Source organism: Streptosporangium sp. NPDC050148 (assembly GCF_055586505.1).
Map to the genome: position 1 here is coordinate 1 of NZ_JBVJIA010000015.1, position 57,671 is coordinate 57,671.

Annotated in this window: 36 protein-coding genes (1 of these 36 running past the window's edge); 11 read left to right on the plus strand and 25 right to left on the minus strand. The window is 72.3% G+C overall.

Annotation, left to right across the window (positions count from 1 at the left end; translation table 11 throughout):
* Positions 1 to 110 precede the first annotated feature (110 nt).
* On the minus strand, positions 111 to 3,479 hold the full coding sequence (locus ACZ6RT_RS18310; RefSeq protein WP_470154841.1) for a non-ribosomal peptide synthetase: 3,369 nt from the start codon (positions 3,477 to 3,479) through the stop codon (positions 111 to 113).
* Positions 3,476 to 6,010 (minus strand): S9 family peptidase, encoded by a 2,535-nt coding sequence (locus ACZ6RT_RS18315; protein WP_470154843.1) that lies wholly within the window; start codon positions 6,008 to 6,010, stop codon positions 3,476 to 3,478. Before ACZ6RT_RS18315 ends, ACZ6RT_RS18310 begins: the two co-directional genes overlap by 4 nt.
* Before the next feature lie 175 nt (positions 6,011 to 6,185).
* Here ACZ6RT_RS18315 and ACZ6RT_RS18320 point away from each other — a divergent pair, with 175 nt between their 5' ends.
* Together ACZ6RT_RS18320 and ACZ6RT_RS18325 are read left to right on the plus strand one after the other, a co-directional pair.
* Positions 6,186 to 7,397, plus strand: a complete 1,212-nt coding sequence (locus ACZ6RT_RS18320) for a cytochrome P450 (protein ID WP_470154845.1) — start codon at positions 6,186 to 6,188, stop codon at positions 7,395 to 7,397.
* 11 nt (positions 7,398 to 7,408) lie between these two features.
* A complete protein-coding gene (locus tag ACZ6RT_RS18325) occupies positions 7,409 to 8,566 on the plus strand; it encodes a winged helix DNA-binding domain-containing protein (protein ID WP_470154847.1) in 1,158 nt (385 codons plus the stop codon).
* A 131-nt stretch (positions 8,567 to 8,697) separates the two neighbouring features.
* On the opposite strand, the gene ACZ6RT_RS18330 is transcribed toward ACZ6RT_RS18325, so the two are convergent.
* From ACZ6RT_RS18330 to ACZ6RT_RS18365, 8 genes are all read right to left on the minus strand, one after another.
* Positions 8,698 to 9,627, minus strand: coding sequence for a thioesterase II family protein (locus ACZ6RT_RS18330; RefSeq protein WP_470154849.1), 930 nt, complete (start codon positions 9,625 to 9,627; stop codon positions 8,698 to 8,700).
* Positions 9,624 to 10,784, minus strand: a complete 1,161-nt coding sequence (locus ACZ6RT_RS18335; RefSeq protein WP_470154850.1) for a hypothetical protein — start codon at positions 10,782 to 10,784, stop codon at positions 9,624 to 9,626. Before ACZ6RT_RS18335 ends, ACZ6RT_RS18330 begins: the two co-directional genes overlap by 4 nt.
* Complete coding sequence (gene pyrF / locus ACZ6RT_RS18340) at positions 10,778 to 11,605, minus strand: orotidine-5'-phosphate decarboxylase (protein WP_399196790.1); 828 nt, start codon at positions 11,603 to 11,605, stop codon at positions 10,778 to 10,780. The genes ACZ6RT_RS18335 and pyrF overlap by 7 nt, the downstream gene beginning before the upstream one ends.
* Positions 11,606 to 11,784: 179 nt before the next feature.
* The gene (locus ACZ6RT_RS18345) at positions 11,785 to 12,366 is read right to left on the minus strand and encodes a hypothetical protein (protein ID WP_399196791.1); all 582 of its coding nucleotides are present in this window, start codon (positions 12,364 to 12,366) and stop codon (positions 11,785 to 11,787) included.
* 329 nt (positions 12,367 to 12,695) lie between these two features.
* Positions 12,696 to 13,595, minus strand: coding sequence for an alpha/beta fold hydrolase (locus tag ACZ6RT_RS18350; RefSeq protein ID WP_470154852.1), 900 nt, complete (start codon positions 13,593 to 13,595; stop codon positions 12,696 to 12,698).
* Positions 13,592 to 14,536, minus strand: coding sequence for a carbohydrate ABC transporter permease (locus ACZ6RT_RS18355; RefSeq protein ID WP_470154854.1), 945 nt, complete (start codon positions 14,534 to 14,536; stop codon positions 13,592 to 13,594). The genes ACZ6RT_RS18350 and ACZ6RT_RS18355 overlap by 4 nt, the downstream gene beginning before the upstream one ends.
* Positions 14,533 to 15,498 carry a carbohydrate ABC transporter permease gene (locus tag ACZ6RT_RS18360; RefSeq protein ID WP_470154856.1) on the minus strand — a complete coding sequence of 322 codons (966 nt, stop codon included), beginning with the start codon at positions 15,496 to 15,498 and terminating at the stop codon, positions 14,533 to 14,535. Before ACZ6RT_RS18360 ends, ACZ6RT_RS18355 begins: the two co-directional genes overlap by 4 nt.
* A gap of 56 nt (positions 15,499 to 15,554) precedes the next feature.
* A complete protein-coding gene (locus tag ACZ6RT_RS18365; RefSeq protein ID WP_470154858.1) occupies positions 15,555 to 16,853 on the minus strand; it encodes an ABC transporter substrate-binding protein in 1,299 nt (432 codons plus the stop codon).
* A 368-nt stretch (positions 16,854 to 17,221) separates the two neighbouring features.
* Between ACZ6RT_RS18365 and ACZ6RT_RS18370 the strand changes: the two genes are divergently transcribed.
* The 4 genes from ACZ6RT_RS18370 (at position 17,222) to ACZ6RT_RS18385 (ending at position 25,109) form a co-directional block, all read left to right on the plus strand.
* Positions 17,222 to 18,259: a LacI family DNA-binding transcriptional regulator gene (locus ACZ6RT_RS18370; protein WP_470154860.1), complete on the plus strand. Its 1,038-nt coding sequence runs from the start codon at positions 17,222 to 17,224 to the stop codon at positions 18,257 to 18,259.
* A 449-nt stretch (positions 18,260 to 18,708) separates the two neighbouring features.
* A complete protein-coding gene (locus tag ACZ6RT_RS18375; protein WP_470154862.1) occupies positions 18,709 to 21,252 on the plus strand; it encodes a glycoside hydrolase family 2 protein in 2,544 nt (847 codons plus the stop codon).
* A gap of 177 nt (positions 21,253 to 21,429) precedes the next feature.
* Positions 21,430 to 22,899 (plus strand): glycosyl hydrolase, encoded by a 1,470-nt coding sequence (locus ACZ6RT_RS18380; protein WP_470154864.1) that lies wholly within the window; start codon positions 21,430 to 21,432, stop codon positions 22,897 to 22,899.
* 239 nt (positions 22,900 to 23,138) lie between these two features.
* A complete protein-coding gene (locus tag ACZ6RT_RS18385; RefSeq protein WP_470154866.1) occupies positions 23,139 to 25,109 on the plus strand; it encodes a beta-galactosidase in 1,971 nt (656 codons plus the stop codon).
* A gap of 80 nt (positions 25,110 to 25,189) precedes the next feature.
* Here the strand turns inward: ACZ6RT_RS18385 and ACZ6RT_RS18390 are convergent, their stop codons facing one another.
* The gene (locus tag ACZ6RT_RS18390; protein ID WP_470154868.1) at positions 25,190 to 26,221 is read right to left on the minus strand and encodes a LacI family DNA-binding transcriptional regulator; all 1,032 of its coding nucleotides are present in this window, start codon (positions 26,219 to 26,221) and stop codon (positions 25,190 to 25,192) included.
* A 335-nt stretch (positions 26,222 to 26,556) separates the two neighbouring features.
* On the opposite strand from ACZ6RT_RS18390, the gene ACZ6RT_RS18395 reads away from it, so the two are divergent.
* From ACZ6RT_RS18395 to ACZ6RT_RS18405, 3 genes are all read left to right on the plus strand, one after another.
* Entirely contained in the window at positions 26,557 to 29,283 is a 2,727-nt protein-coding gene (locus tag ACZ6RT_RS18395) for an exo-rhamnogalacturonan lyase family protein (protein ID WP_470154870.1), read from the plus strand.
* 34 nt (positions 29,284 to 29,317) lie between these two features.
* Positions 29,318 to 31,186 carry a rhamnogalacturonan lyase family protein gene (locus ACZ6RT_RS18400; protein WP_399196798.1) on the plus strand — a complete coding sequence of 623 codons (1,869 nt, stop codon included), beginning with the start codon at positions 29,318 to 29,320 and terminating at the stop codon, positions 31,184 to 31,186.
* A gap of 78 nt (positions 31,187 to 31,264) precedes the next feature.
* Entirely contained in the window at positions 31,265 to 33,139 is a 1,875-nt protein-coding gene (locus tag ACZ6RT_RS18405) for a DUF2264 domain-containing protein (RefSeq protein WP_470154873.1), read from the plus strand.
* A gap of 175 nt (positions 33,140 to 33,314) precedes the next feature.
* On the opposite strand, the gene ACZ6RT_RS18410 is transcribed toward ACZ6RT_RS18405, so the two are convergent.
* The 3 genes from ACZ6RT_RS18410 to ACZ6RT_RS18420 form a co-directional block, all read right to left on the minus strand.
* Positions 33,315 to 34,964: an extracellular solute-binding protein gene (locus ACZ6RT_RS18410; RefSeq protein ID WP_470154875.1), complete on the minus strand. Its 1,650-nt coding sequence runs from the start codon at positions 34,962 to 34,964 to the stop codon at positions 33,315 to 33,317.
* Between the two features lie 114 nt (positions 34,965 to 35,078).
* Positions 35,079 to 35,969 (minus strand): carbohydrate ABC transporter permease, encoded by an 891-nt coding sequence (locus tag ACZ6RT_RS18415; protein WP_470154877.1) that lies wholly within the window; start codon positions 35,967 to 35,969, stop codon positions 35,079 to 35,081.
* Positions 35,966 to 37,006: an ABC transporter permease gene (locus ACZ6RT_RS18420; protein ID WP_470154878.1), complete on the minus strand. Its 1,041-nt coding sequence runs from the start codon at positions 37,004 to 37,006 to the stop codon at positions 35,966 to 35,968. Before ACZ6RT_RS18420 ends, ACZ6RT_RS18415 begins: the two co-directional genes overlap by 4 nt.
* A 192-nt stretch (positions 37,007 to 37,198) precedes the next feature.
* Here ACZ6RT_RS18420 and ACZ6RT_RS18425 point away from each other — a divergent pair, with 192 nt between their 5' ends.
* A complete protein-coding gene (locus tag ACZ6RT_RS18425) occupies positions 37,199 to 38,212 on the plus strand; it encodes a hydroxyacid dehydrogenase (RefSeq protein ID WP_399196803.1) in 1,014 nt (337 codons plus the stop codon).
* Positions 38,213 to 38,263: 51 nt separating this feature from the next.
* Here ACZ6RT_RS18425 and ligA read toward each other — a convergent pair whose 3' ends face one another.
* From ligA to ACZ6RT_RS18470, 9 genes are all read right to left on the minus strand, one after another.
* Complete coding sequence (gene ligA, locus ACZ6RT_RS18430) at positions 38,264 to 40,378, minus strand: NAD-dependent DNA ligase LigA (RefSeq protein ID WP_470154880.1); 2,115 nt, start codon at positions 40,376 to 40,378, stop codon at positions 38,264 to 38,266.
* A 413-nt stretch (positions 40,379 to 40,791) separates the two neighbouring features.
* The gene (locus ACZ6RT_RS18435) at positions 40,792 to 43,524 is read right to left on the minus strand and encodes a beta-L-arabinofuranosidase domain-containing protein (RefSeq protein WP_470154882.1); all 2,733 of its coding nucleotides are present in this window, start codon (positions 43,522 to 43,524) and stop codon (positions 40,792 to 40,794) included.
* A 232-nt stretch (positions 43,525 to 43,756) separates the two neighbouring features.
* Complete coding sequence (locus tag ACZ6RT_RS18440; RefSeq protein WP_470154883.1) at positions 43,757 to 45,409, minus strand: glycoside hydrolase family 27 protein; 1,653 nt, start codon at positions 45,407 to 45,409, stop codon at positions 43,757 to 43,759.
* A 707-nt stretch (positions 45,410 to 46,116) separates the two neighbouring features.
* Positions 46,117 to 48,972: a glycosyl hydrolase family 95 catalytic domain-containing protein gene (locus ACZ6RT_RS18445; RefSeq protein ID WP_470154884.1), complete on the minus strand. Its 2,856-nt coding sequence runs from the start codon at positions 48,970 to 48,972 to the stop codon at positions 46,117 to 46,119.
* 75 nt (positions 48,973 to 49,047) lie between these two features.
* A complete protein-coding gene (locus ACZ6RT_RS18450; RefSeq protein WP_470154886.1) occupies positions 49,048 to 50,070 on the minus strand; it encodes an ABC transporter permease in 1,023 nt (340 codons plus the stop codon).
* Positions 50,063 to 51,670, minus strand: coding sequence for a sugar ABC transporter ATP-binding protein (locus tag ACZ6RT_RS18455; protein ID WP_470154887.1), 1,608 nt, complete (start codon positions 51,668 to 51,670; stop codon positions 50,063 to 50,065). The genes ACZ6RT_RS18450 and ACZ6RT_RS18455 overlap by 8 nt, the downstream gene beginning before the upstream one ends.
* Positions 51,660 to 52,739, minus strand: a complete 1,080-nt coding sequence (locus ACZ6RT_RS18460; RefSeq protein WP_470154889.1) for a sugar ABC transporter substrate-binding protein — start codon at positions 52,737 to 52,739, stop codon at positions 51,660 to 51,662. Before ACZ6RT_RS18460 ends, ACZ6RT_RS18455 begins: the two co-directional genes overlap by 11 nt.
* Entirely contained in the window at positions 52,736 to 53,539 is an 804-nt protein-coding gene (locus ACZ6RT_RS18465) for an SDR family NAD(P)-dependent oxidoreductase (protein WP_470154890.1), read from the minus strand. Before ACZ6RT_RS18465 ends, ACZ6RT_RS18460 begins: the two co-directional genes overlap by 4 nt.
* Positions 53,539 to 54,912, minus strand: a complete 1,374-nt coding sequence (locus tag ACZ6RT_RS18470; protein WP_470154892.1) for an enolase C-terminal domain-like protein — start codon at positions 54,910 to 54,912, stop codon at positions 53,539 to 53,541. The genes ACZ6RT_RS18465 and ACZ6RT_RS18470 overlap by 1 nt, the downstream gene beginning before the upstream one ends.
* Positions 54,913 to 55,220: 308 nt before the next feature.
* Here ACZ6RT_RS18470 and ACZ6RT_RS18475 point away from each other — a divergent pair, with 308 nt between their 5' ends.
* A complete protein-coding gene (locus ACZ6RT_RS18475; protein ID WP_470154894.1) occupies positions 55,221 to 55,994 on the plus strand; it encodes a FadR/GntR family transcriptional regulator in 774 nt (257 codons plus the stop codon).
* 56 nt (positions 55,995 to 56,050) lie between these two features.
* On the opposite strand, the gene ACZ6RT_RS18480 is transcribed toward ACZ6RT_RS18475, so the two are convergent.
* Both ACZ6RT_RS18480 and ACZ6RT_RS18485 read right to left on the minus strand, forming a co-directional pair.
* Entirely contained in the window at positions 56,051 to 57,259 is a 1,209-nt protein-coding gene (locus ACZ6RT_RS18480) for a mandelate racemase/muconate lactonizing enzyme family protein (RefSeq protein ID WP_470154896.1), read from the minus strand.
* 25 nt (positions 57,260 to 57,284) lie between these two features.
* Positions 57,285 to 57,671 carry the final stretch of a carbohydrate ABC transporter permease gene (locus tag ACZ6RT_RS18485; RefSeq protein WP_470154898.1) on the minus strand. 441 nt of this gene lie beyond the right edge of the window, so only the last 387 of its 828 coding nucleotides appear in the window; the start codon falls outside the window, past its right edge; its stop codon occupies positions 57,285 to 57,287.

Sequence of the window (57,671 nt, forward strand, 5' to 3'; positions counted from 1 at the left end):
CCCCCCCCCCCCCCCCCCCCCCCCCCCCCCCCCCCCCCCCCCCCCCCCCCCCCCCCCCCCCCCCCCCCCCCCCCCCCCCCCCCCCCCCCCCGCCGGCTTGTTCTCTTCGGCTACCGCTCCCGCAGGGCCGAGGCCAGCCCGGCCGCCGTGGGGTGCTCCCAGAGCAGATGGGCCGCGACCGGCCGGCGCAGACCGCCGCGCAGGCGGCCGAGCAGCGTCACCGCGAGCCGGGAGTCGCCGCCCGACGCGAAGAAGACGTCGTGCGGGCCGATCCCGGGCTCGTCCAGCACCCGCCGGAAGGCCTCCAGCACCTCCAGCTCCAGCCGGTCGCGCGGCCCGTCCGATTGGTTCCCCGCGCGGGCGGCCGAGGAGGCCAGCCGGCGGCGGTCGATCTTGCCCGCGGTGGTCAGCGGCAGCTCGTCCAGCACGTGCACGGTCCCCGGCACCATGTAGCCGGGCAGCCGTCCGGCCGTCCACGCCCTGGCGTCCCTCGCCGTCACCGGCGCGGGAACCGGGGCGCGTCCGGGACCGGGACCGGGGCCGGGGCCAGAGTCAGGACCGGACGCGGGGACGGGATCAGAGGCGGAAGCCGGGACGGCGGCGGCCACGTAGGCGACCAGCTGCTCGTCCTCCAGCGTCACCGCCGCGTCGTCCACCCCGGGACAGGCCCGCAGCGTCTGCTCGATCTCGCCCAGCTCGATCCGGTAGCCGCGGTGCTTGACCTGGTGGTCCACCCGGCCGACGAAGTCGAGGCGCCCGTCGGGGCGCTGCCGTACCAGGTCACCGGTCCGGTAGAGCCGCGCGCCGGACGCCGCCGAGGACGCCGCCGAGGACGGTGAGGACGGCGGCCCGGCCGGTGCCGGGGACGGAGGTCCGTTCTCCGCCCGGGACGGCGGCGCGTCCGGCGCCGAGGGCACGGGACCGGCGAGGGGGACGAACCGCTCTGCGGTCAGCGCGGGCCGCCGGTGGTAGCCGCGGGCCACGCCCGCGCCGCCCACGTACAGCTCGCCGGGCACGCCCTGCGGCGCGGTACGCCCCGCGGCGTCCAGCACCAGCGCGTACGCCCCCGCCATGGGCAGCCCGATCGGCGGCACGCCCTCACCGGGAGCGCAGTCGGCCAGGGTGGCGATGACGGTCGCCTCGGTCGGCCCGTAGGCGTTGACCATGCGCCGGCCGGTACCCCAGCGCTCGACCAGTTCGGGGGTGCACGCCTCGCCGCCGGTCACCAGCACCCGCAGACCGGGCAGCGGGTCGTCGCCGGGCAGCGTCGCGATGACCGAGGGGGGCAGCAGCACGGCGTTCACCTCGCGCTCCGACAGGCACCTGCTCAGCGCCCGGCCGACGAGGATGTTCCCCGCCTCCGGGACGCACAGGGTGCCGCCACAGGTCAGCGTGGTGAACACCTCCCAGACCCAGGCGTCGAAGGTCGGCGGCGCGAACTGCAGCAGCCGCACCCCGGGACCGATGCCCAGCTCAGGGCCGAGGGCCATGACCAGGTTGCACGCGCCCGAATGCTCCAGCAGCACCCCCTTGGGCAGGCCGGTCGAACCCGAGGTGTAGATCATGTACGCGAGGTCGCGCGGCCCGGCCGGCCGCACCGGGGCGGTCACGGCCGGGTCGCGCCGGTCGAGGTCGAGGCGGCGTCCCCCGCCCTCCGGCAGGCCGGAGAGGATCTCCGCCGAGCTCACCAGGACGGCCGCCGCCGCGTCGGACAGCAGGTACTCCAGCCGCGGGGCGGGCTGGGACGGGTCGAGCGCCAGGAACGCCCCGCCCGCGTACAGCACCCCCGCCACGACCGTCACCAGCCGGGCCGAGCGGGGCAGGCAGATCGCGGCCACGGTCCCGGGGCCGACCCCTTCGGCGGCCAGCCATCCGGCCAGCTCCCGGGCACGCTCGTCCAGCTCGCGGTAGGTGAGCCGCCCGTCGTCGCCGTCCACGGCGAGCGCGTCGGGGGTACGTCCCGCCTGAGCGGCGATCAGCGCCGCCAGGGTGGAGCCGGGGGCGTCGAGGTCCACCGCCGCGGGCGGGCCCGGGATCGGGCCCGAACGGTCGTCGAGCGGCAGGTCGAGCACCGGCCGCGCGGGGGAGCTGGCCATCTCGCCGAGCAGCCGGTTCAGGCGGACGGCCATCAGCTCGACCGTGCCGTGGTCGAAGACGTCGGTGGCGTACGTGAGCGTCGCCCGGAACCGGGAGCCGTCGCCCGGTGCGCTGCCGCCGCTGTCCGGTGCGCGGCCGTGCGCGTCCGGTGATCCCGGGTGCAGGCGCAGGTCCAGGTCGCAGGCCGTCCGCGCGGGCAGGCCCTCCGGGTCGCCGAGCGGTTCGAGACGCAGGCCCGCCGCCTCGTGCGCGACCGGACGCGGCACGACGCCGTACGCCACGTCGAACAGCGCGCCCCGGCTGGGGTCGCGGGGCGGGGCGAGGGCGGAGGCGACGTCCTGCAACGGCAGCCGGTGCCGCCAGGCGTCGCGGGCGGCCCGGTCCAGGCGGGCGGAGAACGTGGTGAGGTCCGGGTCCCCGGACAGGTCCACGGGCAGGGGGACGAGGTCGTCCAGCGGTCCCGCGACGGCGGCGAGCGCGTTCGGCTCCCCGCCGAGCAGTCCGGAGAGGCGGCCGTCGGCGCGCACGCCGATCGTGAAGCGCTCCTGCCCCGAGCAGCGTGACAGCACGACGGCGAACGCCGCGAGCACCGCGAGCGCGGGGGAGCCAGGTCCGGCGGGAACGGTCACCTCGAAGCGGTGCGCCGCGCCCGTACCGGAGCGGCGCCCGGGGCGGGGGCGGTCGGTGGCCGGTTCCAGCGGCGGCACGTCCCGCAGCGCCTCGCGCCAGAACTCCCGTTCCCCGGCCTCCGCTGCCTCCGCCTCCGGTGCCTCCGCGCACGGCGCCCTTCCGCCCGGCGTCTCCCCGTCCGGTGCCCTCGCGTCCGGTGTGTTCGTGTTCGTGTTCGCGGTCAAGGCGCCGGGGGACGCGGCCGGGCCGGAGGGGCCGGAGGGACGGGGCACGCCGGGCAGGCGCGGCTCGTCGCCCTCGGCCCGGGACCGGTACAGCTCGGCCAGGTCGGCGGCCAGCACGGGGAGCGAGCCCTCGTCGGCGACGCACGGATGCATGCGCAGCACCAGCACGTGCTCCTCGGGGCCGAGCGCCAGCAGCGACACGCGCGCCAGCGGCCCCGTCACCAGGTCGAACGGCCTGGCCTCCAGCTCGGCCAGCGCCGCGCCGAGCCGCTCCGGCCCGACCGGCACCGGCCGCGGCGCGGGCAGGCCCCCGGCCGACACCACCGGGCGGGGCCCGTCCCCGCGGGTGGGCAGGGACCAGCGCAGCACCTCGTGCCGCGCGGCCAGGTCCCCGAGCGCCGAGCCCAGCGCCTTCTCGTCGAGCGGGCCGGTCAGCCGCAGCCGCAGGGAGATCCCGTCCGGTACGGCGTCGCCGCGGATCCGGTGCTCCAGCCAGGCCCGCTCCTGGGCGGGCGAGAAGAGCCTCACGGGGCGCCTCCCTTGAGGTTCAGGCGGAGCCAGTCCAGTTCCTGCTCGATCATGCTCCGGAAGTTCGCGGGGGAGACGATCGAGTACGGCATGTGCGCCTCGCCCCAGTAGCTGACCAGCCTCACCTTCTTGGCCTGGCGGGCCAGCGCCGTGTACATCTCCTCGGAGCCGGTGTGGGTCAGGTAGTCACGCTCCCCGTGCAGCATCAGCACCGGCGTCTTGATCTTCCCGGCGTGCAGGAGCGGGCTGTTGCGCACGTACCTCTGCGGGTCCTCCCACGGGGGCTTGCCCAGGCCGAACTCGAACGCCGGGTCCTCGATGTAGGCCGGGGCGAACCACTCCTGGGCGCGCTGCGTGTAGCGGAAGCGGGCGTCGAACACCCCGTAGGTGCTGATCACGTCGGAGAAGCCGGAGATGGCGATCGCCGCGTCGAACCGGTCGGTCTGCGTGACCAGGGCGTGCACGTTGTAGGAGCCGAAGGAGTGCCCCATCACCGCCAGCCGCTGGGGGTCGGCCACCCCCTCGTCGATCGCGGCGTCCACCGCGTTCATGATCGGTTTGGTGGGCCACGTCATCGGCTCGGCCGCCGCCTTGCCCGTAGGACGGGGGATCGAGGGGACGAGCACGGCGTAGCCGTTGGCCGTCATGAACTGCAGGGTCAGGTAGCTCGGGTTGTTCACCATGAACTCCGGCACGTCCTTGAGCGTGGAGATCATCCGCGTGCCGTACACGTTGACGACGAGCGGGTGGCGCTGCCCGTCGCGGTGACCCGGCGGCAGCAGCAGCGCGCCGGTCAGCTTCTCCCCACCGGCACCCCTGTAGGTGACGAGCCTGCGCTCGGGGACGGCCACCTGGGCCAGGTGGGCGTTCAGCGACAGGCGCTGGGTGTGGCGCCCGGCGCGGGTGGTCCACAGCGCGGTGCCCTGGTCGCCGCCCGCCCCGAAGACCGCGGTGCGGCTCGCGGGGGCGTACCCGGCGACGCCGGCCTCGGGGTGGGGCGTCGGGAGCGGGGTCAGCACGGGCGAGCCGCCGGGCGCCAGCTCGTACAGGCCGCCCTTGGTGTCGCGCGCCAGCACCACGGGGAAGTCGCGGTCGAGGCGGGGGTTGGCCGGTTCGGCACCGCCCCGGTCGGTGGGACGCACGCCGTTGCGCCTGACCCCGTCGTCCAGCGGCCAGGCCAGTTCCGCCAGCGGGGCGGCACCGGTGGCGTTCAGGTCGCGCGCCTGCCCGGTACGCGGGTCGATCAGCCAGGCGCGCCCGTCGGCCACGCCCAGCACGCCGCCGGCCACCGGCACCAGCTCCAGCGGCGGGACCTTGAACCGCGAGGTCAGGTCGCGCGGCTTGGCGGCCGGGTCCGCCGGGTCGAACGCCCACCAGTCCTGGCGGGCCGCCGGGTCGGCGGCGTCCTTGACCTTCGCGCCGCGCACCAGCGGCGTCCCCGCTCCCCACAGCAGGCCGGTGGCCAGCAGCCGGTCGGCGGCCAGCGGGACGGCCTTGCCCCCGGCGGAGGGCACCAGGTAGGCGGTGAACGGGTCGGGCGTCTCGGGGGTGGCCTTGCCGACGATCAGCAGGTTGCTCCCGTCGGCCGCCCAGCGGGGCTGCACGGTGACCGAGGGGCTCGGCACGTCGATCACCACGCGCGGCTGCCCGCCCGCGGAGGAGGCGATCGCCAGCTGCGTGCGCCGCTCCATGATCCGCTTGAGCCGGCCGGGACGCGCCGGGGTGGGGCCGAGGTCGTCCACCCGGGCGATGTGCCGCCCGGTCGGGTCGGCCACCAGGTTGCCCGCCGTGTACGTGCGGGCCGGTCCCGCCGAGGTGATCGTGCCGGTCACGGCGTCGATGACCGCGACCTGCTCGTCCAGCGCGTCCTGGTCGTCGGTCGCGGAGCTGTCGAACACGAAGGCGGTGTCCTCCTTGCCGCGCTCGACCTTGGCCCACTCCTTCGGGGCGACGCGCTGGGCCTCCAGCCACTGCCCGTACTCCAGGGTCCAGCGGCCGGCGTTCACCATCGGGGCGGCGACCCGCCGCGCGTCCAGCCACTGGATGAGGTAGCCGGAGGCGTTCGTCATCGTCTGCACCCCGCGCGGGGTCAGCTTGCGGATCTCGCCGGTCTCGCGGTTCCACACGTGCAGGAACACGTCGTCGCCACCGCGGGTGGAGGCGAAGGCCAGCATGCGCCCGTCGGGCGACCACACCGGGTTGTAGTGGCCGGTGCCGTCCTTGACGCCGTGCGTCACGTCGCGGGCCGGGCCGTCGCCGTCGGCCACCCAGATGTCGGCGCGCTCGTTTCCGTCGACAAATGATGCGCCATATCTGGTCGACTCGCCGGGGCCGCGTTTCACGACCACCGCGACGGCTTTACCGTCCGGGGAGGGGACGGCCTGGCCGAGTTTCTTCGTGGTCATGAAGTCCTGCATCGTGAACGGTCTCGCGGCCTCTACCGCGACAGGCCGTTCCACCGGCGGAGCAGCGCCTCCCACCAGGGCGGAGGCCGTGAGCAGTGACAGAGTCAGCTTGACACGTAGAACCATGGGAGGACGATAACCATGTCACCGGAAACGCGGAAAAGCACCCGGGCGAAGGGCCGGAGGTCGGCCTATAATCCCGCCCTCGCATTAGTCGGACCCGCCCCGCCGGTCAATCACCGCCATCCCGCCGGCGAGATGACTTCTACCGGAGAATTCTCCGAGGAATGGGAAGTTCCCAATGACTGACGTTGATCTGGCCGATGCCGATCTGCACGTCGGCGACAGGCCCCACGAGGTCTTCCGCCACCTGCGCGACAACGATCCGCTCTACTGGAACCCCGACGGCAGGGAACCCGGCTTCTGGTCGGTCACCCGGTACGAGGACTGCGTGAAGGTCCAGAAGGACCCCCGGACCTTCAGCTCCAACCAGACCAACACCCTGGGCCCGCACCGCAACACCGGTGACCAGGGATCCGGAAAGATGATCAACACGACCGACCCGCCGCGGCACACCGAGCTGCGCAAGCTGGTCAACAAGTGCTTCACGCCGCGGGCCATCGCCGCGCTCGAGCCCTACCTGCGCTCGGTCGTCAAGGACGTGTTCGCCGACGCGCTGGAGCGCCGGGACTGCGACTTCGCCACCGTCGTGGCGGCACTGCCCGTCGCGGGCATCTCCGCGCTGCTCGACGTGCCGCGCGAGGACTGGGACCTGATGCTCAGGCTCACCTCCACGGCCTTCGGCTCGCACGACAGCGAGTACCAGATGACCTCCGACGTGCGCGCCAACGCCGCCCAGGCGCACGGACAGCTCCTGCTGTACTGCCAGGGCCTGGTGGAGAAGCGCCGCAGGTCGCCGGGCGACGACATCGTCAGCCTGCTCGCCCGTTCCCAGGACGCCGGGGTGCTGACCGAGGAGGAGTGCCTGCTCTTCTTCGACGTGCTGATGCTCGGGGGCAACGAGACCACCCGGCACGCGGCCGTCGGGGGGCTGCTGGCCTTCATGGAGCACCCCGACCAGTGGGACCGGCTGCGCAGGGAACGCGAGCTGATGCCGAACGCGGTCGGCGAGCTGCTGCGCTGGACCTCGCCCAGCCGGCACGTGCTGCGCCGCGCCGTCCGCGAGACCGAGCTGCACGGCAAGACCATCCGGCCGGGGCAGGACGTCGTCATCTGGCACACCTCCGCCAACCGTGACGAACGCGTGTTCGACGCGCCGGAGGTGTTCGACGTCGGGCGTCCCCGCAGCTCCCGCAACGGGCACGTCGCGTTCGGCTCGGGACCGCACTTCTGCCTGGGAGCCGCCCTCGCGGAACTGGAGCTCACGGTCTTCCTCGACGAGCTGGTGTCCTCGGTGTCGGGTGCCGAGCTGCTCGGGCCGCCCGACCATCTGCGCTCTCCCGTCATCAACGGCGTCAAGCACGTCCAGGTTCGGCTGCACCCCATGGGGTAGAAGCACAGGCCATGAACTCACTCACCTGGGATCAGGTCCACGCGCGGCGGCTGGCCCGCCACCATCTCGTGAAACCCGTCTCCGGCGACCTGCGCAAACCCGTACGCGACGTGTGCGGGATCCAGTCGCAGGTCGCCGCCGCGGCCGAGCTGGCCATCGGGTCACGGGTGAAGGACGCCACGCAGGAGCAGGTCCGCGCGGAGCTGTACGACAAGAAACGGCTGATCAAGACGTACAGCCTGCGCGGCACCCTGCACGTGCACGCCGCCGACGAGCTGGCGCTGTGGATGGCGGCCATGCGCTGGAAGCCCTACTGGCGGGCCAAGGGCAGCTGGCACGCCCACCACGGGCTCACCGCCAAGCAGGGCGAGGCGTTCGTCGACGCGGTCCGCGAGGCGCTGGACGGGGAGTGCCTGACCCGCGAGGAGCTGGCCAAGGAGGTCTCCGGCCGGGTCGGCGCCTGGGCCAAGGACAAGCTCACCTCCAACTGGGGCGAGCTGCTGCGCCCCGTCGCCTACCTCGGCGTGCTCTGCTTCGGGCCGGTGCGGGGCGCCAAGGTCACCTACGTCAGGCCCGACCGGTGGGCGGGGCTGAAGGTCGAGGCCAAGGACCAGCCCGACCCGGAGGAGTCGGCCATGGAGATCGTACGCCGCTACCTGCGCGCGTACGGGCCCGTCACCCACCAGGACCTGGCCCGCTGGTTCGCGCTCAGGCCGCCCGAGGCGCGCGAGGCGCTGGAGTCGCTCGGCGACGAGGTCGCCCAGGTCGAGGTCGAGGGACGCAAGGCGTACGTCCTGGCCTCCGACGAGGGCCGCTGGCCGTCCGACCGGAGCTGCCTGCGGCTGCTGCCCCAGTACGAGGCCTACGTCCTCGGCAGCGGCCCCAAGGAGGTCGTCGTGCCCAAGGACACGGCCGCGCGCGTCTTCGAGCACGGCCGCGGAAAGTACGAGGGCGCGGTCGCCCACCAGATCATGCTCGTCGACGGCGTCGTGGCCGGGATGTGGGAGCGCAAGGAGAAGGGCGGCAGGCTGGAGGTCAAGGTCGAGTCGTTCGTCGAGCTCGGCTCCGGCCGGACCAAGGAGCTGGAGCGGGAGGTCGAGCGCGTCGGCCGCTTCTACGGCACCGAGGCCGTCCTGACCACGGGCAAACTCACCGCCAAGAAGCGCTGAGGTCCGCGCGAGACCGTCCCGTCCCGCTCACCGTCCGGGAGCGCCGGCCCCGTCCCGTCCGTGACGTCCGTCCCGGTCCTGTCTCGTCCCTCCCGGACGGGGCCCGGGCCGGGCCCCGTCCGGTCCCGCGCTCACCGGCAGGTGCCGAGGTCCGCCCTTATCGCGCGGAGCAGCGTACGGCGCTGGGTGTGGATGAAGAAGTGCCCGCCGGGAAGCAGCCGCAGCCGGAACGCCGAACCGGTCTGCGCGCTCCACGCGCCCAGCCCGCCGGCCGTCGTCGTCGGGTCGCCGTTCCCGCCGAACACCGAGATCGGGCAGGCCAGCGGAGGCTCGTCCTCGTGGACGTAGGACTCCGCGGCGTTCAGGTCGGCCCGCAGCACCGGCATGATGAGGCTCATCAGCTCGGGGTTGCCGATCACCTCCGGCGGGATGCCGTCCAGCCGGTGCAGCACCCGCATCAGCTCCTCGTCGTCCAGCCGGCCGAGCCGCGGCATGCCGTCCCTGCACTGGGGCGCGTTCCAGCCCGACACGAACAACCGCCCCGGGCCCGGCAGGCCGCGCGAGCGCAGGCGCCGCGCCACCGTGAACGACACCAGCGCGCCCATGCTGTGCCCGAACAGCGCGAACGGCAGCGGCTCCAGCCGCGACAGCCCGTCGATCACCGGATCGATGATCATCGACAGCCGGTTCGGGGGCTTCTCCGCGATCCGGGTCTCCCTGCCGGGTGAGCGCATCGCCCACAGCTCCACGTCACCGGGCAGCAGGTCGGCCCAGCCGCGGAACGTCGTGGCGCCGCCCCCGGCGTTGGGCACGCAGACCAGCCGCGCGCGGGGCCGCGCCGGTCTGTGCAGCGGCACCAGCCAGCTCACCGGACGTGACACCGGGCCGTGGGAGGCCGAAGGGCCCGCGGGGGACGACGCGCCGGTCACCGAGGTCACCGAGGTAGCCGTGGTGGCGCCGGTCGTCGTGGACGCCGTGGACGCGGTGGACGCGGTGGACGCGGTGGTCGCGGCGGTCGGCGGGGTGGTCGTGGACGAGGGGGAACCAGTGGAAACAGTCATCGCGGCACCGCCAGGGATCGTGCGGAGTCCCGGGTCCGCTCGCACGCGGAGACCAGGTCCGCCAGGGACTCGGGAGGGAACATGTGGGCCGCGTCGCCCGGCCGGTACATCCTCTCGGGCTTCGGGCACGACTCGATGAGCAGCCCGTCCGCGCCGTACGCCGCGGCCGCCAGCGAGGCCGGCGCCACCAGCGAGGCCGAACCGGTGCTGTGGCTGGGGTCGAAGACCACGGGCAGGCCGGTACGGGCGCGCAGGGCGGCGATCGCCCCGAAGCCCGGCAGCGGCGGCGTCCCCGAGGCTCCCGCGCAGAGCACCACGGCGTTGTTGCCGCGGGCGAGGACGAACTCCGCCGCCCGCAGCCAGTCGTCCAGGCTCGCCTGCGGCCGGCGCATCAGCAGCACGGGGCGGGGCTGGGCTCCCAGCTCGGCCAGGAGCGGGCGGTTGTCCATCTGCCGCCCGTCCACCTGGAGGCAGTCGGCCACCTCGGCGGTCGCCGGCACCTCGCGCGGGTCGCACACCTCGGTGATCACGGGGATGGCCGCCGCCCGCCGGATCTCCGCGAGCGTCTCCAGGCCCCGCCTGCCCTTGCCGGGGAAGTGGTAGGGGCTGCTGCGGGTCTTGTACAGCCCGGCCCGCAGGGCGTGCGCCCCCTGCGCCCTGACCGCCATCGCCGTCTCGAGCGCGTCCCGCGGGGACTCCAGCGCGCACGGCCCCGCCGCCCACCACAGCCGCGGACCCCCGACGACCGCGCCGCGGATCACGTCACCTGCCTCCCCGGTCTCTCCGGTCTCTCCGGGCTCCCCGGGCTCCCCGGGCTCTTCGGGCGCGATACGGGGAGCCGCGGAGCCGGACGCCGTGGACGCCGTGGACGCCGTGGACGCGGTGGGACCGGGTGGCGGGGCGGGGCCGATCGTGACCTCGCGCGGCGCCACCCCGCTCTCCCGCCGTACCAGCCAGTGGCCGTCGGGGGTGGGGCGGCGGGCCAGCACGGCGGGCGAGTCGGGCACGCTGACGAGGGACTCGTCACCGCTCACCACCACGAACGACCGGCCGGCCAGGTGCACCGGCCAGGCGGTGACGTCCTCGTGCTCCGCGGCCCGCGCGGCCACCTCCTCGGCGGCCTCCCGCGAGGTGCCCGGCCGCAGCTCGATCAGCACGCCGGGACCTCCGCCCCGATCTCCTCCCGCCAGGTCGCGATGCTCGCGCCCAGCGCGGCGACGTCCGGCCCGTGGCGCAGCACACCGGTCGTGACCGGCAGCACGGCGCGCCCGGGGGCACCGGCGGCCACGGCGACGAGGTCACCGGTGGCGCGTCCGGCCCGGCCGAGACCCGGCAGCTCCACGACCGCCGACGGCATCCGGGCCACCAGCTCGGCGGCCTCCTCGCGGCCGGCCCCGACCACGGCCGCGGCCGCCACCCCGTTCTCGTCGTTCCACCCCTGCACCTCGTCGGCCGTACGTTGCGCGACGGTGCGCGAGCCCGTCACCGCGCCCTGCACCCCGCCGGCCGCGTGGTTGGAGGTGCGCACGAGCACCATGACGAGCGTCCCGCTGTCACGGGCCCGGCGCAGCAGCGGGTCGAGGGAGGCGAATCCCATGAACGGGGTCGCCGTCACCGCGTCACCGCCCAGCACGCTGCCGGGCCCCAGGTAGAGGTCGGCGTAGGAGTCCATCGTGTCGTCGGCGTCGCACACCTTCGCGTCCAGCACCGCCAGCGAGCCCCGCTCGTGCACGCCGTCGACGACGTCACGCAGCAGGGCCGTGCCCGCGGCGCCGAACCGGGCGAAGAACGGCACCTGGATCCGGTAGACGGACACCCGGTCGCCCGCGGCCTCCAGCACCACCTCGCACATCCGCCGCGCCCCGTCCACGTCGTCGGGCATCCTCCAGGCCCGCAGCCACTTGGGGGAGGGGGCGATCCCCAGGCAGAGGGCCGATCGGGTCCGGAGCAGGTCGGTCCACATCGATAAGGCAGCCATGGGCCCATTGCACACGGACGTGCCCGAGGCCGCACCGCGCCCGCCCGCGGCCGGTTCCGCATTGGCTACAATTCTGGGCCCGCGCGACCGCGTCCCTCCCCGCCGCAAGGACGGGGAGGAGCCCGCGCCCGCCGGCCCGCGACGTCCCCGTCCTCGCGGACCGGCGGGTCCGGCGGCGGTCAGCTGAGCCTGAACGAGCTGGCCCGCTTGTAGCAGCCGTAGTGGCCGAGGTGGCCGTACCTGTCGATCCACCGCTTGCCGGCGCAGTCCCGGACGAGGTCGATGTCGGTGTGGAAGAACACGTCGCAGTGCGTGCCGTTGCCCATCCTGGTGTTCACCGAGCTGACCCGGTCGCCCCAGCCCATGTGGTCCAGCCGCTTGAACTCGTAGTCGGCCCTGCCGGAGGTGCTCCTGCTGCAGTCGCGGGGGACGGAGATGGTGAGGGTGTCGCCGCGGGAGTTGTAGTTGATCCAGTCGTAGAGCACGGCCACGGCGTAGCCGGCCGCGTTGGCGACCTTGATCGCCCGGGACAGGCTGCCGTAGCAGCCCATCCCCTTTCCGTACCTGTCGGCCACGCAGTGACTGGCCGCCGCGGTGCCCAGGGAGGCCGAATCCGGTCCGGCGGCCGTCGCCGTGCCGGACGCGGACGCGACACCGGAGGGTGCCGAAGCCGGTACGGCCGCCATCGCGGTGCCGGACGCGGGCACGATGCCGGCGCCCATGGCGAGCAGGCAGGTGAGTCGAACGGCGAGCTTCCTCATGCGGATCCCTTCGCGGAACGCCCCGCGCCGTCTTGGGTGCGAGGGCGTTCTCATCGTTTCCCTGGTTCGGACACCGGGAGTCGTTCCTGTGACGGGGTCCACGGTTTCGGAGCGCTCACATCGTCCGCAAGGAGATCCTGTTGTCAGCCTGTTCGACGTGCTCTCCGTACAGGCTGACACGCCGTCTTACAGGTGATACGCGGCGGGCGGGACGCCAGGCCCGCGGCCGTCCGGGACGGTGTGCGGGCAGGGGAGGACCCGTGCCGCGCGGCGTCGGGGCCGGTGTCGGGGCCGGTGTCGGGGTTGGTGGGGGTGGGGGTGGGGGTCGATCAGTGCGGTGGCCGCGGGCGCACCTCGTCCAGGAAGGCGCGGACCGCGCGCAGGTACGCGCCGGCGGTGTCGCGCCGGACGTTGTGCCCGGCGCCGGGCACGCGGAACGTCGTCACGGTGCCGGCCGCCGCCTTCCGGAACGTGTCCGCATCGGCGTCGGTGACCATCCCGCCGAGGCCGGCGTCGCCGTACACGAGCAGCGTGTCGCAGCGCACGTCCGGTGCCAGGTCGTGGAGGGGGTCCAGAGCCGTGCCGGGCCGCTCGCAGTAGCGCGGGTCGATCTGCTCCTTGCTCAGCGCCCACGGCGGCAGCTCGGCCTCGCCCCAGGCCGGGTGGTGCTCGCGGGCGTACGCGACGCGCCCGGGAAGGTCCAGGGCGCGCAGGTCGGCGAGCCAGGACGGCACGCCGCGCGGCCCGGCGCCCATCCCGTACGGTGGCGGGTCCTCCAGGACGAGCGCGGCCACCAGCTCCGGCCGGGTGGCCGCCAGCGTGAGGGCGGTGAGCGCGCCCATGGAGTGCCCGATGACGACGACCGGCTCGGTGACGCCGAGGTCGTCGAGGACGAGCGCCTGGTCGGCGGCGTGCCGCTCCGGCCCCACGGGCCCGTCGGGAAGGCCCGAGTCCCCGTGGCCGCGGGCGTCGGTGGCGACGATGCCACCGATGCCACCGATGCCACCGATGCCGCCGTGGCCGGCCAGCGCGGGCACGACCGGCTCCCAGCAGGCGGCGGAGTCGGTGAACCCGTGCAGGAGCAGCAGCGCGGGAGGACCACCGGTGCCGCCGTCGTCATGGTCACCGGTGCCGGTGGCGTTGCTGGCACCGGTGGCGTTGCCGGTGTGCCGGTGGAGGCGCCACGCGATGTGCGCGGTGCGCCCCTCGCTCATCGCCGGTCGGGTCATTTGGTGGCTCCCGAGACGAGGCCGCTGTAGATGAACCGCTGCAGGGCCAGGAAGACGATCAGGCTCGGCAGGATGACGAGCGCGGCGCCCGCGGAGATGACCTCCCAGTGCGCCCCGTACGGTCCCTTGAACCGGAACAGTGACGTCGAGATCGTACCGAGCCCCTCGGAGGGCATGTAGAGGAAGGGGATGTAGAAGTCGTTGTAGATCGCGACGCCCTTGACGATGACCACGGTGGCGATCGCCGGGCGCAGCAGCGGCATGATGACGCGCCAGTAGATGGTGAGCGACGTCGCGCCGTCCAGCCTGGCCGCCTCGTCCAGGGACATCGGGATCGACCGGATGAACTGCAGGAAGATGTAGATGGAGACGATGTCGGTCCCCGTGTACAGCAGGACGGGAGCCCAGTGCGTGTCCATCACCCCCAGGCCGTTGACGACCTGGTAGGTGGCGACCTGCGTCGTCACGCCGGGGACGAGGGCGGCGACCAGGAAGAGGGTCACCACCACCCTCTTGAACCGGAACCGGAAGCGGTCGACCGCGTAGGCGGTCATCGAGCCGATGAAGACCGTGCCGAGAAGCGAGAAGAACAGGATGAAGGAGGTGTTCCACAGCGCCTGCGGCATCTGGCCGTCGGTGAAGGCGATGCGGTAGTTGTCCAGGTTGAACCAGTCGCCGGGTGCGGCGAGCGGGTTGTCGTTGGCCGCCATCTCCTCCGTGGTCCGCAGCGAGGTCAGCAGGATCGCCGCCAGCGGCAGGATCACCACCGCGCCGGCCACGACCAGCGACAGGTACACGAGAAGACGCGCCAGTGCCCGGCGTACCGGAGCGTCACGGCGACCGCCGCGCGGGGGAGCGCCACCGCGCGCGAAGGCGTCGCGGCGTCCGGCGCGTCCGGCGCGTCCGGTGAGGGTCCCGGCGGGACCGGTCGAGGTCCTCACGACTGTTCCACCCTCTCGTCCGGGACCAGCAGGCGCTGGAGCCAGGTCACCAGCAGGACGATCGCCAGGAGCACGACCGCGGCCGCCGACGCGAGGCCGACCTTGTTGAAGTTGAAGGCGAGCTTGATCGTCTGGATGACGAACGTCTCGCTGTTGTTGGAACCGCCGGTCATGATGAAGGGGATCTCGAAGACCGACAGGGCGCCGGAGATCGCCAGGATGGCGCTGAGGCTGATGATGGGCTTGATGCTGGGCGCGATGACGAACCGGAACTGCTGCCACCGGCTCGCGCCGTCGAGCGAGGCGGCCTCGTACAGCTGCGGGGGGATCGACTGGATGGCGCCGATGAACAGCACCAGGTTCAGGCCCATGAAGCGCCACACCGAGACGCCGGCCAGCGAGGTGTTGACCAGGTCGGGATCGCCGAGCCACAGACGCGGTTCGACCCCGAACACGCCCAGCACGGCGTCCAGGGTGCCGCCGGGCTGGAAGAAGTAGAGGAAGACGAAGCCGATGGCCACGCCGTTGATGAGGTAGGGGAAGAAAAGGATCCCCTTGAAGAGGTTCCGCAGCCGTATGTCGAAGCTCAGGACGGTCGCGAAGTACAGGGCCACGACCATCTGGATCGCGGAGCCCGCCAGGTAGAACAGGCTGACGGTGAGGACCTGGAGGAACCGGGGCCTGGTGAACAGGTCGACGTAGTTGCCGGCCCCCACGAAGTTCTTCGCCGGGCTGAAACCGTCCCAGTCGGTGAGGCTGTCGAGGAAAATGGTCACGACGGGGACGTAGGTGAACAGCACCAGCAGCGCCAGGGGGGCCAGCAGGTACGGCCAGGGGGTGTACCACCGCTGCGAGCGGGTCAGGCGCGGCCCCCGGGCGGACGGCCTGCGCCGGTGACGCGAGGGCACGGCCTGCGCCGCCTCGGGCGGGGCGCCGGGCCCCGCGACACGGAATGCGGACATCTGTTCCTTCCTCGGAGAGGCTCTGCGTGCGGGGCCTGGGCCTGCACCGTCCTCCGTCAGCCGACCGCCGACCGGGCGTCGGCCCACCTCTTGTTGAGGTCGGCGAAGACGGTGCCGAGGTCGCCCTCGGCCGCCCCGCGGGCGACGTCGACGATGCGCTGGCGGTAGTCCTGGGCGTTCAGGCCGACCTCCGACGCCTTGTCGATGTCGTTGACCAGGGCGTTCTTCGCGAAGCCCATGTGGACGAACTTCACCTTGGCCTCCTGGAAGGGTTCCAGGCTCGACGGCAGCGGCGCGCCCTTGACCGACGAGATCGACAGCCCCGCGCGCGCGTCCCCGGACGAGTTGACGAACCACTCGATCCAGGCGCGGGCCGCCTCCTTGGCCTGGCTGTTGACGTTGACCGCGTACAGGTAGTCGGGCCGGACCACGCTGCAGAAGGTGCCGTCGACCTGGGCCGGGAACGGCATGAAGCCGATGTCGTCGGGGTCGCCGCCGGCCTTCTTCGCGGCCTCCCTCATCTGCGCCACGGCCCAGGAGCCGAGCCACATCGTCGCGACCTTGCCGGTGCCGATCAGGTTCTTGGAGTTCTCCCAGTTGGTGGTGTTCGGGTCGTCCTCGGAGAGCTTGTTCCTGACGATGTCGTGCAGCAGCGTGTCGACGACGTTCAGGTCCTGGCCGGGCGCCCAGGGCTCATCGGTCTCGGCCAGCCTGTCGTTGGCGGCCGGGTCGCAGCTCGGCGAGCCGAGCGCGTTGCCCCAGTTCGTCAGCGGCCATCCGTCGTGGTAGTTGGTGTAGTACGGCGTCGCGTCCGTCCTGTCCTTGATCGCCTTCAGCGCGTCGAGGAACTCCCGGGGCGTCTTCGGCCAGTCGGTGACGCCGGCCCGCCTCCAGACGGCCTTGTTGTAGACGAAGCCGTTGGCGGTGCCGATGTTGGCGATGCCGTAGACCTGGCCGCCGACCGTGGCCCGGTCGGTGAAGTCGTACTTCCCGGACAGCTCCGAGGCCGGGCCGAGGGGGGAGAAGAACGACGGGTACCGGCTGAGCGGCACCGCGTTGGGGATCAGCAGGACGTCCCCGTAGTTCTTGCTGTTCATGCGGATCTTCACGTCGCCCTCGTAGTCGGTGAGTCCCTGGAACTTCACCGTCACACCGGGGTAGACCTTGTTGAACTCCGCGGCGTACCTGGCCGTCGTACCGTCCTGCACCTGGTCGGTACGGTTCGTCAGCACCGTGATCGTGCCGGTCACCTTGGCCGGGTCGCCCGGAACGGCCGCCACGCCCGCCTTTCCGCCGTCCCCTCCTCCGCCGCAGGCGGTGAGGCCGATCGCCATGGCGATCCCGGCTGCTACCACGCGTGTTCCTCGCACGTCGTACCACTTCCTCGTCTTGATCTGCAGCGCTGCGCCGACGCGGCGACGGGCACCTCGTCGCGGCCCGGCGGTTGATGGCTGCTTAACCTAGACGCAACATTTCACGGTGTCCATAGAACGGTCTAGTGTTACTTTTGCGTGACCAGAAGGGGTGTCGAGGGGGCATCTACTAAAATTTCACTCAACAAGCGGTGCCTGCCTGCCGGTACGACAGGTGACGCACCTCCCGCTCTTTGATCGTTTCCTGACAGGATTGCCTTCATCCGGGTGAGTGTCGTGACGGCCGGGCCGGACGCGCTCCCCGCGGCTAGGGTCGGACGTGTGGACCGTTACAGAAGGGGATGTGCCACGTGAGGCGGACGGACGCGGCGGCCAGGGGGCGCAAGGCGACGATCAAGGACGTCGCGGCACGGGCGGGGGTGTCCCCCTCGGCCGTGTCGATCGCGCTGCACGACAAGCCCGGGGTGTCCGCCTCGACCAAGGAGCGCATCCTGCGGGCCGCCGGCGAGCTCGGCTGGAGGCCGAACCAGGCGGCGGCCTCGCTGTCCGGGCGCAACGTGCACACCGTGGGCCTGGCGATCGCCCGCCCGGCCCGGATGCTGGGGCTGGAACCGTTCTACATGGAGTTCATCTCCGGTATCGAGAGCGTCCTGGGCCGCCGTTCGTGCTCGCTCCTGCTGCGGCTGGTCGAGGCCGACGAGGAGATCCAGGTGCACCGGGAGTGGTGGCAGGGCGGGCGCGTCAACGGCAGCATCCTGGTCGACCTGCTGGTGGACGACCCGCGCATCCCCGCCCTGGCCGAGATCGGACTGCCGGCCGTCGTGGTGGGACACCCGAGCCTGGCGGGCCCGTTCGCCTCGGTGTGGACCGACGACGCCGCCGCGGTCGTGGAGGCGGTGCGCTACCTCGCCGCCCTGGGGCACCGCCGCATCGCCCGGGTCAGCGGCCCGGCCGCGCTCGGGCACAGCGTCATCCGCACCGACGCCTTCACCGCGGTGACGCGGGAACTGGGCCTGGAGGCCCGCACCGCCGTGGCGGACTTCTCCGCCGACCAGGGCAGCCGCGCGTGCCGGAACCTGCTGCTCGCCCCCGACCGGCCCACCGCGATCATCTTCGACAACGACATCATGGCCGTGGCGGCGCTCGGCGTCGCCGGTGAGTTCGGGCTGTCGGTGCCCGAGGACCTCTCCCTGCTGGCCTGGGACGACTCCCAGCTGTGCCAGCTCACCCGGCCGACCCTGTCGGCCATGCAGCACGACGTGTTCTCCTTCGGGGCCGAGGTCACGCACGCCCTCTTCGGCGTCATCAACGGGGAGGAGCACGTCTCCCACCCCGCGCAGTCCCCGAGCCTGATCCCGAGGGCCTCCACCGCCCCGCCGCGCCGCTGACGGCGAGCCCGGACGTGCCGGCCCGGCGGGAAGGCGCCGCCGGGCCGCTCCCGTGCCCCGCGCGGGCGGCGGTCCTCCGGCCCGGTCGCTAAAACAACAGTGCAGCAGGTGAACGCGAGTTCTCCTGAGGGCGTGCCGGGGCGGAGCGAGCCGCCGGGCGCGGCGGCGCGGGGTCGGCGCGAGCCGGGCGCCACGGGCATGACCCTCTCTCCGCCCGGCGGCCCGGCATGCCGCCTGAACAGGTCTTCGATCCCTCCGGCGCGCCGGGGTGCCGTCCCGTCCCAGGGCGGGAGGGCCTGGACGCGGGACCGATGACGTGGACGGGCTCGTCCCGGCGAGATTACTAAAACGGTCTAGACGCGGGTCGGAACGAATGGTTACGTTGAGCCGAACGTCGTCGCGGTCGGCCGAACACCGCCCATGTCCGTACCGGCATGTCACGTCGTGTCGTGTCCTCGACCAAGGAGTACCGGTTGAAGCAGAGCACGCCCCTCACCTCGGGGTGGACCCTCCGTCTGGCCGGGGGTGCGGCTCCCGAGGAGCTCGGCCGTCTCCGGCGGGAGGCGGTCCCCGCCGAGGTCCCCGGCTGCGTCCACGCCGACCTGCTGGCCGCGGGGCTGATCGACGACCCGTACCTGGACCGCAACGAGCTCGACGTCGCCTGGGCCGGCCGGGCCGACTGGCGCTACGAGACCGTGCTGCCCGCCGTGCCCCGGGGGTTCGAGCGTACCGACCTGGTCTTCGAGGGGCTCGACACGGTCGCGACCGTCACGCTGGACGGCGCCGAGCTGGGCACCACCCGGAACATGCACCGCTCCTACCGGTTCGATGTGACCGGTCGCGGCGACAACGACGGCGACGGCGGTGGTGGCGACGGCGGAGAGGTCCTGTCGGTCCTGTTCACGTCGGCCTACACCGAGGCGGAGAAGGTGCGCGAGGCCGTGGGCGCCCGGCCCAACGCCTACCCCGAGCCCTTCAACTACATCCGCAAGATGGCGAGCAGCTTCGGCTGGGACTGGGGTCCCACCCTGGTCACCGCCGGGATCTGGCGGCCGGTCCGGCTGGAGAGCTGGAGCACCGCGCGGCTGGCGGGCGTACGGCCGCTGGTGACGGTCGCGGACGCGACCGGCAGGGTCGAGGCCCATGTCGACCTGGAACGGACCGCCACCGGCGCGAGCAGGGACCTGACCGTCACCGTCGAGGTCGCGGGGCATGTGGCGCGGGCGGAGGTCGGGCCCGGCCGGGACCACGCGGTCGTCGTGCTGGAGGTGCCCGGCCCGGAGCGGTGGTGGCCGCGCGGGTACGGGGACCAGCCGCTGTACGCCTGCCGCGTCACCCTGGCCGACGCGGGGACGGGCGCGGAACTCGACCGCTGGGAACGGCGGATCGGGTTCCGCTCGGTCGTGCTGGAGTACGCCCCCGACGAGCACGGCACCTCCTTCGCGCTCGTCGTCAACGACGAGCCGGTGTTCGCCCGGGGCGTCAACTGGATCCCCGACGACGCCCTCCCCGCCCGCGTCACCCCCGGGCGGTACCGTCACCGTCTCACCCAGGCCCGGGACGCGGGGGTCAACCTGGTCAGGGTGTGGGGCGGCGGGATCTACGAGGACCACGCCTTCTACGAGGTCTGCGACGAGCTGGGCCTGCTGGTCTGGCAGGACTTCCTGTTCGCCTGCGCCGCCTACCCCGAGGAGCGGCCGCTGCGCACCGAGGTCGAGGCCGAGGCCCGCGAGAACGTCGCCCGCCTGGCCCCGCACCCCAGCCTGGTGCTGTGGAACGGCAACAACGAGAACCTGTGGGGCTTTCGCGACTGGCGCTGGGAGAAGGAGCTGGCCGGTGACAGCTGGGGGGAGGGCTACTACCTGGGCCTGCTGCCCCGGGTGGTCGCCGAGCTCGACCCCACCCGCCCCTACAGCGCGGGCAGCCCCTGGTCGGGCTCGTGGGACCACCACCCCAACGACCCGGCGCACGGGCCGTCCCACTTCTGGGAGGTGTGGAACCGCCGCGACTACACCGACTACCTGAACGACGTGCCCCGCTTCGCCGCCGAGTTCGGCTGGCAGGCGCCACCGGCCTACACCACCCTGCGCGACGCCGTCACCGACGAGCCGCTCGGCCCGCGCTCACCCGGGATGCTCCACCACCAGAAGGCCGAGGACGGCATCGGCAAGCTCGACCGGGGCCTGGCCCACCACTTCGGCGCCCCGGCGACCTTCGACGACTGGTACTACCTCGCCCAGGTGAACCAGGCCCGCGCCGTCGCCACCGGCGTGGCCCATTGGCGGTCGTACTGGCCGATCTGCGCCGGGACGGCCGTGTGGCAGCTCAACGACTGCTGGCCGGTCACCTCGTGGGCCGCGATCGACGGAGCAGGCCGCCCCAAGCCGCTCTACCACGAGCTGCGCCGGCTGTACGCCGATCGGCTGGTGAGCTTCCAGATCCGGGACGGGCGGCGGGTGCTGGCCGTTGACAACCAGTCCGCCGAGCAGTGGGACGGGTTCGCGGGCGCGCGGAGGATGTCGGCCGACGGGACCGTCCTGGCGGAGGAGACCCTGCCGTTCACCGTGCCACCGCGGTCGGTGGCGCTGCTGCCGCTCCCGGCCGGGCTCGTCACGTTCGAGGACGGGTACCGGGAACTGCTCGTCGCCGACGTCGAGGGGCTGCGGGACGTCGTCCTGGGCTGCGAGGACCGCGACTTCGCCTACCCGGCGGCCGACCTGGCGATCGACGTCGAGCCCCGCGACGGCGGGTTCGACCTCGTGGTCACCGCGCGCACGTTCGTCCGCGACCTGCTCTTCCAGGCCGACCGGGTCGCCCCGGAGGCCGCGGCCGACCGGGGCCTGGTCACCCTTCTGCCGGGGGAGAGGTGCGTCATCGGCGTCACCGGGACCGGCGCCCTGGTGCCCGGCCTCGCGTCGGTGCGGGCGGCGTTGTTCACGGTCAACACCGCGCAGGCGCCCGCGCGGGCCGTGGAGGAGGCCGCCCGGCCGTGACGGCGCGGCCAGACGGCCCTTCCGCGCCCCGGTCGTCCTCCGCCGCCCCCCTTCCGCACGGTCACCGGACGGCCCGGGAGGCGATGACGCCCCCCAGCCGGTCGGCGGCCCCACCCGTGACGGCCCGGCCGGGCCGTCCCTCAGTCCTCGGGGGACACATCAGAAAAAGGAGAAAAAGTGCGTCTCACCTCACCGCGACCTCCTGACGGCCCGCCCGGCCGTCCGCACGCCACCGCCCACCGGCCCGCGGGCAGGACACATCGCCGGATCCGCGCCGTGACGGCCGTTCTGCTGGCGACAGTGGGCCTCGGGGTCACGGCGTCCCCGCAGGCCCAGGCGTTCCCCGCGTCGTCCCGGCAGGCCGTCATCGACCACCTGACCTCCATCACCGGCAGGAACGTCGTCTCCGGGCAGCACAACAAGGAGCCTGCGAGCAGCCCCGGCCAGTACACCCAGCAGGTCAAGGACATCACGGGCCAGTACCCGGGCCTGTGGGGCGGGGACCTGATGTTCCGCCCCGAGGACGTCGCCAACCGCCAGCGCGTGATCGACCAGGCCAAGACCGAATGGGCCAACGGCTCCCTCGTGACCCTCACCTGGCACGTCTGCACACCGACCGGTGGCAGCACCTGCCAGTTCGACGGCGGCGTGAAGACGCAGATCTCCGCCGACCAGTTCAACCAGATCGTCACCGACGGCAGCGCGCTGAACACCGCGTGGAAGCGGCGCCTGGACGAGGCCGTGCCCTACCTCCAGCAGCTCAAGGACGCCGGCGTCCCGGTCCTGTTCCGCCCGCTGCACGAGATGAACGAGTCCTGGAACTGGTGGGGCAACCGTCCCGGCCCTAACGGCGGGGCCCGCCTCTACCAGATCACCCGCGACCACCTGGTCGGCAAGGGGCTCACCAACCTCATCTGGGTGTGGAACGTCCAGGACAACCCCGCCGGCAACTGGGCCGCCTACTACCCCGGCTCCCGGTACGTCGACGTCGTCTCCCTGGACGTCTGGTACAAGAACCACCCCAGTCAGGGCGACTACCAGCAGATCCAGAACATCGCCGGCTCCAAGCCGATCGCGCTGGCGGAGATGGGGAAGGTCCCCGACGCCGCCCTGCTCGACGGGCAGACGCGCTGGAGCTACTTCATGCTCTGGTCGGAGCAGCTGCGCGGCAGCAACAGCAACACCGAGATCCAGAACGCCTACTTCCACCCGCGCGTCCTGAACCAGGGCGAGTTCACCGTCTCCGGCGGCGGCACGCCGGCGCGGACGGGCCCGATCAGGGGCACGGGCGGCAAGTGCGTGGACGCCGCGGCGGCGAGCTCGGCCAACGGCACCGCCGTCCAGCTGTGGGACTGCAACGGTGGCACCGCCCAGAACTGGTCGGTCGGCACCGACGGGACGGTCCGCGTCCTGGGCAAGTGCATGGACGTCACCGGCGCCGGCACGGCCAACGGCACGAGGATCCAGCTGTGGGACTGCAACGGCTCCACCGCCCAGCAGTGGCAGGCCACCCCCGGCTCCCAGCTGCGCAACCCCGGCTCAGGCCGCTGCCTGGACGCGCCCGGCGGCGCGGCCACCAACGGCAACCGGCTGCAGATCTGGGACTGCAACGCCAACGCCTGGCAGAAGTGGACCCTCCCGGCCTGACGTCCGCACACCGGACCGGATCCGCGGCCGGGCAGGAGGCCGGGTCCACGCCGGCGGCCCGGCCGCTGCCCTCCCCGGGACGGCACCGGCCGGGCCGCGCGGCGTGCGCCGCCCGGGCCCCCGGACGCCCTCCGGGGACTTGCACCCCTCCCGTACAAACGTTTTAATTCCGGGGCGGGCGCATCCCGTCCGGCGGCGTACGCGCCCGCACACCGACCACCGACAGGGGAGCACCTCAGGTGTACTACGGCGGCGACTACAACCCGGAACAGTGGCCCGAGCCGGTGTGGGACGAGGACGTCCGGCTGATGCGGGAGGCGGGGGTGAACCTGGTCAGCCTGGGGGTGTTCGCGTGGGCGCGCATCCAGCGCGCCGAGGGCGAGTTCGACTTCGGCTGGCTCGACCGGGTCCTCGACAAGCTGCACGCGGGCGGCATCGGGGTGAACCTCGCCACGGCCACCGCCTCCCCACCCCCCTGGGCGAGCCGGGTCTACCCGGAGATCCTGCCCAAGGACGCCTCCGGGGCGACCTACTGGCCCGGAAGCCGGCAGGCGTACGCCCCGACGTCACCGGTGTACCGGCGCCTGGCGGCCGAGCTCGTCACGGCGATCGCGGAACGCTACGCCCGCCACCCCGCGGTGGTGATGTGGCACGTCAACAACGAGTACGGCTGCCACCTGCACGCCGACTACTCCGACAACGCCGCCGTCGCGTTCCGCGCCTGGCTGCGCGGGCGGTACGACGACATCGAGGCGCTGAACGACGCCTGGGGGACCGCCTTCTGGTCGCAGCGCTACGGTGACTTCGAGGAGATCGTCCCGCCCCGGCTCGCCCCCTACAGCGTCAACCCCGCAGGTCTCCTGGACTTCAAGCGCTTCACCTCCGACGCGCTGCTCGGCCTCTACCGCATGGAGAAGTCGATCATCCGCGCGGCCGGGGGAGTCCAGCCCGTCACCACGAACCTCATCGGCGCGTTCGAGCCGGCCGACTACCGCTCATGGGCGGCCGACCTGGACCTGATCGCCGACGACAGCTACCCCGATCCGGCCGACCCCGAGTCGTTCCGCGGGGCCGCCTTCACCCGGGACCTCATGCGGTCCCTCAAACCGGGGGTGCCCTGGGTCCTCATGGAGCAGGCGACGGACGCGGTCAACTGGCGCCCGAGCAACGTGCCGAAGGCGCCGGGTCAGATGGCGGCGCTCAGCGTACAGGCCGTCGCACGGGGCGCCGACGGGGTGATGTTCTTCCAGTGGCGCCAGTCCCGCTCGGGCTCGGAGAAGTTCCACTCGGCGATGGTGCCGCACGCGGGAACCGGGACCCGTACCTGGAAGGAGGTCGTCGAGCTCGGACGGAGCCTGGCCGCGTTCCCCCGCATGTCGGCGGAGGTGGAGGCGCCCGTGGCGTTGCTCTACGACTGGCAGAACCGGTGGGCGGTGGAGAACTCCGACCACCCGGTGCGCTTCGACCACCTCGCGATCGTGCAGCAGTGGCACGCGGCTGTGCACCGCCGGCACGTCGGCGTCGACGTCCGTCACCCGGGCGACGACCTGTCGCGGTACGCGGTCGTGATCGCGCCGCAGCTCTACCTGCTGACCGACGCGTCGGCGGCCAACCTCGCGTCCTACGTCGCCGGTGGCGGGACGCTGCTGCTGTCGGCGTTCAGCGACGTGGTCGACGAGCACGACAGGTTCCCCCTCGGGGGCTTCACCACGCGGCTGGCGGCAACGCTCGGCCTGCGGGTCACCGACTTCGGAGCCCTTCCCCTCGACGACGCCCACGAGGCCGCCGCGGTGACCGTGTCCCTCGACGGCGCCTCGCTGAAGGGCCGCCTGTTCGCCGAGGAACTCGACGTGGTCGACGCGACGGTCCTCGGCCGTTTCGGCGACGGCAGGCTCCGGGGGCGCCCGGCCTTCACGTCGCGGGTGAGCGGTTCGGGGACGGCCTACTACCTGGCCACCGTTCCCGACGAGGAGGGCATGTGGGCGCTCACCGCGCGGATCCTCGCCGACGCGGGTGTCCGTCCCGTCGCCGAGGACCTGCCGCCGCACGTCGAGGCCGTCGTGCGCGACGGGTACCTGTTCGTCGTCAACCACTCCGGGGAGCCGTTCACGCCGTCCTCGCCTTTCGGCCGCCCGGTCGAGGCGGGCAGCGAGGCCGGTGACGTCATCGGCGCCCACGGCTGGCGCGTCTTCGGGCGGGCGGCCCCGTGACCGTGGTGCGAGAGGCCCGGGGACCACGGGTGTGAACGCTTCGACGGTCTCCCGGACGGGGCTTTCCGCCCGTCCGGGCCCTACGGGGTCGGACCCCCGGCGCCCCTGAGGGTACGGACCGACTCGCGCACGACGATGTGGGTGCCGAGCATGACGTGCCCGGTCATGCCCGAGGCGTCCCGCCGGCGTTCGAGGGCGAGGCGTACGGCGGTGCGGCCGAGCTCCTCGTGCGGCACGTGGACCGTGGTGAGGTCGATGTCGGCGGCCGTGGGCAGGTCGTCGAAGCCGACCATGGAGATGTCGTCCGGGACGCGCAGCCCGTGCTCGCGCAGGGCCCGGCGGGCGCCCGCCGCGATGAGGTCGTTGCAGGCGAAGATCGCGGTGAAGTCGGCAGGACCCGCGCCGAGCCGTTCGCGGACCATGCGGTAGCCCTCGTGCCGTTCCATCGTGCCCTCGACCTCCAGGCGGGGATCGTGGGGCACGCGGTGGTCGGCCAGGGCGTCGCGGTATCCGGCGACGCGGCTGTCCTGCGTGGTGTGGCCGTCGCGCCGCCCGAGGAACAGGATGCGCCGGTGGCCCGCCGAGAGCAGGTGGCTGGTGACGGCGTACGCGCCGGCGGTGTTGTCGTACTCGACGACGAGGGCGGGCACGCCGGGGCCGAGCGCCGGGCGTCCGCACAGGACGAGCTGCGATCCGGCGAGCGCCAGCGCGCGGGCGTACTCGCCCATCCGCTCGCGGTAGTCCGCGTCGTTCACCACGTTGCCGACGAGGATCACGCATTCGGCCTGCTCCTGGCGCATCAGCTGCACCGTCGCGAACTCGCGCTCCGGGTCGCCGCCGGTGGTGCCGACGATGCAGAGCTTGCCCTCCAGCGCGGCCTGGGTCTGCACGCCCTGGGCGACGTGGGCGTAGTGCGGCGAGACCACGGAGTTCACGATGATGGCGACGCTGCGGCTGCTCGCTCCGGCCAGCCCCCGCGCGTTGGCGTTGGCCACGTAGTCCAGCTCGCGCACCGCCCGCATGACCTTGCTGCGGGTGGCGGGCGCGCTGGGGTAGGTGCCGGACAGGATCCGCGACACCGTGGCCACGGACACGCCGGCGTGCGCGGCCACGTCCCGGATCGTCGTCGGCCGCCGCCCGTCCTCGCGGGGTACCGCACGCCGGACCATCCGACCTCCAACCGAAGTGAAACACGATGGTAAACCGCTTACGCGTGATGCTTCCCCCTGCCCGGCCTCCTGTCAAATCCCCGTCCCCGGGTGATCGCCGGCCCGCCGGCGCGCGGGAAATCGTGCGGCGTTCATGGGCGTCCTGCTGGGAAAACGCCTTCCCGGGCGGATCGCGGCTCTTGACAGCGTCGGCGGGGCATGCTGCCATCTGCGATGTAAACGTTTAAACACGTGACCGTTTCCTCGGCGTGAACGCCAACCCCCCAGTGGAGCCCTCCATGGCGATGATGTCCCGGCGAAAACTCCTCCTCGGCGCGGCGGCGGCCGCCGCCGCCGGTCAGATCGGCCTGCCCCCGGGACCGGCACGCGCCGCGGCCACCCGGCCGACGGCGGCACGCGGCGTGCTCGACGACGGTGTCCGGCTCCACTGGCTGGAGGGAGGCGTCCCCGGACGACTGGCCGGGGGGTCCACCTGGGGCGTGCCGTGGCCGAAGGGCACCGTCCCCAAGGGCCAGGAGTTCGCGCTGCGCACCGCCGCCGGACAGCAGGTGCCCGTCCAGACATGGGCCACCGCCTACTGGCCCGACGGGTCGCTGAAGTGGACCGCGCACGCCATCGGCACCGACGTCGCCCCGGCCGAGCACTACGTCCTGGCAGCGGGCAGCCCGGCCGCGCCGGCGGCGGCCGTGACCGTCAAGGACGGCCGCGACCGGGTCGAGGTGGGCACCGGCGTCATCCGGTGCCTGATCCCGAAGAAGGGCGACCGGCTGGTGCGCTCCATCCTGCGGGGCGAGCAGGAGATCGCCCGCGACGGCCGGCTGATCTGCCTGCGCCAGGACGAGCCCGGGGACGACGAGGCCGGCACGGTGAAGCGGGAGAGGTTCGAGGGCCGCACCGAGAAGGTGACGGTCGAGCAGTCGGGCCCGGTCCGCGCGGTGGTCAGGATCGAGGGGGCACACCGGCGCGGCGGACGGTCCTGGCTGCCGTTCACCGTGCGCCTGTACTTCTACGCCGGCAGCGACGGCATCCGCGCCGTGCACAGCTTCGTGTTCGACGGTGACGAGAAAAAGGACTTCATCGGCGGCCTCGGCATCCGCTTCGACGTGCCGATGCGGGGTGAGCTCCACGACCGGCACGTGCGCCTCGCCGGGAGCGGCGACGGCGTGCTGTCGGAGGCGGTGCGCGGCATCACCGGTCTGCGCCGCGACCCGGGCGCGGCGGTCCGCCAGGCGCAGGTCGCCGGGCAGGCCACCCCGCCGACGGCGACCTGGGACACCCGGGTCTCCTCCCGGCTGCACCTGATCCCCGCCTTCGGCGACTACTCGCTGCGCCAGGTCAGCGCCGACGGCTTCCAGATCCGCAAGCGCACCAAGGCCGGCCACGGCTGGATACCCGTCGACTCCGGCGGCCGGGCCGGCGGGCTCGGCTACGTCGGAAGCCCGCAGGGCGGGTTCGCCTTCGGCATGCGCAACTTCTGGCAGCTGCACCCCACCCAGCTCGACGTCCGCGGCGCGGCCGGCGAGCGGGCCGAGGTCACCGTCTGGCTGTGGTCACCCGACGCCGGGCCGATGGACCTGCGCTTCTACCACGACGGCCTCGGCCAGGACACCTACCCCGAGCAGCTCGAGGGGCTGGAGATCACCTACGAGGACTACGAACCGGGCTTCGGCACCCCGTACGGCATCGCGCGCACCACGGAGCTGATGTTCTGGGCGCTGGAGGCCACCCCGGCCGCGGAGCGGGTGGCGGAGATGGCCGAGGCCGTGCGGACGCCGCCGCTGGTCGTCGCGCCACCGGCGCACCTGCACGCGGCCGGGGTGTTCGGCGACTGGTCGCCGGTGGACCGCTCGACCCCGGCCAGGAAGCTCATCGAGGACCGCCTGGACCTTTTGTTCGACCACCACAGCACGCAGGTCGACCAGCGCTCCTGGTACGGGTTCTGGGACTACGGCGACATCATGCACAGCTACGACCCCGACCGGCACGTGTGGCGCTACGACGTCGGCGGCTACGCCTGGGACAACTCCGAGCTGTCGACCGACCTGTGGCTGTGGTACCACTACCTGCGCACCGGCAGGGCCGAGGCGTTCCGCTTCGCCGAGGCGATGACCCGCCACACCGGCGAGGTCGACGTCTACCACCTGGGCGAATGGCGGGACCTGGGCACGCGGCACGGCGTCCAGCACTGGGCCGACAGCGCCAAGCAGGCCCGCATCAGCAACGCCGGCTACCGGCGCTTCCTGTACTTCCTCACCGCCGACGAGCGCATCGGCGACCTGCTGCGCGACCTCGTGGACGCCGACAGGACCTTCCTCGTCCTGGACCCCATCCGCAAGATCCGCACAGGCCCGTACGAGCCGGACCCGCACGCGCTCGGCGTCAGCACCGGCACCGACTGGAGCGGCCTGGCGCTCGCCTGGCTGACCGAATGGGAGCGCGGCGGCGCGCCGATCGCCCGCGAGAAACTGCTGAACGGCATGCGCACCATCGCCGCGATGCCCAACGGGTTCGTCCGCGGCAGCGGCCTGTACGACCTCGACGACGGCACCTTCAAACCCACCGGGACCGCGGTCAGCGTCGGCTCGCTCGGCGCGGTGTTCGGCCTGGTCGAACTGTGCAGCGAACTCATCTCCCTCACCGGTGACGAGGCGTTCACCAGGGCCTGGCTGCAGTACTGCCGCCTGTACAACGGCACCGCCGCCGAGCAGCAGGCCGAGACCGGCCAGTCGTTCGGCAGCCAGAACCTGCGCCAGGCCCACTCCCGCCTCACCGCCTACGCCGCCGCCAGGCTCGGCGACGCGGGCCTCGCGGCCCGGGCATGGAAGGAGTTCGACACCGGCCACGCCGGATACCCCAAGACCCACGACTTCCGGTCCGTACGGGTCGAAGGCCCGAAGGTGCTCAAACCGGTCGACGAGGCCGGCCTGTCGACCAACGCCTCGGCGCAGTACGGCCTGGCGGCCATCCAGTGCCTCGCCCTGATCGGTGACCGGCTTCCCGCGTAACCCCTCACCACCCCCCACGACGAAGGAGATCTTCATGCACGTCACGCGTCGACGACGGGCCGTCCGCCGGCCCGCCGTCATCGCCTCGGCGCTCGCGATGGCCGCCACGGCCCTGGTCGCCGGCCCCACGTCCGCGACCACCGCCGCCTCCGGCGCCTCGGCGGCCGCCCCCGTCCGCCCGATGGAGAACCTCGGCCGCGGCGTCGTGGCCGTGCGCTCCGGCAGCAGGAACGTCCTGGTCGGCTGGCGGCTGCTGGGACTGGACCCGGACGGCATCGGCTTCAACGTCTACCGCTCCACCGCCGGCGGCTCGTACGTCAAGCTCAACTCCGGCGTCCTGACCGGCGGCACCAACTACGTCGACTCCACGGCCGACCTGACACGGGCCAACAGCTACCACGTACGGCCGGTGGTCGGCGGCACCGAGCAGGCGGCGAGCACGGCGTTCACCCTCACCGCCAACCACGCCACCGAGCCGGTGGTCCGCGTGCCGCTGCGCTCCGGCGGCCCGGTGAAGTTCGTCTGGGCCGGTGACCTCGACGGCGACGGCGAGTACGACTACGTGCTCGACCGGCAGACCTCCCCCCAGAGGATCGAGGCCTACCGCGGCGACGGGCGCTTCCTGTGGCAGGTCGACATGGGGCCCAACAGCACGAACCAGAACAACATCGAGGGCGGGTCGTCCACGATCGACGTCGGCCACAACGACGGCGTCACCGTCGCCGACCTCGACGGCGACGGCCGGGCCGAGGTCGCGGTGCGCATCGCCAACGGCGTGACCTTCGGCAACGGGACGAGGTTCACCAACGGTGACGACAACCGCCAGTTCATCGCCGTTCTCGACGGCCGGACCGGAGCGGCCCGGGCCACGGCCCCGGTGCCGACCGACTACCTGTCCGACGGCCCGATGTACGCGCGCTTCGGGGTGGGCCACCTCGACGGCACCAGGCCCAGCCTGGTGGCGTTCATGAAGAACCGGATCGGCAACGGGGGCTTCAACCTCATGATGGCCGCCTGGAACTTCGACGGCCAGGCCCTGACCCAGCGGTGGAAGTGGCTGCGCGGCAACCAGAACGCCCCCGACGGGCACAACACCCGCATCATCGACGTCGACGGTGACGGCAGGGACGAGGTCGCCGAGATCGGGTTCGTGCTCAACGGCGACGGAACCCTGCGCTACTCGCTGGGGCCCGCGGGCATCGTCCACGGCGACCGTTTCCACATCACCAAGATGGACCCCTCCCGTCCGGGCCTGCAGGGCTACGGCGTGCAGCAGGACAACCCCAACGGCCTGCGCGAGTACTACTACGACGCCCGCGACGGCTCCGTCATCTGGCGGCACACCGCGTCCGGCACCGCCGACGTGGGGCGCGGGATGGCCGGCGACATCGACCCCCGCCACCCCGGCATGGAGGTCTGGTCCTTCTCCGGGGTGTACAACGCGCCGACCAACCGCCTCACCGAACCGAACACCTCGCTGCGGCCCTGGCCGCAGATGGGCCTGTGGTGGGACGGCGACCTCACCATGGAACTGCTCAACGACGGCAAGTTCGAGAAGTGGGACCCGGCCAACCCCACCGCCACCAACCGCACCCCCCGGCTGCTGAACATCTCACAGTACGGCGCGGTCAGCGCGGCCCAGGGCGTGAACCCCACCCTGGTCGGCGACCTCCTCGGCGACTGGCGCGAAGAGGTCGTCTACACCAACGCGAGCTTCGACGAGCTCATCATCTTCACCACCGACCGGCCCACGAGCACCAGGCTGTACACGCTGGCGCACAACCCCGCCTACCGCAACGCCATGACCCTCAAGGGCTACATGCAGTCCCACCACCCCGACTACTTCCTCGGCCACGGCATGACCACGCCGCCCCGCCCGAGCATCAGCTACGCGGGCAGATGAGCATCGATGTTAAAACGCTTACTTCAGACGTCAGAGTTCTCCCGATAGAAGCCTTGCCAGAGCTGTAGTATCCGTTTTATGTCATCAAGCGGCCTCCCGGCGCCCGACGAACGACTCTCCGGCCACACCGGCTGGACCCGGGCACACTGGGAGGCCGCCGCCGACCGCCTGCTGGCCTCCGTGGTGCCGTACGCCACGGAGGACTTCGCCCGGTTCCACCTACCGGGCAGGGCGAGCCGGTCGGGGCCGGTGAGCGACGGGCTGGAGGGCTTCGCCCGCACGTTCCTGCTCGCCGCCTTCAGGATCGCCGGAGCGGGCGGCGCGGTGCCGCCCGCGCTGCTGGAGCGCTACGCGAGCGGTCTGGCGGCCGGGACCGACCCGGCCCACCCCTGCGCCTGGCCCGCGCCGGCCGACATGTCCCAGCAGCTCGTCGAGGCGGCCTCGGTGGCGCTGGCGCTGCACGAGACCCGGCCCTGGCTGTTCGACCGGCTGCCGGCGGCCGTACGGGAACGGGTGGTGGCCTGGCTGGCCGGATGCGTCGGGCGGCGCACGCCCGACAACAACTGGGTGATGTTCACGGTGGTCGTCGGGCAGTTCCTGGCCGAGGTGGGCGGGCCCCAAGAACCGGCGGAGATCACCGGCGGGCTGGAGCGGATCGAGGAGTGGTACGCCGGTGACGGCTGGTACTCCGACGGCAGGGGCAAGAACTTCGACCACTACTGCGGCTGGGCGATGCACCTGTACCCGTCGCTGTGGGCGAGGATGGCCGGCGACACCGCCCGCGGGGAACTCTACGCGGCACGGCTGCGCCGCTTCCTCGACCACTACCAGCACTTCTTCGCCGCCGACGGCGGGCCGGTGCACCAGGGACGCTCGCTGACCTACCGGTTCGCCACGGTCGCGCCACTGTGGCTGGGAGCGCTCACCGGCGCCTCGCCCCTTCCGCCCGGCCGTACCCGCCGCATCGCGAGCGGCGTCCTGCGCCACTTCGCCGAGCGCGGCGCACCCGACGAGCGCGGCCTGCTCACGCTGGGCTGGTACGGCCCGTTCCCGCCCGTCGCGCAGGACTACTCGGGACCGGCGTCACCGTACTGGGCGAGCAAGGCGTTCCTGGGCCTGCTGCTGCCGCCCGGGCACCCGGTCTGGACGGATCCCGAGGAGGCCGCGCCCGTCGACCTGGCCGACCAGGCGGTGTCCATGCCCGCGCCCGGCTGGCTGCTGCACGCCACCCGCGCCGACGGCGTCGTACGGCTCGTCAACCACGGCAGCGACCGCGACCGCGTCCAGGACCCGGACGGGCCACCCGACCCGTACTACCTCAAGTTCGCCTACACCAGCCACACCGGGCCCGAGGTGGGGGAGGGGGCGCACGGGGTGGACAACCACCTGGCCGTCGTCGCGCCCGACGGGACGCCCTCCCTCAGGCGGCGCATCGAGCCCCTGTGCGTCTCCGACCGGTTCGCCGCCTCCGCCTACCGGGACGGCCCGGTCCGCGTGGTGACGGCCTCGGTGGTCGACGGCCCGGCGGAGATCAGGATCCACCGGGTCACGGCCCCGGCCGGCCACCGGGTGAGGGACGGCGGCCACGCCCTGGCCGCGGCGACCCCGCCGGAGGTGAGCCAGGAGGACGGGACGGCGCTGGCCCGCCGCCCGGACGGGCTGAGCAGCGCCGTGCTCGCCCTGCACGGCTACACGGGCACGGGTCTGGTGACCTCCCGGGGCACCAACGCCTTCGGCACGCACTCGGCCACGCCGTACGCCGCCGCCGACCACCCCGGCGGCACCGCGGTCTACGTCGGCCTCGTGCACCTGGCGGTGACGCGCGAGCGGCCGCCCGCGCCGGAGGTGAGCGTGCGGGGCGACCTGGTCGTCCTGAGGCTGCCCGGCGGGGAGACGGTGACGGTGCGCATGGACCGCGTCCCCGCCTGCGAACGGCCGGCGCCCCGCGCCTGAGGAACACGACGCACCGGCGGACGGACGGCGTCCCCACGCGCGAACGGCCCGCACCTCACGCCTGGGAACACCGTGAACCGGAAGACGGACGGCGTCCCGCGCCTGGGAACACGGCGGCCCGGCGGGCCGGCTGTTCGCGGCCCGCCGGCCCGCCGGCCCGCCGTGCGCCTCCGGTCTACTGGTTGGCCGCGTGCTCCTTGGCCAGCTCCGCGGCGACCTGGTCACCGCCCGCCTGCCGCCACTGGGTGACGACGTCCTTCCACGCCGACAGCGGCTTGCGCCCGAACGTGACCGCGGTGATCCCGTCCCCGATGATCTGGGTGAGCTGGGCGCCCTTGCTCGCCTCGGTGGGAGAGCGCAGGCCGGTGGCGGGATTGCGGACACTGTCGGGCAGGGTCGCCTTCTGCCACTCGTACACGGACCTGGCCACGTCGGAGTGACCCGGCAGGTAGAGGACGGACGGGGCCGCGCCGAGGAACTTGACGGGCAGGAGCGTGTTGTTCTCCTGGGTGTACAGGTCGGTGGTCGTGACGCCGTCGGCGTCCTTGGTGAAGTGCCGGCCCTCGACGCCGTAGTTGGCCAGCTCGTACTCGCTGGTCCCGAACGGCGCGCTGAGGTAGTCGCAGATGCGCAGCAGCAGCCTGATCCGCTCGGGGGAGGCCTTCTTGAAGGCGACGTAGCCGAAGGTGCCCGGGCTCTGCCAGGGGGTGGGATTCTCCCCGTACGGCCGCCCGAGGTCGAGGTCGAACCGGTCGTTGATCTTCGTGATGAAGCCCAGGTTCACCGACCCGAAGCCGTCGTTGATCGAGGCGACCGTGCCGTTGTGGAAGAAGCTCTGCATGTCGGTGGAGCTGACGGTGAGGCTGTCGGGGTAGTGCGTCCCTGCCTCGGCCAGCTTGCGCATGACCTCCAGGGCCTGCTCGAACTGCGGGGTGGCGATGGTGTGCGAGAACGTGCCGCCCGAGGCCGACCAGGTGTTGGGCGCGCCCAGCGAACCGGCGTGGTAGGTGACGGCGCCCAGGCCGCCGAACAGCGTCTTGAACCAGCCCACGCCCCACTTGCGGTCCCCGGTCAGCTCCTTCATGGCGTCCAGGTACTGCTCGGTCGTCCAGTCCTTGGGGATGCCGGCCGCGTTCATGGCCGAGCGGTTGACGAACAGGCTGTTGGCCGGCTTCGGCCGCTCCAGCGGGACCCCGTAGATCCTGCCGCCGATCCTGCCCATGCCCTGCCAGGCGTAGGTCGGGATGTTGGCGAGGTTGGGGAACCGCCTGACCGCGTCCCCGCCGACGAACTCCGACAGGTCGGCGCAGCGCGCCTGGACGAACTCGGCCGCGTGCGGGAGCGCCAGGTTGTTGAACATGATGATGTCCGGCAGGTCGTCGCCCGCGGCCATCAGCGTGGCCATCTTCTGCGCGTACTCCGGGTCGGGCACGACGGTGACGTTCAGGTCGACGTTGAGCGCCTTGTTGAGCGCCTGCCAGTACTCGTTCCGGCCCACCGGCTTCGGCGGGGCGCCGAACGACACGACCATGGCCCTGACCTCGGAGCCGTCGCCCACGGTGTCGTTCACCGACCGTACGAGCTTCTCGGGGTAGGACAGGTAGAGCGGCTGCACGCCGGAGGCGTCACCGGGAAGGTCCGGAGCCGGCCCTTCGAACGGCACGTAGGCCGGCCAGGGGGTCAGGCTCTTCCCCGCGTTGGAGACGTTCCCGCCTCCCGACGGGCTCCGGCCCGCGCACGCGGACAGCAGGGGTGTGGCGGCCAGGCCGAGCGCGCCGGTGCCGGCCAGGCGCAGCAGGGAACGACGGTCGATGCGGTTGTCCATGGCGGGGGTTCCTCTCCCGGCGTCGCGCCGAAAGGAGTGTTTCTCGTGGGGGGTTCTCAGGACGCGGCCGGGGACGCCCGCCGGGCCCCTCGGGGCGCCGGTCGGGGACGTCGTTCAGGCCTTCAGGGCGCCGGTCAGCACGCCCTTGGCGAAGTAGCGCTGCAGGAACGGGTACACGCACACGATGGGCAGCGTCGCCAGCATGACGACGGCCATCTGGACCGACTGGGGTGAGGTGGCCGCCAGCTCGCCCGAGCTCTCGGCCAGGGACGCCCCTCCGGTGACGTACTGCCGCAGGACGGTGCCGATCGGCCACTTGGTCTGGTCGTTGAAGTAGATGATGGCCTCGAAGAAGCGGTTCCAGTACGCGACCGCGTAGAACAGGCCGATCACCGCGATGACGGCCTTGGACAGCGGGAGGACGACCCTGCGCAGGATCGCCAGCTCGCCGGCGCCGTCCATCCGCGCGGCGTCGAGCAGCTCCTGCGGGATGGCCTGGAAGAATCCGCGCATCACGACCAGGTTGAACACGTTGATCAGGAAGGGCAGGACCAGTGCGGCGTACCGGTCGAACAGCCCGGCGCCCTGCACCACCAGGAACAGCGGCACCATCCCCGGCGGGAACAGGAACGTGAACAGCACCAGCAGCAGCATCGGCTTGCCGCCGTAGACCCGCGGCCTGCTCAGCGTGTAGGCCAGGCCGATGGTGCACGACAGGCTCAGCGCCGTGCCCACCAGGGTGACGCCCGTGCTGACCAGCAGCGCGCGGGTGATGATCCCGCCCTGCAGGATGTCGCTGTAGGCGTCCAGGGAGAACTCCCGCGGCCAGATCACCCAGCCGCCGTTCTCGATGACGTTCTGCGGGCTGGCCAGGCTGGTGGCCAGGACCGTCCACAGCGGGAAGACCACCAGCGCGACCACCACGGCCAGTGCCACGGCCTTGGCGGCGCGCACGGCCGGGCCGGGGCGGCCCTTCCAGGCGGGTGCGGCTGTCGCGCTCCTCATGCCCTGTACACCCCCTGCTCGCCCAGCCGGTGAGCCACCTTGTTGGCGGTGTAGATGAGCACCACGCCGATCAGCCCCTTGAACAGACCGACCGCGGCGGCGTAACCGAAGTCGCCGCCCGCGAAGCCGGTGAAGTAGACGAACGTCTCCAGCACCTCGCCGGTCTCCGGCCCCACCGACTGGCGCTGCAGGAAGAACTGCTCGAACCCGATCGACAGGAACTCGCCCAGCCGCAGCACCAGCAGCAGCACGATCACCGGCCTGATCGCGGGCAGCGTGACGTGCCACAGCCGCCGTCCCCAGCCGGCGCCGTCCAGCGCCGCCGCCTCGTACTGCTGCTCGTCGACCTGCGACAGCGCCGCCAGGAAGATGATCGTGGCCCAGCCGCACTCCTTCCAGACGAGCTGCGCGATCACCAGCGGCCCGTAGGCGTCGGGGTTGCCGATGATCGAGACGCCGCCCGCGCCCAGGTCCGACAGCCAGCCGTTCACCACGCCCGCGCCGCCCAGCATCTGCTGGAAGAGCGCGACGACGATCACCCACGACAGGAAGTGCGGCAGGTAGATCACGCTCTGCACGAACCGCCGGACGGTGTCGCCCACCAGGCTGTTCAGCAGCAGCGCCAGGGCCAGCGGGGCGGGGAAGAAGAACACCAGCTGCAGCGCGGCGATGATCAGCGTGTTCTCCACCGCGTTCCAGAACGCCGGGTCGCCGAACATGCGCTCGAAGTGCGCCAGGCCCACCCACTCGCTGCCCGAGACCCCGAGGAACGGGACGTAGTGCTGGAAGGCCAGGACGTTGCCGAACAGCGCCCCGTAGTGGAAGAACAGGAAGTACGCCAGACCCGGCACCGCGATGGCCAGCAGCACGAGGTCGGTGCGGATGCGCCGCAGGCGACCCGCGACAGGGCCTCCCGCGGGGGAGGGGTCCCGTGCCTTGTCCATGGGTGGGCCGGTGCCACCGGCGTCGCCGCGGACCCGCGTCATGCTCACGTCCAGCGCCCTTCGTGCGGTACCGAGCCGAAACAGAATGTTCATCAACCTAAAACGTTTACATAATCGCGTCAATAGTCCATCGCCCCTCTATCGGGCGGTGAACATCCACGTGCTGACGATGGCCGTCCTCACCGGGAACCGTTGTGGACCGGGCATCCGGCACGTAAGGTGACCCTGTTTGTGGAACCGTTTACATCGGTTCTCACCACCGGCCTACCGAGAGGAGTCCCCTCCGTGCCACGGCGACCCGTCGCGGTCTTCGCCATCGCCCCCTGGGCGTTCGGCGGAGTCTTCCCCGCCGACCTCGTCACCCGATTGCGGCATCTGGTCGACATCGATCCGGCGACGACGTTCACCTCGTTCGAAGGACCGTCCGCCGCCGCGGTCCTGGCGCGGACGGACATCCTGCTCACCGGGTGGGGGTGTCCGCGCGTCGACGCCACCGTGCTGGAGGCGGCGCCCCGGCTGCGGGCCCTCGTACACGCCGCCGGCACCGTCAAGACCTCCGTCGACCCCGTCGTGTTCGAACGCGGGCTGCTGGTGTCCACCGCCGCGGAGGCCAACGCCGTCCCCGTCGCCGACTACACCATGGCCATGCTCGTCCTCGGCGCCAAGCAGGTGTTCGGCCGCGCCAGGCGGTACGCCGCCGCCGTCGAGGGCGGGCCCGCGGACTGGCTGTCGGGTGACGGCACCGGCCTGCACGGCTGCACCGTGGGCGTGATCGGAGCCTCCCGGATCGGCCGTCTGGTGCTGCGCAGGCTACGGGAGTTCGACGTCGAGGTCCTGCTCTACGACCCGTACCTGACCGCCGACGACGCCGACCGTCTCGGTGCCGAGGCGGTCGACATGGACGACCTGTGCCGCCGCAGCCACCTGGTCACCGTGCACGCCCCCGCCCTTCCCGAGACCCGCCACATGCTCGACGGCCGCAGGTTGGACCTGCTGCCCGACGGGGCGACCGTGATCAACACCGCCCGCGGGTCCCTGATCGACACCGAGGCGCTGACACGGGTCTGTGCCACCGGCCGCGTCTCCGCCGTCCTCGACGTCACCGACCCCGAGCCGCTGCCGCCCGGGCACCCGCTCTTCGGCCTGCCCAACGTCCTGATCACCCCGCACCTGGCGGGGGCCCAGGGGCGTGAGATGCGGCGCCTCGGCGAGTTCGCCGTGGCCGAGGTGGGCCGTTTCCTCAACGGCATACCGCTGCTGGGACGGGTGCAGCCGGAGCAGCTTCCCTACATCGCGTGACGACGTGTCCCGGACGGTTCTGCGGCCTCGCCTCCACGGCCTCGGGTCCGGTCAGAGGAGGTCGCCGACGAGGCCGGCGAACTCCTCCGGGCCGACGATCCGCACGCCCAGGCTCTCGGCCTTGGCACGCTTGGAGCCCGCGTTCTCCCCGGCCACCAGCAGGCTGGTCTTCTTCGAGACGCTGGAGGACGCCTTGCCCCCGGCGCGCTCGATCAGCTCGTTCATCTCGTTGCGGGTCAACGCCTCCAGCGCGCCGCTCATCGAACCGGTGACCACCACGGACATCCCGGCCAGCGGCGACGCGGACGCGCCGCCCGCCCCCGGGGCCTCCTGCGCGTCGGAGCCGGAGCCGGAGCCGGGGTCGGCACCGGTGACGGCCGGTGGCCTCCAGCCGGGCTCGGTCATGGTGACCCCGGCCGCCACCAGCTTGTCGATCAGCGGCGCGAGCTCGGCCAGCTCGGCCACCACCGACGGCGCCTTCTTCGGGCCGATGCCCTCCACCACCTCGATCGCCTCGGCGTCGGCCGCGCGGATGGCGTCCATGCTGCCGAAGTGCCGGGCGATGCGGCGGCTCATGGAGCGGCCGGTGCCGCGCACGCCCAGCGCGCAGAACACCCTGCTGAGCGGCTGGGACTTGGCCCGCTCGATGGCGGCCAGCAGGTTGTCGGTGCTGGTGGCGCCCATCCGTTCCAGGCTCAGCAGCTGCTCGCGGGTCAGGAAGAACAGGTCGGCGAAGTCGCCGATCATCCCGGCGTCCAGCATCTGCCGGATGCGCTTCTCGGCCAGGCCCTCGATGTCGAGCTGGTCGCGGCCGGCGGCGTAGCCGATGGAGGCGATGATCCGGCAGGCGCGCCCGCGCACGCACCGCCACCGCTCCTGCGAGGCGTCGATGGCGTCCCCGCAGGTCGGGCAGACCTCCGGGATCGGGATCGGCCGCTCGTCACCGGTGCGCAGGTGCACGACCGGGGCCTCGACGCGCGGGATGACGTCACCGGCCTTGTAGACGGTCACGTGGTCGCCGAGCATCAGTCCGCGGCGGGCGATGTCGGAGGCGTTGTGCAGGGTGGCGTAGGTGACGACGCTGCCGTCCAGCTCGACCGGCTCCAGCACCGCGCGCGGGGCGATGACGCCGGTGCGGCCGGTGTTCCACTCCACGCCGACCAGCCTGGTGATCTTCTCGGTGGCGGGGAGCTTGTAGGCGACCGCCCACCGGGGCGCCCGGGTGCCGAAACCGGCCCGCGCCTGGTCGGCGGCGAGATCACACTTGATCACGATGCCGTCGATGCCGAAGGGCAGGCCGGCGCGCCTGGCCGCGATCTGCTCGACGCGCTCCTGCACCTGCTCCAGGGTGGTGGCGACGATCCCGCCGACCTCGGTGACGGCCGGGGTCCGCACGCCCTGCGCGGCGACCCACGCCATGACCTCGCTGTGCGGCAGCTCACGCAGCCGCGCCGCCCCCTCGGAGTCGTCACCGGGGTGCGGCAGCGCGCCGTAGCCGAAGAACGTCAGCTCGCACACGTACGGCCGGTCCTGGGCGCGCAGCGTGCCCGCGGCGGCGCTGCGCGGGTTGGCGAACGTGGTGCCGTCGTGCGCCTGACGCTTGGCGCACGCCTGCTCGAACTGCTCGGCGGTCATCATCACCTCGCCGCGCAGCTCCACCGTGACCGGCTCGGCCAGCCTGGACGGCAGCCCCACGACGGTGCCGATCGCGTGGCTGACGTCCTCACCCGCGGTGCCGTCACCCCGGGTGACCAGCTGCGCCAGCCGCCCGCCGCGGTAACGCGCGGCGATCGCCAGCCCGTCGAGCTTCGGCTCCACGCTCCACGCCGACACCGGACGGCCCAGCCTGCGCTCCAGCGACGCGGCCCAGTCGGCCAGCTGCTCGGCGCCGAAGACGTTGTCCAGGCTCAGCATCGGCACCGTGTGCGGCACGTCGCCGACCACCGCGCCACCGGCCACCTTGCCCGTCGGCGACTCCGGCAGCACCTCGCCGGGATTCTCGGCCTCGTACGCCTGGATGCCGCGGACCAGCCGGTCGTAGGCGTCGTCGTCCAGCGCGGAGGTGCCGTCGCCGTAGTAGGCCGCGGCGGCGTCCAGGGCGAGCTGGACGGCCTCGGCGTAGGCGGTCTGATCAGCGAGAAGGGTGATCGGGGGCGCGTCGGTCATGACCTCATCATCTCGCCCGGCACCGACAGTTTCCGGCGCGCGGGACGCGGGTCACGCGACCGGCTCCCGGTGCCTCACCGGCACGGCGACCCGGTGCACCCGCCCGGGCCCGGCCTCCTCGCCCGTCCGGGCGAACGGCACCTCCACCGCACCCGGCTCCAACGCCGAGCCGGGCGACCGTGCCGTCGCCGTCGCCCGGACGTCCGGCCGGGTGCGGTGGGTTCTGCCGTCCGGCCGGCCCGAGGGCCGGACGAGCCCCGGCCGGCGGCCGTCAGGTCCGGGTCCCTCCGAACCTGACGGCCGCGCCGGTCAGGGCGGGCCGATCAAGGGCGGGCCGATCAAGGGCGGGCCGATCAAGGGCGGGCCGATCAAGGGCGGGCCGATCAAGGGCGGGCCGATCAAGGGCGGGCCGATCAGAGGAACCGCCACAGGCGGTCGCCGGCGCCGGAGTCGTCGGCCAGCACGACCTGCGCGCCCTGCGCGGTGGACCCGTTGACGCCCAGGACGCGGCCGCCGTTGGCGCACTGGATGCGGAAGGAGCCGTTGGTGCCGTACCGCAGCCGCCAGCGGTGGTCACCGGTGCCGTTGTCGGCCCACTGGACCACCCGGGCGCCCGCGCTCGCCGAGGCGTTCTCGACCCCGAGGACCTTGCCGCTGTTGGAGTTGCGCAGCCTGAGATAGCCGCCCGTGTCGGTCACGGCCGTCCACAGGTGGTCGGCGGTGCCCGTGTCACCCCACTGGACCACCATGCCTCCGTCGGCGGTGGACATGTCCATCACGCCCAGCACCATGCCGCTGGCGACGTTCTGGATGCGGCGCGCGCCGTTGGGCAGGAAACGCCACTGGTTGTCGCCGCTGCCGTTGTCGGCGTCCTGCACGGCCTGCGCGCCCTGGCTCGCGGAGCCGTTCAGGATCGCCAGCAGCTTGCCGCTGTTGACGTTGCGGAGCTTGTGGGTGCCGTCCCCGACGTCCACGATCGTCCACCGGTGGTCGGCGGTGCCCGTGTCGCCCCACTGCAGCACGCGGGCGTTGTCCGTGGTGGCCATGTTCTCCACGCCCAGGACCTTGCCACTGTGGACGTTGCGCAGCTTGACGGCGTTGCCGTCCACGACCAGGACCCAGTCGTGGTCGGCGGTGCCGTTGTCGGCCCACTGCACGGCCAGGCCGCCGTCGGCCGTGGACATGTTCTGGACGCCGAGGACGAGCCCGGTGGCCGCGTTCTGCAGCCGGAAGCTCGCCGTCCCCGTGCCGCCCTGGCCCCCGGTGTTCCAGTAGACGGTGTAGTTGTGGCCGTGGGCGTCCTGGAACGGGATGAGGTTGACGGTCGCGGAGTTGGCCGTCGCCGTGAACGTGAGCGCCGAGGTGCTCGTCCGGGTGACCGAGGCGGGGTTCAGCGTCGGCAGCGCCGACAGCGCGGTGTTGCCGTAGTTGCCCGACAGCACCAGCGGCCCGTAGGTGACCGCCTGGACGTTCGGGTTGTCGTTGGCGGCCTTCATGACCACGCGCATCGGCAGGCGTAGGGTCACGGTGTCGCCCGAGGTCCACGTCCGGGTGATCGTCGCGTACGAGCCGGGCGTGGCGGCGATGTCCTGCTGGGTGCCGTTGACGCTGATCGTGGCGCCGCTCGTCCAGCCGGGGATGCGGACGCGCATCGACCACGTGCTGCCGACGTCGCCGGTGACCTGGAGCGAGACGGTGTCGCTCGCCGGGAAGGAGGTCGTCTGGGTGACCGTGATGCCGCGCCGGCTCCAGTTCAGCACCGACGGGGTGAACAGGTTCACCGTCAGCGTCGTGCCGTTGTGGAAGTAGATGGAGTCCATCAGCTTGGTGTTCACTTCGATGCCGGTGCCCTGGCAGCACCAGAAGGAGTTGTAGTCGGTGCTCCAGGTGCCGCCGCCCCAGGCGGGGCCGACGCCCCGCCGGCCGCCGGGGTTGAGCGGGGTGAAGTAGGTGATGTGCCCGTGGGCGTCGGCCGGGTTCTGCTGGCCGATGAGGTGGTTGATCAGCGCCCCCTCGTAGTAGTCGAAGTAGTCCGCCCGGTTCGGGTCCAGCAGCCACAGCTCCCGCGTCAGCTTCAGCATGTTGTAGGTGTTGCAGGCCTCGGCGGTGTCGCGCGCCAGGTACCCGGCGATGGCGTTGGGCGCCCGGAAGTGCTCGGCCTGGCTGTTGCCCCCGATCACGTAGGTGTGCGCGCCGGTGGTGATGCGCCAGGCGTTGGAGGCGATGTCGCGGTAGCGGGTCGTGCCGGTGGCCTTGTACTCGCGGGCCGCGCCGATCCACTTGGGCACCTGGGTGTTGGCGTGCAGGCCGTTGAGCTGGTCCTGGTTCGCCGCCAGGGGGTTGAACACGGCGTTGTGGTCGAACCGCTGGGCGGCGGTCAGCCAGCGGGCGTTGCCGGTCTGCTGGTACAGGTCGGTCAGGACGGCGTTCATCCCGCCGAACTCGGTGCCCAGCAGGGCCTGCATCTGGGCGGAGGTCAGCCTGCTCGTCCGCCAGTCGACCCAGCCGGCCAGCGCCAGCAGCACGTCGCGGGCCTGGGTGCTCTCCATGTAACGCCACACGTCGAGCAACCCGGCCAGGGTCTTGTGGATGCAGTAGTACGGCACGTTGCCGTTGGTCAGCGTGCGGGCCTCGAGCGCGGTGAAGTCGGACTCGGGGAAGCCGGAGAGGTAGCCGGTGTTGAAGCCGGCGGCGCCGTTGTTGGCCTGGCACTTGGCCAGTTCGGCGACCATGGTGTTGGCCTTGTCGCGGCAGGTGGTGTCACCGGTCACCGCGTACGCCTGGGCCCAGGCGGTCAGGAAGTGCCCCTGCATGTGGCTGCGGAAGGGGAAGCTCGGGGCGTCCCAGCCGCCGTTGGCCGCCGCGCCCTGGGTGGAGAGCCGGTGGTTGGCGCGGAAGACGTACATCAGCCGGTTGACGTCGACGAACCGCAGGTAGGACAGGGTGCGGTTCTGGTTGTCCAGCCAGCGGCCGGAGGTCAGGCGCACCTGTCCGAACTCGAACGGGTACGCGGACACGCCGATGTCGGCGCGGACGGGGGCGATCTCCGCGAAGGCGGGCGCGGTGCCGGAGAGCTGACCGGTGGCGGTCGCGGCGGCGGTGATGCCCGCGGCCTGGAGAAGCCGGCGTCGGCTGAGGGGTGACATGTGGACTCCAAGAGGGTGGAGGGTCGGATCGTGCTGCCGGTCCCGCCGGCGGGGCGGAGCCGGGGTGGTCCCGGCCGCCGCCCGCGCCGTGGCGCGGGCGGCGGCCGCCGTACCGGATCGGCGGCGAAGGCCAGGTGAGCCGCCGGCCTCCGCCGCCGTGTGCGGGGACACGGCGGCGGAAGGGCTCCGGGGGTTCACGCGGTACGGGGAACCGGACCGTGGGGGGTCGTGATCAGGTGCGGTTCCAGCGCTGGTTGGTACCGCCGTTACAGGTCCAGATCTGGAGCTTGACGCCGTTGGCGGTGGAGTTGCCGGGCACGTCCAGGCACTTGTTCGAACCGAGGGCGGTGATGGTGCCATCGGAGTTGAAGCGCCACTTCTGGTTGTTCTGCCCGTTGCAGTCCCAGATGAGGACGCCCGTGCCGTCGGCGGTGCCGTTGTTGTTGACGTCCAGGCACTTGTTGCCGTAGACCCGCAGCTCACCGGCGGCCGTGGAGGTCCACTGCTGGTTGCTCTGGCCGTTGCAGTCCCAGATGTTCACCAGGGTGCCGTTGGCCTGGGAGGCTCCGGTCACGTCGAGGCACCGGCCCGACCCCACCCCCTGGATGCGGGACGTGGACGGGGAGACCGTGGGGGTGGGCGTGGGGTCGGGGCCGGGCTTGCCGCCGCTGACCCGGAACACGACGGTGCCGTGCGACGGGACGCTCGCCGAGATGCTCCCGCTGGTCGTGGTGACCGCGTTGGTCCAGGCGTCGCGCAGGTTGAAGGAGTTGCCGACCAGGCCGATGGCGGCCGCGGTGGTGCTGATCGTGGTCGTGCTGCCGCCCTGGTTGAACAGGGCGACCGCGACGTCGCCGTTGCTCAGCCGCTTGGCCAGGACGCGGCGCGTTCCGTCGTTGCTGACCTGGGTGGCCTGCAGGCCGAGCGTGTCCTGGTTGATGGCGATCAGGTTCTGGTTCTTCAGGATCGTGGTGGTCGCGCTGTCCATGTTCCGGACGTCGTTCCCGGCGATCAGCGGCGAGGCCATCATGGCCCACAGCGCGAAGTGGCTGCGCATCTCGGTGTCGGTCATGCCGCCGCGGCCGACCTCCATCATGTCGGGGTCGTTGAACTGGCCGGGCTTGGCGTACGAGGCCAGCGGGACGGTGACGTTGACGATGTTCTGGATGCCCATCGGGTAGCCGTTGGTCTGGCCGGTGTCCCACTTGTTGGTGATGTCCTCGGTGGTCCGCCAGATGTTGGCGATGTCGCCCCAGTTGCGTTGCGGGCCGGTCTTCTCGTGGATGCTGTTGGGGTTGATGCTGTAGAGGATCGGCCGTCCGGTCGCGGCCAGGGCGTCGCGCATCTTGGCGAAGATGCGCACCTGGTCGTTGATGGTGCCGGTGGGGGAGCACCAGTCGTGCTTCAGGTAGTCGACGCCCCAGGCGGCGAACTGCCGGGCGTCCTGGACCTCGTGGTTGAGGCTGCCGGTCGCGCCCGGGTAGGAGTTGAAGTACTGGGCGCAGGTCTTGTCCAGGGGGGCCTGGTAGATGCCGAACTTCAGCCCCCGGGCGTGCAGGTAGTCACCGAGCGCCTTCATGCCGCTGGGGAACCGTGACAGGTTGGGCTGGAGGTTGCCGGCGGAGTCGCGGTTGGGGTCCATCCAGCAGTCGTCGACGACGACGTACTGGTATCCCAGGTCGCGCATGCCGTTGCTGACCAGGGCGTCGGCCGTCTGCTTGATCAGGGTCTCGTTGATGTTGCAGCCGAAGGTGTTCCAGGTGTTCCACCCCATCGGCGGGGTCCGGCCCACGCCGTTCTCCAGCGCCTGCGCCTGGGTGGCGGGGGTGAGCGCCATGGTCAGCGCCGTCAGGGCCAGCAGTGCACGTGCTCGGTGTCTTCTCATCGATGTCACTCCTAGCGATGGTCAGGTTCGGGGGATCGCGGGGTGGTCGCGCCGCCGGTGATGAGGCCGGCGGCCGGCCGTGGCCGTGTGCGCCCGGGAGACCGGACCTGGGGGGTCGGGTGTCGGTCACCGAAAATTGTTATCGCTAACATTCGAAGTTCGAGGTTTTCATGGCCTGCTCCTGAGGGGGGTGATGTCGCGGAGTACATACGACCGGCCGGTCGGCGTCAACGAGCCGTGATCCCCGTCGGCCCGGCCGCCGCCCCCTGCAAGCTCCGCTGCCTGGCCATTCGTCCGGAGCGGGCTCAGGTGGCGACGCCCGGAAAGATGAAAGTTTCACAGAAGTTACGCCGTCACGTCCGTAAGCTTCGGGGTGAATCCGTCCGATGTCCGCGGCCGGGCCGCCGGGAGGGGCGGGCTCCCTCCCGGCCGGCCCCGGACGTCCGCCGGATCGACGACCGCTCCGCCCCTCGGAGAAGGCGCCCGCGACGGCCGGGAGCAGCGGGAACGACCGCGACCGGGAGGACGCGGCACCCCGGCGTCCTCCCGGCGCGAGCCCTGCACCGGCCGCGACGGTGTTAACGCGAACAGTGATGCGCGGGTGCCGGGCCGTCCCGGAGCACGACGCGCACACCGGGATGTCCTTCACCACGGCCGGTGGCCTGCGGCGAAGCGCACGCGGATCGGGTCCGGCGGGTGGCCGGCCGTCATACGCCCGTGACGGTCCACTGGTTGTTGGTGTTGCCGTTCGGGGCCCACATGGCCATGGTGGAACCGGCGGTGGCGTTGCCCATGCCGTCGAGGGCCGTGCCGGTTCCGCGGTTGACGATCTGGTGGCGGCCGTTGCCCACGTCGGCCAGGCGCCACTGCTGGTTGTTGCCGCCGCCCCAGGCCGCCTGCCGGGAGACGGCGCCGTTGGCGGCGTTGCCCCAGCTGTCGATGACCATGCCGTTGGTGCGGTTGACGATGCGGTACCAGCCGCCGCCCAGATCGACGAGCTGCCACTGCAGATTGGTGCTGCCGTCGTAGTTCCACTGCTTGAGGTTCGACCCGGAGGCGACGTTGCCGCCGCTGTCCAGGGCCAGGCCCGTGGTGCCGTTGGTGATCCGCACGTAGGTGGGCTGCGGCGCGCCGGTCCCGGTCAGCCGGTACGTGCGGCCCGCCTGGCCGGTCAGCGCGACGACGTCGGCCTCGGGCTTGGTGACGGCGACGGCGGCGCCGCTCGCGACGTCGACCACCTGGTGGGTGCCGGTGAAGATCCGGTTGCGGACGTTGACGGTCCCGTCACGGTCGAACCTGACGAGGATCTCGGTGGCCGCGCCGGAACTCCACGTCGTGTCCACGGTGTAGCCGCCACGCCCCCGCAGGCCCCGCACCTTCCCGGCCGGCCAGGCGGACGGCAGCGCCGGGAGCACGTGCAGCTCGCCGTTGTGGCTGTGCAGGAGCATCTCCGCGATACCGGAGGTGGCGCCGAAGTTGCCGTCGATCTGGAACGGCGGGTGCAGGTCGAACATGTTCGGCGCGAGCCGGGCCGTCGTCACCAGCAGGCGGATCAGGGTGTGCGCGCGGGCGCCCTCCTCCATCCGCGCCCAGTAGTTGATCTTCCAGGCGAGCGACCAGCCGGTCCCGTCGTCGCCGCGCAGCTCCAGGGTCCGCCGCGCGGCGTTGTAAAGGGCGGGGGTGCCGCGCTTGGTGATCTGGTTGCCGGGGTGCAGGCCGTACAGGTGGGAGATGTGCCGGTGGGCGGGCTCGGTCTCGATCCAGTCGTACAGCCACTCCTGGATGTTGCCGCGCGAGCCGGTCTTCATCGGGGGGAGCCGGTCCCGGGTGACCAGGACCCGCGTCCTGAAGTCGGCGTCGACCCCGAGCACCTGGGCGGCCTTGGCGCAGCCGTTGAACAGGTCGCGCAGGATCTGGTTGTCCATCGTGGGGCCGGCGCAGACGCTGACGCCGTTGTGGTGGGCCAGCTCCGGGGAGTTCGACGGGTTCGTGACCAGGAACCCGAGGCTCGGTTCCTGCACGAGGGTGTCGAGGAAGAACTGCGCGGCGCCCTTCATCGCCGGGTAGTACTGCCGCAGGAACTCGACGTCGCCGGTGAAGGTGTAGTGCTCCCAGATCAGGGTGGCCAGCCACGCGCCGCCGGTCTGCCACATGCCCCAGAACGCGCCGTCGACGACGGAGCTGCCCCGCCACGCGTCGGTGTTGTGGTGGGTCACCCAGCCGCCGGCGTTGTACTGGACCTGGGCCGTGCGGGCGCCGGTGACCGTGAGGTCGCCGATCATCCTGAACACCGGCTCGAAGCACTCCGACAGGTTCGTCGTGTCGGCCGGCCAGTAGTTCATCGGCAGGTTGGCGTTGACGGTGTACTTCGAGTCCCAGGACGGCGCCAGCGAGTCGTTCCAGATGCCCTGCAGGTTGGCCGGCTGGGTGCCGGGCCGGGAGGAGGAGATCAGCAGGTACCGGCCGAACTGGAACAGCAGCACCGAGAACTGCGGGTCGTTGACGCTGTTGTGCTGCGCGATCCGCACGTCGGTCGGCTGGTCGGCCGCCGGGGTGCGGCCCAGGTCGAGCGTCGTGCGCCCGAACAGCCGCTGGTAGTCGGCCACGTGCCGGTCGCGCAGTTCGGTGTGGCTCCTGGCGGCGGCGGCGCTCAGATGCTGCCGGGCGATGCCCTGGTGGTCGCCGCCGACGTCGCGGAAGGTGCGGTAGCCGGAGCCGATGGAGATCAGCACCGTCACGCTGTTCGCGGACGTCACCTGCAGCGTGCCGCCGGAGCTGCTGACGGTGCCGCCCTCGGCCACGGCCCGGGCCAGGCCCGTGAAGCGGACCGCGCCGGTCTTGCCCTCCATGGTGCCCGAGACGCCGCCGAGCGCCACCGTCGTGGAGTCCGGGCTGGACCGCGTCGTCTGCTGGGGGCTGTCGAACGTCGCGGAGAACGAGATCGAGCCGGGCCTGTCGGCGGTCAGGCGCATGACGATCACCTGGTCCGGTGCGCTCGCGAACGTCTCGCGCTGGTGGCGCACGCCGTTCTTCAGGTACGACACCGTCGTGGTGGCCGTGGTCAGGTCCAGGTAGCGGTTGTACTCCGAGACCCCGGAGGCGTTGCCGAAGGCGAGCCGCAGGTTGCCGACGGTCTGGTAGGCCAGCTGGCCCGCCGGGCTGCCGAGCATGTTCTGGTCGATCAGGGTCTGGGCCTGGGCCCACTGGTTCTGGAAGACCAGCTGCCTGATCTGCCCGAGCGCGCCCGCGCCCCGGGGGTTGCTCTGGTCGTAGGGGCCACCGGCCCAGACGGTGTCCTCGTTGAGCTGCAGCCGCTCGGTGTCGACGTTGCCGAACACCATGGCGCCCAGGCGGCCGTTGCCGATCGGGAGCGCGCGCAGCCATTCGGTGCCGGCGCTCTCGTCGTACCACAGGGCCAGGTCGCCGGCGGCTCTGACCGCCGGAGGGGGCGCCGAGGCGGCCCGTGCGGCCGCCGTCCACTGCAGCGGTAACAGCAGGGCCCCGGCTCCGGCCGTTCCGATCTGCATCAGTCGCCTGCGTGACAGGTGGTTCTCGTCGGACATGTCGTTCCCATCGGTAGGGGGTGTGGCGCTTGGAAGTGCCAGGGCGGAGGAACGGGAGGGGGTGATCGAGAGGGGTTATTCCTGGACCTTGCCTCCGGTCAGCCGGGACAGGATGAGGGCGATGAGGATGATGGCGCCGTTGAGGGCCTGAATCCACTGGGCGGGCACACCCGCCAGGGTGAGGACGTTCTGGATCATGTAGAGGAGCAGGATGCCGGTGAACGCGCCGAACACGGTGCCCTTGCCGCCGTTGAGGCTGACGCCTCCGATGACGGCCGCGGCGAACACGGTGAAGATGGCGCCGTCGCCCTGACCGGCGGCCACCGAGGCGAGGCGTCCCGACAGCAGCAGGCCGCCGAGGGCGGCGAGCAGGCTCGCGCCCACCAGGGCGGTCCACAGCACCCGGCCGGTACGGATGCCGGCGGCCTTGGCCGCGTCCACGTTGCCGCCGATGGCGTACAGGGCGCGGCCGTAGCGGGTGAAGCCGAGCAGTACGACGCCGGAGGCGAACAGCAGCAGGCACAGCCAGATCGAGGCGGGCACGCCGAGCCACAGGGCCGAGCCGAGGTAGAGCATCGACGGCGGCAGGTTGAAGAAGGTCTGGCCGCCGGAGACGCCGGTGAGCAGGCCGCGCAGCACGATCAGCATGCCGAGGGTGACGATGAAGCCGTTGAGCCCGAACCGCACGATCAGCAGGGCGTTGATCGCGCCGATCAGCGCGCCGACGGCCAGGGTGACCGGGATCGCCCAGGCGCCCGGCAGCACGCCCATCCCGGCGCCCGAGCCGACGGCCACGGTCAGCCAGGCGGCCACGCCCGGCGCGAGACCGAAGGTCGACTCCAGCGAGAGGTCCATCCTGCCGGCGACCAGGACGATCGTCTGTGCCATCACCAGCAGCGATATCTCCGACATGGTCTGCAGGATGTTGATCAGGTTGTCGGGCTGCAGGAAGATCGGGTGGACGATCCGGCCGACGACCGCGATCACGACGATCGCGGGGATCAGCGCGAAGTCGCGCAGCCCGGCCGGCCGCACCCGTGGCCGTTCCCGCCGGGGGGCGGCGCCCTCCGGGGCGGGCGTGAGGGTCTTCTCAGACATCGCGGGCATCCGTGGCATCCGTGGCATCCGGGGCATCGAGGACATCCGGGGCGTCGGGGGCGTCGGGGGCGTCGGGGGCGTCGGGGGCGTCGAGCCGGACTCCTTCCATGGCCGCCACCACGTCGTGGTCGTGCCATCCCGCGGCCATCTCCGTGACGAGGCGGCCCTGGAACATCACCAGCAGGCGGTCGCACAGCCGCAGGTCGTCGAGCTCGTCGGAGGCGATCAGCACGCCGCTTCCCCCGGCGGCCGTCTCCTCGACCTTGCCCAGCAGGAACTCCTTGGACTTCACGTCCACCCCGGCGGTGGGAGTGATCAGCACGAGCAGCCGGGGGTCGGAGGCCAGTGCCCTGGCCATGACGACCTTCTGCTGGTTGCCGCCGGACAGGCCCGTCACGGGCAGGCCGGGACCGGGGGTCTTGATCGCCAGGTTGGTGATCAGGGTCATGGCCAGCCGGTCACGCCGCCGGCCGCTGATCAGGCCGGCCTCGCCGAGCCGTTCGGGCACGGTCATGGTGGCGTTGTCGGCGATCGACATCATCGGGACGAACCCCTGGTGGTGCCGGTCGCGGGGGACGAAGCCGACACCCGCGGCGAGCGCGTCGGGCACGCTGCCGGGACGGGGACGACGGCCGGCGACCTCGATCGCGCCCGAGTCGGCCGCGCGCAGCCCGGCGACGGTCTCGGCCAGCTCGGTCCGGCCGCTGGCCGCCGCGCCCGCCAGGCCGACGATCTCACCGGCCCGGACGTGCAGGTCGACCTCCCGGTAGGCGTCGCCGTACGACAGGCCCCGCACGCCGAGCACCTCGCCGGCGTCGGCGGGCACGGACGCCCGGGGGAGCGCGGCGGCCAGGCCGGTGGCCTCTCCCGCCATCGCGGCCACCAGCTCGGCGTGGGTCAGGTCGGCCACCGCGGTGGTCAGGATGTGCCGGGCGTCGCGGAAGACCGTGACCGTGTCGCAGATCTCGTAGATCTCCTGCAGGTGGTGGCTGATGAACAGGAAGGTGACCCCCTGTTCCTGCAGGGCGCGGATGCGGGTGAACAGCCGGGCGATGGCGGCGGCGTCGAGCTGGGCGGTCGGCTCGTCGAGGATGATGAACCGGGCGCCGAAGGACAGCGCACGGGCGATCTCCACGAACTGCCGCTGCTCGACGTCCAGCTCGCCGGCCGGCAGGCGTACGTCGACGTCCACCGACCAGCCGGCGAGCAGCGCGGCCGCCTTGCGCCGCAGCGCGCCCCAGCGGACCAGCCCGAACCGGTTCAGGTCGTGGCGGTGCAGGTAGAGGTTCTCCGCCACGGTCAGCTCGGGGATGATCGTGGACTTCTGGTAGACGCAGGCCACCCGCCGCCGCCAGGCGTCGCGGTCGGCCGGGCGCGGGGCGGGTTCGCCGCCGAACCGCACCTCGCCCTCGTCGGGGGACGTCAGGCCGGTGAGGATCGACACCAGGGTGGACTTCCCGGCCCCGTTGCGGCCGACCAGGGCGTGGGTCCGGCCGGGCATGACGTGGATCCCGGCGCGGTCCAGCGCGACGGTCTCGCCGTACCGTTTGGTGACGCCCGCCGCCTCGACGACGGGGGCGGGCGCCTGGTCAGCCGCCAAGGGTGTTGCCCCACAGCGAGGCGTCGTCCGCCTTGACGCTCGGGACGCCGCCGTAGGTGCCGCCGTCGGCGGTGACCAGGGGAGCGGAGAGCTGGTCCTCCAGCAGGCCAGGACGCACCTGGACGATGGTGCTGTCGTGGTCGGTGGGGCCGGGCTCGAACGTCTTCCCCTCGATGGCGGCCTTGGTGTACTGCAGCGCGTACCTGGCGTACTGGTCGGCCGGTTGTGAGACGGTGGCGTCGATGGTGCCGGCGGCGATCTCCTTCAGTTCCTGGGGGATGCCGTCGTTGGAGATGACGAAGACGTGCTCGGGGTCGGACGGCGGGACCAGCAGGCCGCGCTGCCTGAGCACCTGGAGGGTGCCCGCCAGGGCGAAGCTGGACTGCATGTAGACGCCCCTGATGTCGGGGTTGGCGGTGAGCTGCGTCTGCAGTTTCTGCGAGGCGACGGCGCCGTCCCAGTTGGTGGCCTCGCCGAACACCGTGATGCCGGGGTAGTCGGCCTTCATGCACTCGTTGAACGCCTCGGTGCGGTCGCGGCCGTTGATGGAGGCCAGGTCGCCCTGGAGCATCACGACCTTGCCCTTGCCGGACAGCTTCTCGCCGAGGAACGTGCACGCCTTCCGGCCGTAGGCCCGGTTGTCGGCGCGCACCACCATGTAGGCGTCGCCCTGCTCGGGGCGGGTGTCGACCATGACGACGGGGATCTTCTTGGCGGTGAGCTGCTGGAGGGTGGGGGCCACGGCGGCGGTGTCCTGCGGCGCCAGCACGAGGCCCTTGACGCCCTGGCCGATGAGGCTCTGCACGTTGGCGGTGAGCGTGGAGATGTCGTTCTGGGAGTTGGTGGTCTTCAGCTCCAGGCCGTTCTCGGTGCCGAACCGGGGGACGTACGTGATGAAGGAGTTCCAGAAGTCGGTGTCGGAGCGGGGGTAGTCCACCCCGACGACCGGCTTGCCGCCCGCCGGGGCGGCCGCCGTGCCGCCGGTGCCGCTGCCGGTGTCGCCCCCGCAGGCGCCGGTCAGCCCGGCCGCCAGGGCGGCGGCCGCTCCCAGGGCGAGTCCTCGTCTCATGGTCGTTCCTTTCCTGTGCTCGGTCGCAGCCGAAGGCCGTGCATGCCGCCGTCCACGGCCAGGTCGGTGCCGGTGGTCGAGCCGGCGAGCGGGCTCGCCAGGTACGCGATGGCCTCGGCCACCTCGTCCGCCGAGACCAGGCGGCCCATCGGCTGCCGGGCGGAGAGCGCCCGGCGCTCCTCCTCGGGGTCGGCGGCGGCCTCCAGCAACCGGTTCACCCACGGGGTGTCGGCGGTGCCGGGGTTGACGCAGTTGACGCGGACGCCGTCGGCGACCAGGTCGGCCGCCATGGCCCGCGTCATGGACAGCACCGCGCCCTTGGTGGAGGAGTACAGGACGCGCTGCGGCAGCCCGGCGGTCGCCGCGATGGAGCAGGTGTTCACGATCGCCGCGGCCCGTGAGGCCCGCAGGTACGGCAGCGCCGCCCTGGCCACCCGGACCATGCCGAACACGTTGACGTCGAAGACCCGGCGCCATTCGTCGTCGTCGTTGTCCTCGATCCCGCCCTGGGCGCCGATCCCCGCGTTGTTCACCAGGACGTCGATGCCGCCGAGCCGGTCCGCGGCCTCGGCCACGGCGGCCCGCACCGACGCGTCGTCGGTCACGTCGGCCCGCACCCCGAGCAGGGGCTCGGGCACGCCGGGGACGCCATCGGGGGCACCGGGGGCGCCGGGGACGTCGGGGAACAGGTCGAGGCAGGCCACGCGGGCCCCGCGCGCGGCCAGCAGGGTGGCGGTGGCCAGGCCGATGCCGGAGGCACCGCCGGTGACGACGGCGGTGAGCCCGTCGAAGGTGCCCATCACGCGACCTCCCCGGTCCTGGCGGTCGTGGCACCGGCCGTGGCGGTGACAGGGGCCGTGGCAGTGACGGTGGCCGCGTCGGCGGTCCACCGGGGGCCGTGCGGGTAGGCGTACTCGGCGCGCGACGCCGGGTGCATCTCGCCGCCTCCTCCCGGTTCGAGGGGTGCGACGTACCGGCCGTCCGCGATCACCACCGGGTCGGTGAAGTGCTCGTGCAGGTGGTCGATGTACTCGATGACGCGGTCCTCGGTGGTGCCGCTGACGGCCACGTAGTCGAACATCGCCAGGTGCTGGACCATCTCGCACAGGCCGACGCCGCCCGCGTGCGGGCACACCGGCACCCCGAACCTGGCGGCCAGCAGCAGGATGGCGATGTTCTCGCCGACCCCGGCGACCCTGGCCGCGTCGAGCTGCAGGACGTCGATCGCGCCCGCCTGCAGGAACTGCTTGAACATCACCCGGTTGTGGGCGTGCTCGCCGGTGGCGACCTTGACGGGCGCGACCCGCTCGCGGACGGCGGCGTGACCGAGCACGTCGTCGGGGGAGGTGGGCTCCTCGATCCAGTACAGGTCGAACTCGGCGAGCGGGGCCAGGCGTTCGATCGCCTGGCCGACGCCCCACGCCTGGTTGGCGTCCACGGCGATGCGCACGTCGGGGCCGACCGCCTCGCGGGCCAGCCGCACGCGCCGCACGTCCTCGGCCGGATCGGCGCCGACCTTCAGCTTGATGAGGCGGAACCCGTCGGCCACCGCCTCCTTGGCCAGCCGGACCAGCTTGTCGTCGGTGTAGCCGAGCCAGCCGGGGGTGGTGGTGTAGGCCGGGTAGCCCTCGGCGAGCAGGCGCGCGCGGCGCCCGGCGCGGCCCGGCTCGGCGTCGCGCAGGATGGCCAGCGCCTCCTGCCGGGTGAGCGCGTCCTCCAGGTAGCGGAAGTCGACGACGTCGACGATCTCCTCGGGCGACAGCTCCGACAGCAGCCGCCACAGCGGCTTGCCCGCCCTGCGCGCGCGAAGGTCCCACAGGGCGTTGAGCACGGCCCCGGCCGCCATGTGGACGACGCCCTTCTCCGGGCCGAGCCAGCGCAGCTGGCTGTCGCCGGTGAGCCGGCGCGACATCCCGCCGAGGTCGCCGAGCACCTCGGCCACCGGCCGTCCGGTGACCAGCGGCGCCAGCGACTCCACGGCGGTGACGGCGATCTCGTTGCCGCGCCCGACGGTGAAGGCGAGCGCGTGCCCTTCCTGCCCGCCGCCGGTCCGCACGATCACGTAGGCGGCGGAGTAGTCGGGCTCGGGGTTCATGGCGTCGGAACCGTCGAGGTGGCGAGAGGTGGGGAACCGGATGTCGTGGGCCTCGACCGCGGTGATCAGCTCCGTCACGGTGCTCCGTTCCGGCGATGGGTGCGCACGAAGGCATACCTCCAGCGAATGTTTCCGGATGATGAAGAAATTTTCATCACATGGACATGGGATGTCTTTGTAATCCTCCGCATGCGACGTGTCCAGACCCTCCAGCGAAATACCGCAAATATGATGAATCATCTGAATATTTCAGGCCCTGCCGCGTCGACGCGTCCCATGTCCGCCCTTGCGGTGAGCCGGCCTCTCGCGCGAACATGGGATGTCTGTTATGTTCCCGCGGTGACCCGAGTACCGATCGAGCGTCCTCGCGACCGGAGGTCGTGCCCATGTCCCTGACCGACGAGGCGATCTCCCGCATCCGGGCGCTCGTCCGGTCGGGCGACCTTCCCCCCGGGGCGCGCCTCCCCCCCGAGCACCAGCTCGCCGCCCTGCTCGGGGTCTCCCGCAACCCGTTGCGCGAGGCGGTCAAGGCGCTGGTCGTGGCCCGGGTGCTCGACGTACGGCGGGGCGACGGCACCTACGTGACCAGCCTGGAGCCGCGGTTGCTGCTGGAGGGGCTGGGGCTGGCCGTCGAGCTGCTGCGCGACGACACCCTGCTGGAGATCGTCCAGGTGCGGCGGATGCTGGAACCCGCGGCGACCGCGCTGGCCGCGTCCCTGATCTCCGCCGGACAGCTCGCCGAGGTCGGCGAGCACCTGGCCGCGATGCGCGCGGCCAGCGACGACGTGGAGAAACTGAACCACCATGACGCCGCCTTCCACCGCGCCGTGGTGCGGGCGACCGGCAACGAGACGCTCTCCACCCTGCTGGACGGGATCTCCGGCCGTACCCTGCGGATGCGGGTGTGGCGCGGCACGGTCGAGGCCGGCAGCTCGCACAAGACCATCGCCGAGCACGAGGCGATCTACAACGCCCTGGCCGCCGGTGACGCGACGCTCGCCCAGGCGGCGGCGCTGGTGCACATCGGCACGACCGAGACGTGGCTCCGCTCGGTGCTCGAGAACGTGGAGGGCTCCCCGGCCGACGGCGACCCGGCCCCGGCCGGTACCGGGATCACCGACGGGCTCTGGCCGGAGCCCGCCGACCAGGAGACGCGATGAGGATCCGCGAGGCCGTACGGGGCCGTTCACGGCCCTGCGCACCGGGCCGGAGGGACTCACCTCGGCGGCCGGCGCCGGCCGTCCACGACCAGTGGGGTGAGGAGGCGCTGCTGCGCGACGTGACCGTTGTCGGCCACCCCGGTGTCGGTCACCGCCAGCAGCCTCCGTCCGGCGTGTTCCGGCCGGACGCCGGGGCCGTCGGCCGTCAGGGTGGCCGGCCGGCGGGTGATCCCCCCGATGGCGTCCTCGTCGATCGTGAGGCCGAGACCGGGCGAGTCCCCGAGGAGGAACGCGCCGCCCTCGACGCTCAGGTCGGCGGACACCCCCACCGGAGGCCGCAGGTCCTGCAGCTCGCTGACCATGTGGTTGGGCACCGACGTCGCGGCGTGCAGCAGGCCGACCGGGATGTTGCCGATGGGGCTGACCGGCAGGTCGTGGGCGTGCGCCAGGGCGGACACCCGCAGGAAGTGGGTGACCCCCCAGACCGCGGCCGTCTGGACGATGTCGACGGCCCCCGCGGCCAGCAGCGGGCGGTACTGCTCCAGCCCGGTGAGGTTCTCCCCGGTGGCGACCGAGGCGCGGATCCCGCGGCCGACGACGGCCAGCCCCTCGGCGTCCCAGCGCCGGACGGGCTCCTCGATCCAGATGACGTCCAGGGTGCGCTCGAGCTCGTGGACGTGCCGGATCGCCTGCTTGCGCGACCAGGCCTCGTTCACGTCGAGCATCAGGCCCGGCCGCGTCCCGCGTGAGGCCTCGGCCAGGACCTCCTGGACCAGCGTCAGGCGGTGCCGGTCCCGCTCGATGTCGAGGCCACCCTTGATCTTGGCCGCCCGCAGGCCGTGCCGGGCGTAGACCTCGTACGCCGAGACGAGCTCGTCGTCGGTGAGGCCGAAGTCCAGGCCGGAGGCGTAGGCGGGGACCCGCCTGTCGCGCCCGCCCAGCAGGCGCCAGAGCGGTTCACCGGCCGCCTTCGCCTTGATGTCCCACAGGGCGGTGTCGAGCGCGCCGATGGTCCCGAACACCGCGCCCGCGTGACCCGCCTTGAAGGTCTGCCGCAGCATGCGGTCGTACAGCGCCGTGACGCCGCGCGGGTCCTCGCCCTCGATGGCGGCGAAGAGACCGTCGAGCTCCACGTGCGGCCCGATGCCGGCGCCGGTGATCCCCTCGTCGGTGTCCACCAGGATGATCGAGATCGGAACGGTCCCGTCGGCGTAGACGCCGTTGGCGTCACCGACCGGACGGCCCCATTCCTGGACGGTCGTCAACGTGCGATACCCCGAGATTCGCATGTCAGCCCTTCGTGGAACCGGCGGTGACACCGTCGGCGATCTGGCGTTGGAGAAAGAGGTAGACGATCAGGACCGGTACGGCGGCGATCAGGACCCCCGAGGCGAAGGTGGGGATGTCGTCGGAGTACTGCCCGCGCAACGAGGTGACCCCGACCATGAGGGTGCGGTGGTCGGCCGACGGCATCATCAGCAGGGAGATGAGGACGTCGTTCCAGCAGAACAGCGCGTCGAGGATGCCGACCGACAACAGGGCCGGGGTGCCCATCGGCAGCATGATCCGCCGATAGACGCCGTACGTCGTGTTCCCGTCGATCCTCGCCGCGTCGACGATCTCCCCCGGAACGGTCTTGTAGTAACTCGTCATCAGGAAGATCGTGAACGGCAGGAA

What these genes read in the sequence shown, in the direction of transcription:
- ligA (WP_470154880.1), bottom strand. Translation starts at nt 40,378, where the DNA reads ATGACCGACGCGCCCCCGATCACCCTTCTCGCTGATCAGACCGCCTAC.
- ACZ6RT_RS18345 (WP_399196791.1), bottom strand. Translation starts at nt 12,366, where the DNA reads ATGAGGAAGCTCGCCGTTCGACTCACCTGCCTGCTCGCCATGGGCGCC.
- ACZ6RT_RS18320 (WP_470154845.1), top strand. Translation starts at nt 6,186, where the DNA reads ATGACTGACGTTGATCTGGCCGATGCCGATCTGCACGTCGGCGACAGG.
- ACZ6RT_RS18420 (WP_470154878.1), bottom strand. Translation starts at nt 37,006, where the DNA reads ATGAACATTCTGTTTCGGCTCGGTACCGCACGAAGGGCGCTGGACGTG.
- ACZ6RT_RS18360 (WP_470154856.1), bottom strand. Translation starts at nt 15,498, where the DNA reads ATGTCCGCATTCCGTGTCGCGGGGCCCGGCGCCCCGCCCGAGGCGGCG.
- ACZ6RT_RS18315 (WP_470154843.1), bottom strand. Translation starts at nt 6,010, where the DNA reads ATGGTTCTACGTGTCAAGCTGACTCTGTCACTGCTCACGGCCTCCGCC.
- ACZ6RT_RS18460 (WP_470154889.1), bottom strand. Translation starts at nt 52,739, where the DNA reads ATGAGACGAGGACTCGCCCTGGGAGCGGCCGCCGCCCTGGCGGCCGGG.
- ACZ6RT_RS18410 (WP_470154875.1), bottom strand. Translation starts at nt 34,964, where the DNA reads ATGGACAACCGCATCGACCGTCGTTCCCTGCTGCGCCTGGCCGGCACC.
- ACZ6RT_RS18395 (WP_470154870.1), top strand. Translation starts at nt 26,557, where the DNA reads ATGGCGATGATGTCCCGGCGAAAACTCCTCCTCGGCGCGGCGGCGGCC.
- ACZ6RT_RS18325 (WP_470154847.1), top strand. Translation starts at nt 7,409, where the DNA reads ATGAACTCACTCACCTGGGATCAGGTCCACGCGCGGCGGCTGGCCCGC.
- ACZ6RT_RS18350 (WP_470154852.1), bottom strand. Translation starts at nt 13,595, where the DNA reads ATGACCCGACCGGCGATGAGCGAGGGGCGCACCGCGCACATCGCGTGG.
- ACZ6RT_RS18330 (WP_470154849.1), bottom strand. Translation starts at nt 9,627, where the DNA reads ATGACTGTTTCCACTGGTTCCCCCTCGTCCACGACCACCCCGCCGACC.
- ACZ6RT_RS18415 (WP_470154877.1), bottom strand. Translation starts at nt 35,969, where the DNA reads ATGAGGAGCGCGACAGCCGCACCCGCCTGGAAGGGCCGCCCCGGCCCG.
- ACZ6RT_RS18400 (WP_399196798.1), top strand. Translation starts at nt 29,318, where the DNA reads ATGCACGTCACGCGTCGACGACGGGCCGTCCGCCGGCCCGCCGTCATC.
- pyrF (WP_399196790.1), bottom strand. Translation starts at nt 11,605, where the DNA reads ATGGCTGCCTTATCGATGTGGACCGACCTGCTCCGGACCCGATCGGCC.
- ACZ6RT_RS18405 (WP_470154873.1), top strand. Translation starts at nt 31,265, where the DNA reads ATGTCATCAAGCGGCCTCCCGGCGCCCGACGAACGACTCTCCGGCCAC.
- ACZ6RT_RS18475 (WP_470154894.1), top strand. Translation starts at nt 55,221, where the DNA reads ATGTCCCTGACCGACGAGGCGATCTCCCGCATCCGGGCGCTCGTCCGG.
- ACZ6RT_RS18465 (WP_470154890.1), bottom strand. Translation starts at nt 53,539, where the DNA reads ATGGGCACCTTCGACGGGCTCACCGCCGTCGTCACCGGCGGTGCCTCC.
- ACZ6RT_RS18435 (WP_470154882.1), bottom strand. Translation starts at nt 43,524, where the DNA reads ATGTCACCCCTCAGCCGACGCCGGCTTCTCCAGGCCGCGGGCATCACC.
- ACZ6RT_RS18445 (WP_470154884.1), bottom strand. Translation starts at nt 48,972, where the DNA reads ATGTCCGACGAGAACCACCTGTCACGCAGGCGACTGATGCAGATCGGA.
- ACZ6RT_RS18440 (WP_470154883.1), bottom strand. Translation starts at nt 45,409, where the DNA reads ATGAGAAGACACCGAGCACGTGCACTGCTGGCCCTGACGGCGCTGACC.
- ACZ6RT_RS18450 (WP_470154886.1), bottom strand. Translation starts at nt 50,070, where the DNA reads ATGTCTGAGAAGACCCTCACGCCCGCCCCGGAGGGCGCCGCCCCCCGG.